The following is a 55,499-nucleotide window of genomic DNA, read 5'->3' on the forward strand; positions in this document are numbered from 1 at the left end:
GGCGTCGGCCACGTCCTCGCGATCGGTGAAGCGCGCGCGACCTCCGGACAGCAGTGCGACCGAGATCCCGGCGAGCACGGCGAAGAGGATCGAGGAGCGACCGTGCACGATCGCGCCCCACGTGCCGGCGTCGGTGAGGACGAGGTCGTCGGGGGCGCCGAGGTGCGCGCCGAACATGCCGAGCACGGCGAGCCCACGGGCCACGTCGAGCCCGAGGACACGGGACGGATCCGCGATCGCTCTCACGCCCCCACCCTAGAGCCGTGAGGTGTCACAATCTGTCGCCGAACCACTGGGTCGGGCAACAGATTGCGACACCTCACGGGAGGCGAAGGGGCGGAAGCAGGTCAGGCGTTGGCGGCGGAGACGAGGGCGTCGAGGCCGTCGGCGTCGAGCGGGCTGCCCGGGAAGGACGCGATGCGCTCGAGCGGCATGGAACCCAACATCTTCATCGTCTCCGGATCCGCGAGCATCGAGGACATCACGCTGCCGGACGCGGAGTCGATGGCCGCCTGCAGGAGCTCGCCGCCGCGCGGGTGATCGAACCACTCCTGCACCGTCGAGTCGGTGCCGAGCGGAACGTCGAGGTCGTCTCCCGCCAGCGTGAGCGTCGCGCTGCGCCGGATGTCGCGGCTCGAGGCGCCCACCTCGACGAGGTACTCGCCGCCCTCGACGGTCCACTTGCCAACCTGCGGGTGGAAGTACGCGAGGTCGTCGTGCGTGACGTCGACGGTCACGGTGACGGTCTCGCCCGCCGCGATCTCGACGACCGTGAACGCCGAAAGGGAGCGCGGCGCACGGGCGACGCGCGATCCGGGCACACCCGTGTAGACCTGCACGACCTCGCGGCCGTCGCGCGACCCCGCGTTCGTCACGTCCACGGTCGCGCGGATGCCGCCGTCGTGCTCCAAGATCGACACCGCTCCGTAGGAGAAGGTCGTGTACGACAGCCCGTGGCCGAAGGGGAACGACACCTCGGTGCCCTTCGCGTCGAAGCCGCGGTAGCCCACGAAGATGTCCTCGCCGTAGCGCACGTGGCCGAACTCGCCGGGGAAGGTGAGGTGCGACGGGCTGTCCTCGAGCCGGATCGGGACGGTCTCGGTGAGGCGGCCCGATGGATTCACGGAGCCGAAGAGCACGTCGGCGACGGCACCGCCGCCGGCCTGCCCGAGAAGCCAGCCCTCGATGATCGCGGGCACGCGGTCCTGCCACCCCGAGGTGCGCACGACCCCGCCGTTCGAGAGCACGACGACGACGTTCCGGTTGACCTCGAGCACCGCCTCGAGGAGCGCGGTCTGCTCCTCCGGGAGCTCGATGTGGGTGCGGTCGAAGCCCTCCGATTCCTCCTCGGCGGGAAGGCCGAGGAAGAGGACGACCACGTCGGCGCCGGTCGCCGTCGAGACGGCGTCGGCGCGCAGGGCGTCCGCGTCGCCTGCCGCAACGCCCGTCGCGTCGTCCGGCGCACCCGCGAGCGCGAAGCCGGGGGCGAAGGACACCCTCTCGCCAGCCACCGCACGGATCTCGTCGAGGGCGTTGTCGAGTCGTGTCGGGTTGATGAGCGAGCTGCCGGCGCCCTGGAAGCGCGGCGTCCGCGCGAACTCGCCGATCACCGCGACGCGTCCGGCACCGGTGGGGTCGAGGGGCAGCACGTCGCCCTCGTTGCGGAGGAGGACGATGCTGCGGCCGGCGGCCTCGCGGGCGAGGGCGTGGTGGGCGTCGACGTCGTAGGTCGCGTCGGAATCCGCTCCGGCGACGATCCGGTCGACGAGTTCGATCGCGCGGCGGGCCGCCGTCGTGACGTGGGCCTCGTCGAGCTCGCCCGCACGCACGGCGGCGACGAGCTGGGCGTCGGTGCGCCCGCCGTTCGACGGCATCTCGAGGTCGAGGCCCGCGGCGACCCCCGCGACCCGGTCGTTCACGGCACCCCAGTCGGAGACGACGAGCCCGTCGAAGCCCCACTCGTCGCGCAGCACGGTCGTGAGCAGCCACGGGTCCTCCGACGCGTAGACGCCGTTGATGCGGTTGTAGGAGCACATGACCGTCCACGGCTGCTGCTCGGTGACGACGCGCTGGAAGGCGCGCAGGTAGATCTCGCGCAGAGGGCGCTCGTCCACGTCCGCGCTCACGCGGAGGCGGTCGGTCTCCTGGTTGTTCGCGGCGAAGTGCTTGAGGGAGGCACCGACGCCCTGGCTCTGGATTCCGCCGACGAGGGCGGAGCCCATCACGCCGCTCACGAGCGGATCCTCGGAGAAGTACTCGAAGTTGCGGCCGCACAGGGGCGAGCGCTTGATGTTGATGCCGGGGCCGAGGAGGACACCGACGCTCTCCGCGCGGGCTTCCTCGCCGAGGGCGACGCCCACGCGGCGCACGAGCTCGCGGTCCCAGCTGGATCCGAGCGCGACGGCGGGAGGGAAGCACGTGGTGGGGACGCTGTCCGCGAGGCCGAGGTGGTCGCCGCCTTCGCGCTGCTTGCGCACGCCGTGCGGGCCGTCCGTGAGCATGACCGACGGGATGCCGACGCGGTCGACGCCCTTCGTGGTCCAGAAGTCGGCACCGCTCGTGAGCGAGGCCTTCTCCTCGAGGGTGAGGTCGGCGAGGCGTTCGATGTGGCTCAAGGTTTCCGTCCATTCCCGGCGGCGTCCCTGCCGTCCGTCCGAAAACCATACAATGCTCGGCATTGGCGAACAAGCCCCGTGTACGCGGTCGTCGCGGTGCCTTAGCATCGAGGAATGGCTGAGCGGGGGTCGTACGCGAAGGGCGTCGCACGTCGGGAGGAGATCCTCACGGCGGCGCTCGACGTCTTCTCCCGCGAGGGCTACCGCGGCACGTCGCTGCGCGAGGTCGCGAAGCAGGTGGGCGTCAGCCTCCCGGGGCTCATGCACTACTTCGAGTCCAAGGAGCACCTGCTCACGGCGATCCTCCAGAAGCGCGACGAGGTGGACGGCGAGACGTACCCGACGGAGGGCGATTTCCTCGACGGTCTCGTGGCGATCATGCGCCACAACCGCGATGTGCCCGGTCTCGTGCAGCTCTTCATCACCCTCGCGGCCGCCGCCGAGGACCCGTCCCATCCCGCGCACCCGTTCTTCGTCGACCGCTATGCGCTCGTCCTCCCCGCGCTCGCGGATTCGATCCGGGAGCGTCAGGCCGCCGGAACCGCGCGCGCCGATCTCGATCCCGAGCACATCTCCCGCGTCATCGTCGCTCTCGCCGACGGCATCCAGATCCAGTGGGCGCTCGACCGGTCGGTGGACATGGCCGGCGACATCGAACGCCTCTGGTCCCTCCTCGAGATCTGACCCGCGCCCGCCCCCTACCCGCGCCCGCCCCCTCGCCGAAGTGCGGACTTCCGCCCCACTTTCGCGCGCACAGACCGCGAAAGTCCGCACTTCCGCAGAGTAGTTCTGCGGAAGTGCGGACTTTCGCCGCGATGCGTGTCAGAAAGAGGGCGGAAGTCCGCACTTCGGCGGGAAGGTGGGGTTCTACGGAGCGTCGACCGGGGCGGGGGTGAGGTCCGCGAGGACAGCCGCGAGCTGCTCGACGACCCAGTCGAGGTCCTCCTCCGACACCACGATGGGCGGCGCGAAGCGGATCGTGGAGCCGTGGGTGTCCTTCACGAGCACACCACGCGCCATGAGCGCGACGCACACGGCGCGGCCCGTCGCGAGCTCGGGGTCGATGTCGACACCGGCCCAGAGACCGGCACCGCGGACGGCGACGACACCCTTCCCGACGAGGCCCTCGAGCCCGGCGTGCAGGCGAGCGCCGAGCACGCGGGCGCGCTCCTGCATCTCGCCCGTCGCGAGCAGGCGCACCACCGCAAGGCCGACGGCCGCCGCGAGCGGGTTGCCGCCGAAGGTCGAGCCATGCTCGCCCGGGCGCAGGACACCGACGATGTCGCGGTTGCCGACCACGGCCGACACCGGGACGATGCCGCCGCCGAGCGCCTTGCCGAGCAGGTAGAGGTCGGGTTCGACGCCCACCAGGTCGCACGCGAACGTGGCGCCCGTGCGGCCGAGGCCCGACTGGATCTCGTCGGCGATGAAGAGCACGTTGTGCGCGCTTGTGATGCGGCGGACCGACGGCAGGTAGTCCGCCGGCGGCACGACGATGCCGGCCTCGCCCTGGATCGGCTCGATGAGCACCGCGACGGTGTTCTCGTCGATCGCGGCCTCGAGCGCCGCGGCGTCGCCGTACGGCACGGTGCGGAAGCCCGGCGTGAACGGACCGAAGCCCGCGCGCGCCGACTCGTCGTCCGAGAAGCTGATGATCGTCGTCGTGCGGCCGTGGAAGTTGCCGGCCGCGACGATGATGTTGGCCTGGTCGGCGGCGACGCCCTTCACGCGGTAGCCCCATGCGCGGGCGAGCTTGATGCCGGACTCGACGGCCTCCGCTCCCGTGTTCATCGGCAGGACCATGTCCTTGCCGGCGAGCGCGGCGAGCTCCGTCGCGAATGTGCCGAGCTGGTCGTTGTGGAACGCGCGGCTCGTGAGGGTGACACGGCCGAGTTGCTCCATCGCGGCACCGACGAGCGCCGCGTTCGAGTGCCCGAAGTTCACCGCGGAGTAGGCGGCGAGGCAGTCGAGGTAGCGCTTGCCCTCCACGTCGGTGACCCACGCGCCCTCGGCCGTGGCCGCGACGACGGGGAGCGGGTGGTAGTTGTGTGCGACGTGCTCGTCCTCGAGGGCGAGCACCGCCTCCGTGGCCGTTCCCGTTGCGGAAGCCTGTCCGACGGCGGTCATCGGCGGAGCTCCAGCGTGCAGCACTTCACGCCGCCGCCGCCGAGCAGGAGCTCGGAGAGGTCGACGCCGATCGGGTTGTAGCCGCGCTCGCGCAGCTGCTTCTCGAAGCCGACGGCGCGCTTCGCGATGACGATGTTGTAGCCGTCGGAGATCGAGTTGAGGCCGAGGATGGAGGCGTCCTCCTCGCTCACGAGGATCGCGTCGGGGAAGCGCTCCTGGAGGATCGCGAGACTCGGTGCGTCGAACGCGCTCGGCAGGTACGCGATGTTCGCGTTCGCGTCGCCCGTGAGCGGATCGAGCACGGCGATCGCGGTGTCGAGGTGGTAGAACGACGGGTTCGTGAGCGTGAGCGACACGACCTCGCGTCCGTAGATGGAGGCGATCTCCGCGTGGCTGTTCGAGGCGCTGCGGAAGCCCGTGCCCGCGAGGATCACGTCTCCGACGAGCAGGAAGTCGCCCTCGCCCTCGTTGATCTCCTCGGGCTCGCGCACCTCGAAGTCGTTCTCGCGGAACCAGTCCATGAAGGCGGGGCCCTCGGGCTGACGCTGCGGGTACGTGAAGCTCGCCCCGTAGGCGACGTTGCCGATGACGAATCCGCCGTTGGCCGTGTAGACCATGTCGGGCAGGCCGTCGATCGGGTCGATGAGGTGCACCGTGTGGCCGAGCGAGACGTAGGTGTCGTAGAGCGTCTGCCACTGGGCGACGGCCCTCGCCGTGTCGGTCGGCTTGGCCGGCTCCATCCACGGGTTGATCTTGTAGACGACGGTGAAGAAGTCCGGCTTGCACATGAGGTAGGTGCGCGGAGTCGCGGTGCGCTCCGGCGTCGAGGCGGTGGTCGTGGTGGTGTCGGTCATCGTGTCTCCTGGGCGGCGAGCGCGCCGCCGATGCGTCGTGGCCATGCGGCCGTGCGTGGACGGGGGACGGCGGACCAGGTCGCTCTCTCGAGCCCCGCGGTGACGGGACGCCGCTTCCAGTGTGGCACAGACGATCGCGGGGACGTCGGGTGCTGCACGCACGAAATCACCGATTCGTGACCGCCGATTGCAATGAATCGCCGCAGACCCCCACTAGCCTGATCGGATGGACAACCTGGACCGCGGCATCATCGATCTCCTCCGACAGAACGCCCGCGCGAGCTACGGCGACATCGGCGGGGTCGTCGGCCTCTCCGCCTCGGCGGTGAAGCGTCGCGTGGACCGCCTCGTGGGCGACGGCGTGATCCGCGGCTTCACGATCCAGGTCGACCCCACCGTCGACGGCTACAACACCGAGGCGTACGTGGAGCTGTTCTGCCGCGGCACCGTCGCGCCCGACGAACTCCTCCGCATCCTCTCCGGCGTTCCCGAGGTGGTCGACGCCGGCACGGTCACGGGTAGCGCCGACGCGATCGTGCACATGCGCGCCCGCAGCATCCCCGCCCTCGAGGACGCCCTCGAGAAGGTGCGCATCGCACCGAACGTGGACCACACCCGCAGCGCGATCGTGCTGTCGCGGCTGATCCACCGAACGCACGACTGACGGATCGCGAGGCACGGCCTGCCGTCGGCTCCGTCTCTCTACCGCCGCGCAGCGTGGCAGCTGCCATGTCTTCCCGAGACGATCGGCGCCCTTCGGCAGGCTCGGGGAACAAGGGGCCGGACGTGCAGGTGCAACGCTCTCGCCGGGGGCCGGTCGCCGATCGGTGAGATCCGGTGCGTCGGTCCCTGAGCTCATCGAGGGGAGGCGGCCGCCCGAAGAGCCCGACGGTGCCCTGGAGTTTTGTATCGAGGGTTGTGTCACGCTGATTGTATTGATACGTTGTTTGTACCAACACAGAATGTCGGCGCCGGCATCACCATCCCCGGGCATCCGGGGCCTATCGAAGGAGAGGATCCCGTGACCACGCTCGCATGGATCTACGTACTCATCGGGGCCGCACTCATCGTGGCCGCCGCGCCCTACGGCTTCGCGCGCACCGAGACCGCGCGTCGCAAGGCCGTCGATCGACTCGCCAAGCGCATCGACCTCGCCGTACCCACCTCGCCCATCGAGGACGAACGGGTCGGACTCCGGCTCGCCGTCCGCGAACGCTTCATCGCCGTCGGCGGAGGGATCGGACTGATCGTCGCGATCCTCGCGGCGCTCTTCCTGCCCGCCTTCGGCCGGAACGACTTCACGGTGCTCGGCATCTTCCTCATCGCCCTCACGGGCATCGGCGTCGGCGCCGGTCTCAGCGCGCTGCGGACGACACGGGAACTGCCGAGCGACGTGCCGCGGATCGCGCGGCTCTCCTCGCCCACGATCCATGACTACCTCATCCCCATCGAGTACCGCGGGGCGATCGGCGCGGTCGTCCTCGGGGTCGTCGTCACCATCGCGACCCTCCCCCTCGGTTTCACCTGGGACCAGGCGATCTTGCCGATCGCGGTCGCCGCGGCCGCCGTGGTGGCGCTCGTCGCGGCACTGCTGCTCGCTCGGTCGATCCTCGACCGCGGCCAGCGCGCCGGGTCTGTCCTCGAGCTCGCCTGGGACGACGCCATCCGCGCCATCGCCCTGCGCGACCTCATGTCGGTTCCGCTCGCCCTCGGATTCGCGAGCGCGCTCGTGCCGCTCGTGACGCTCATCTCCGACGTCCGTCTCGTACAGCCGTATGACAGCCCGGGCAACATGCTCGCGCTCGGTGCCATGGGACTCGTCGGCCTCTTCGCCTTCGTCGGGATGATCCTCGCGATCGTCGCCCTCGCTTCGAACCCGCAGCGTCACTATCGGCGTCGACTGTGGGCGACACCCGCGGGGAACACGGCCCCCGCCGCGCCGACGACCGCCGCCTCCACCGAGGCTCCCGCGGAGGGGGACGTCCGATGATGCTCCTCGTCGACCCCACGTCGGGCGTCGCCCCGTTCGAGCAGCTGCGGGCGCAGATCCTCGAGGCCGTCCGCACCGGCGGGCTCGCGTCCGGGACGAAGCTGCCCACCGTGCGGAAGCTCGCCGACGACCTCGGCCTCGCCCCCGGCACCGTCGCCCGCGCCTACCGCGAACTCGAACGCGACGAGGTCATCGAGACCCGCGGACGGCACGGCACCTTCGTCGCGGCGACCGGGGACCCGACGCAGCGCCAGGCACAGGCCGCCGCCACGGCCTTCGCCGACCGGGCCCGACAGCTCGGCCTCACCCCGGACGACGCCCTCGGCTACGCCCGCGCCGCCCTCGGCCTCCCCTCCCCCTCCTGACCGCTCCCAGGTACTGCGTTTGAGCGTGATCGCGCCGGTGTACAGGCGCGATCACGCTCAAACGCCTCAGGTGGCGGGATAGCCGGGAAACGACACCGGCAGGGACGGGTGCAGGATGTGCGGCAGAGTGGGGGAATGGTGAGGGACGGGAAGGACGAAGCACGCTCGACGGACGTGACCGTTCGGCGGGTCCGCTCCGGCTCCACGTTCGTGCGGGTGAACACCATCGGGGCGAGCGGCACACGCCCCTTCCTCCTCGTCCCCGGCATCGGCGTCTCCTCCGACTACTTCGAGCGCCTCGCCCCCAACCTCAACCGCTTCGGCCCCGTGCACGCGGTAGACCTGCCCGGGTTCGCCGGAGTGCCCCACCCCGGCCGGGCGATGACCATCCGTCAATACGCCGACCTGCTCGGCCGCGTCATCGACGAGCTGGAGCTCGGGGACCCGATCATCGTCGGTCACTCGATGGGCACGCAAGTGGTCACCGACCTCGCCGCGCGCCGCCCCGGGCTGTCGACGCTCGTCCTCATCGGACCGGTCGTGAACCCCGCGGAGCGGCGCGTCCTCACGCAGGCCGTCCGCTTCCTGCAGGCCAGCTGGTTCGAACCGGGTCGCGTGAAGGCGCTCGCGATCGGCGCCTATCTCGTGTGCGGAGTGCGCTGGTTCTCCCGCATCCTCCCGAACATGATGCGCTTCCCGATCGAGCAGGCCCTCCCCCACGTGCGAGCCCACACCCTCGTGATCCGCGGCGAGCACGACGCCGTCGCGCCCCGCGACTGGGTGGAGCGGATCGGCGAGCTGCTGCCGTCCGCGCGCCTCTGGGAGATCCCGGGGGCGGCCCACTCGGTGATGCACGCGCACGCCCCCGAGGTGGCACGCCTCTGCGTCGAGCACGCGGAACAGCCCGTTCTCGGCGACGGAGACGTACGGCTGCGCCACTACCCGGACGAGGACATCGAGGAGGGCACGGCGCCGAAGCCCTCCTTCTCCGACACGGTCAGGGCGATGCGGGCACGATTGCGCGAGTCGATCGCCGTGGCGCAGGACGACGACGCGGCTCTCGCCGCGGCGAAGACGGAGCACGCCGAGGCCATGCAGTCCGCCCACGAGCGGGCGGTGCGCGAGCAGGACGACTCTGAATAGCGGCGATCCTGAACGGACGCGAGCGCGACTCGAGTGGCGCTGGCCCCTCTCCGCTGCGAGGATCGCACCATGCTCGCTAACCTCACGCTCTGGCACCTCGTCATCCTCGCCATCGTCGTCATCGTCGTCGCCCTCGTCGTCTTCGCCATCGTGCGGCTCGCCACCCGGGGCAGTCGTCGCCGCTGAATCCAGCGGTATGCCGAGACGCGAGGAGCGGCGATCCGCTGGCCCGCGGCATCACCCGAACTGGGGGCGGCTTGTCCCCCCTATGCCCGACAGAGATTCAGACGACTCCCGGGTAACGTTCAAGCAGATGGAATTTCCCATGTAGCGGACGCGCAGTGCGAGTTGCAACTCGCCACACGACCGCCCCCGCACTTTCCGGGGATGCGAAGGGGATCAGCGTTCGGGTCGCTGATCCCCTTTTCCATGCCCGCGAGCATGCACCCTCGGGCCCGGACCGCGCTGCCGGGAGGGGATCCGCGCGAGACGCTGCGCACGTCGCTCCCGGGACGGGGCGGATCGCCCGACGCGCCGGGCGTCCCTGACCGCGGTCGCCTCGATCCGCTCGAGCCAGGCCGCGCGCCTCTCGGCGGTCGACGTCCGCACCGGGCCGATGCGCGTGACCATGACCGGTCGGATGCCGCAGTACTCGAGGGTGCCGGTGCGGACGGCCTTCACGGTGGGGTCACCGCGGAACGCGAGGTAGAGACGCGGCGAGTCCGTCGTCACGATGAGGCGGCCGCTGCGGCCGGCGAGCATCCCCACGGGGAATCCGCGCCGCGAGAAGCGGAAGGCCAGACGAGGCAGGAGCACGCGGTCGAAGAAGCCGCTGAGTAGCGCCGGGGTCGCGCTCCACCAGATCGGCGTGACGACGACGATGTGGTCGGCGCGCAGCATCGCGTTCCACGCCTCTTCGAGGTCGGGTTCGAACGGCTGCGTCCGCGCGTACCCCGCATGCAGGTGCGGGTCGAAGTCGAGGTCGCGGAGGGCGAGCACATCGGCGTCGCCATAGGCGGATGCGTAGCGGCTGGCGATGGCCGAGCCGAGCGAATCCGGATCGGGGTGACCATCGATGATGAGGGCTGGCATGTCGTGCTCCTTCGGTCGTCGCGCATCTGGACACTGCCAACATGCGCGATGGTCACCGTACGGCTAGAATCTTGCTCGTGTCAAGATCGGAACGCGCGTACCACCACGGCGACCTCGCCGCGGCCCTCGAGGCGGCGGCGTTCGAGCTCGTCGACGAGGCCGGCCACTCGAGCCTCAGCCTTCGCGAGGTCGCGCGACGCGCGGACGTCAGCCACAACGCGCCCTACCACCACTACGGAGACCGGGCGTCCCTGCTCGCGCGACTCGGCGCGCTCAGCATGGGCGGCCTCCTCGATCGACTCGAGGCCGCGCAGCGGCGGACGGCGGACCGGCCGCCCACGGAGCGCGCGTCGGCGATCGCCGCCGCCTACATCGGATTCGCGGCCGATAACCACGCACGCTTCCGCCTCATGAACGATCCCGAGATCTGCGATCCTCGGCACCCCTCGGCGTCGATGGCTCCGCTCCTCGAACGCGTGCACGGGATGCTCGCGGAACTCGTCGACGACCTCGACCCCCAGGCGGAGCCCGCCGGGCGAGCGGCTCTCCGAACCGCCATCTGGGGCGCGGTGCACGGCCTCGCCGAGCTGGTCGTGACCGGTCAGATCGACCGCGCCGAGGTGGCCCCAGCTCTCGACGCCCTGCTCGGTGGCCACGCCCCCCGCCCCGCCGACCCCTCGACGCCTCCTCCGTCCACCGCCTGATCGCACCGGCCAGGGGAGAGCCGATACCGGCGGCACCCGGGATCTGGGAAGCTGGGCGTGACGATCCCCTCTCGATGCCAGGAGCCCCCGTGTCCGGATACCCGCCCGCGCAACAGCCGCACTCCCCGCAGGCCTACTACGGCCAGCCCGTCTACATGGCGGTCGCTCCCCCGCCCCGCGGGAAGAGCATCGCCTCGATGGTGCTCGGCCTCGTGTCGGTGTTCTTCGGCTTCACCCTCATCCTCCCGCTCATCGGCTTCATCATGGGGCTGACGGCGCTCAAATCGGAGCCCACGGGACGCGGGATGGCCGTCACGGGCATCATCCTCAACGGGCTCATGCTGCTCGGCTGGGTCGTGCTCGTCGGGTTCTTCCTGCTCGTGGTCGTGGGCATCGGCGCGTCGAGTGTCAACACCGGCGTCGCGGCCTGACGCGGACCCGTCCGTCAGACCACCCCTCCGCCCGACCTGACGCGACTATCGCCCGCCTCCGCCTCCGCCTCCCGAGCCCATGCCGGAGAAGCCGCCGCCCATGGAGCCTCCCGTGTAGCTGCCGCCGCCCGAACCCGCCCACGCGGCCGCTGATGCGGACGCGCCGGAGCGGAGCGCGCCGTACATCGTGAGGAACTGCAGCGACGAGAACGACGACGAGCCGTCGTACCAGGTCGGTTGCACACCCGCCTCGCGGACGCGAACCTCGAGCACCTCGGCCCACTCCTTCTCGACGCCCCACAGGATCGCGTACGGAAGCAGCTCCTCGTACAGGTGAACGACCTGGAGCGGGTCGCCCGTGTCGATCCGCTCGGCACCCTGCGGGCTCTGCAGCACGCGGAGCCGGTCCTTCTCTGCGAGCGCGAGGTAGTCGCGGAGCCCCACGAGGTGGTCGCGCACGAGCGCGCCCCGGTCGGTCACGCGGTCGCGGTAACGCCACAACGACACCGCCAGTGTGAGGGCGAGGAGACCGGCGACGATGGCGACGCCACCGCCCCACCAGCCTGTACGGCCGAGCACTCCGAGGAGCACGCAGACGAGCGCGAGCACGACGACTCCGAGACCGGCGTAGATCGCGAACGAGGCGACGCGGTGGTCCGGCTTCTCTGTGAGCCCCGCCTCCCGGAGTGAATCCCGCGCCGCGTCCGAGCGCTTCCCGAGCCGGCCGGCGAGCGCCTGCGCCGCAGCGTCGATCTTCTTCCGGGCCCCGACCTCGGCGTCCTCCCCGAACAGCGCGACGAGCACGTCCTGGCGCGCGGCGTCGTCGCTCGGCCGCACGTATTGGAGGACGACGCCCTTCGACGATTCATCGTCGAGCAAGCGGACGTGGCCCGAGACGGCGAGGTCGACGAGGGCCGCGGGCACCGCCTGCCCCTTTCGCGCGATGAGGTGCGCCGCCTGCATCACCGACACGTCGGCGGGCGGATCGAACTGGGGAACGATGACGCCACGTCCGGGCGCGTCCCTCCCGCGCCGGCGGCCGACGATCGCTCCGATCGCCACGACCACGCTCAGGACGATGGCGGCGACCGAGGCGCCGCGGACCACGGGGGTCGCGTCGAACGCGAACTGCTCGATCACGTTCCGTTCGACCTCTCCCGGCACGAAGGTGCCCGGTTCGAAACCGATTGCGATCGTCAGGTTCTCCTCGGCCCCCAGGTCGACACCCGAGGCTCGGAACACGACGGATCCGTTCTCGGTGCTCGTCTCGATATCGCACTGCTCGGTCGACCACTCCCGGCCGATGTAGCAGGCAGCGTTGCCCGTGAGGGCGTCGGCGAGTTCGGGGTCCATCGTGAGGGTCGTCGACACCTCACCGAACGGTTGGTCCCAGCCGGTCCCGTTGATGTCCCGTTGGAACTCGTCCGATGCGGTCTCCTCGATCGCGCGGATCGTGTCGCGTTGGCTGTAGGAGATGACGTACGTCTGAGCGCCGAACACGAAGGAGTCGTCGCCCGTCGCGACCTCGAGGAAACCGTCGTCGGTCGACAGCTCGTAGGGCACGGGGTCGCCGTCCTCGTCCGTCACGCTCGTCACCTCGGTCTCGAGCGGCACCCCGTCGTAGTCGTCGGGGATCGCGCGGATGATGCCGCGGTTCTGCTCCTCGTCCTCCGGGAAGCGCGCGACGATCGTCTCCGTCACGAGCAGCTGGGCGTGCTGGTCCGCCCCACGCACGAGCGTCATATCGGCGTGAAAGGAGTCGAAGGTGAAGTCGTCGGTGTCGGCATGGGCCGGGGCGGCGACACCGACGGAGAGGAGGGCGACGGCGGCCACGGCGAGCGCGACCGCGGCCCGGCGCCAGCGACCGCCCGGCGGCCGGGACCTCGCCTCTCGGGAGCTCACCTGAGGGGTTCGGGCGTACGCAGTCCGGTCGGCCATCCCGCGAGCCTAGCCACACGCCGCACACCGTTCATCCCCCGCTCGGCGGATCCCGTCCGCCCGTTTCCCTCCTCCCTCTCCGCGCCTGTCCGTCCGTCCGTCTGCCGCTTCCCCTCTCCCTGAGGTTCTGCGTGCGCAACTTCCGTCCGCGGGTGAAATTTCACCCGCGGACGGAAACTGCGTGCGCAGTTGCGACACGGGAGGGATCGGCACCGGGGCCGGCAGAGAAGCGGGCCCGAATTGCAACGTGGCCGAAGGGACGAGAGGCCAGCGGCGGCGCGCAGCAGTGTCAAGGCCGCGACGAGCTCCCCCGCCTCGACCTAGCGTCGTCGAGAAGACCTACACCGATCGAGGAGGACGAATGACCACCGAGAACGACCCCCGCACCGCGCACCACGAAGACGGCTTCGAGGAGCAGGAGCAGACCCAGCCCGGCCTCACGACGGAGATGATGCCGGCCCCCGACCACGGAGAGGACTCCTACGTGGGTTCGGGGCGGCTCGACGGGCTCGTCGCCCTCATCACGGGCGGCGACTCGGGCATCGGTCGCGCCGCGGCGATCGCCTACGCCCGCGAGGGAGCGGACGTGGCGATCGTCTGCCTCCCCGAGGAGCAGGCCGACGGCGATGCCACCGGCGCGCTCATCGAGGCGTCCGGCCGGAGGGCGCTCGTCATCGCCGCCGACATCCGCGACGAGCAGACGAACGCCGACATCGTGGAGCGCGTCGTCTCCGAGCTGGGTTCGCTCGACATCCTCGTCCTGAACGCGGCCTTCCAGGACGTCACCGAGGGCATTCACGCACTCGAGACCGCGAAGTTCCGACGCACCTTCGAGACGAACATCTTCGCCCAGCTGTGGATGACGCGCGCCGCGGTTCCGCACCTGAAGCCGGGATCGTCGATCATCGTGACGTCGTCCGTGCAAGCCGTGAGCCCGTCTCCCGCGCTCATCGACTACGCCATGACGAAGGCCGCACAGGTCGCCTTCGTGAAGGGCCTCGCGCAGGAGCTCGGCGAGAAGGGGATCCGGGTGAACGCAGTCGCACCCGGACCGGTGTGGACGCCTCTCATCCCGGGCACCTCCTGGCCGGAGACGCTTCCGGAGTTCGGTCAGGACACCCCCCTCGGCCGGGCCGGCCAGCCGGCGGAGCTCGCGTCGTCGTACGTCTTCCTCGCGGACCCCGCGTCGTCGTTCGTCTCCGGCGCCGTCGTCTCCGTCACGGGCGGCACCACCTTCTAGCCGTTCTCGCCGAGCGCTACAGGATTCGCCGAGCGCTACAGCTTTCTCTGTAGCGCTCGGCACAACGGTGTAGCGCTCGGCGGAATGGGCCGGGGCGACTCCGGGAGGCCGGGGAAGGCAGACGCTCGGGTCAGGCGGTGGGAGGCACCGCGGTGGACCCCGTCACCGGGGTGGTCTCGGCCGGCGGCACGGGGTTGCGGATGCCGAACCAGGAGACGAGACCGCCGAGGATCAGGAGCACGGCGGTCACGAGCAGGGCGCGGTGGAGCCCGGCGAGGTCGAGTTGTGCGCCCACGATGAACCCGACGCACGCGATGGCGATGAGTCCGGCCACCCGCGAGACGGCGTTGTTCACCGCGGACGCGATCCCCGCCTGGGCGGCCGGCGGAGCCCCGAGGATCGCGCTCGTGAGAGGGGCGACCGTGATCGCGAGGCCGAGCCCGAACACCACGAGTCCCGGCAGCACCTGCCACCAGTACTGCACGGGGTCGGAGATCGTCAGCAGCAGGAGATACCCCGCGCCGCCCACCAGCGGGCCGACCGTCATGAACAGTCGCGGTCCGAGACGGCCGGCGAGCGCACCGACGCGACTCGACAGCGCGAGCATCACGAGGGTCGGCGGCAGCGTGGCGAAGCCCGCGAGGGTGGCCGAGAAGCCCGCGACCTGCTGCAGGTAGATCGCGATCACGAAGAAACCGAGCGACAGCGCGCCGTAGATGAACGCGGTCGCGATGTTGCCCATCGAGAAGTTGCGGTAGCGGAAGACGCTCAGCGGCAGCATCGGGTGGGGGATCCTCCGCTCCCACCAGAGGAACGCGATGAAGCTCGCGACGCCGACCACGAGACTCACCCATACCGCCGGGTGCGCGAAGCCCAACCGCGGCTGCTCGATGAGGGCGAACACCGGTCCGCCGAGTCCGACCGCACCGAGGACCGCGCCGATCACGTCCACGCGCGAGCGCTTCTCCGGCAGCACGGCGGCCGGAATGCGCCGGAGCAGCACGAGCGTCACGACGATCGGGAGCATGTTGATGCCGAAGATGAATCGCCACGACGACGCGTCCACGAGGATGCCGCCGAGGAGCGGGCCGATGATCGTCGCCGTGCCCGTCCACGCCGTCCAGATGCCGATCGCCCGGCCCTGCGCCGCCCCCGCGTAGGTGGAGATGATGAGGGCGAGGGACGACGGCACGAGCAGCGCACCCGCGGCACCCTGCAGGGTACGGGCCGCGACGAGCAGTTCCCCCGTGGGTGCGATCGCGCACGCGAGGCTCGTGATCCCGAACCAGATGAGGCCGATCGTGAGGATGCGCGTGCGTCCGAGCGCGTCGGAGAGCGAGCCGGCGAGGAGGATGAGCGCGCCGAGCGTGAGCAGGTAGCTGTCGACGACCCATTGCTGCAGCGCGATCCCGCCGCCGAGTTCGTCCACGATCGCGGGAAGGGCGACGTTCACGATGGAGCCGTCGAGGAAGGCCACGAACGAGGCGAGGATCGCGACGACGAGCACGTTCCGCTGCGCCCTCGGATCCGTGGGGAGGACGCGCGCTTCGCTCATGCCTCCCAGTATGCTCCGGCGGAGCGCCCTTCGGTCCCGTTCCCAGATGGGCTGGTTCAGCGCGCGGAGTCGGTGCGCCAGAGCTCGGTGCTCGTCGCGTCCGCGACGGTGAGCACGTCGCCGCCCTTCACCACCACGAGCGAGCCCGTCGGCAGGGCGAGCGCTCCGAACACACGAGGGAGCTCGAGGAGGAGATGCCAGACCCGACGGACCACGAGTTCGTCCGCCGTCGGCTGGTCACGCACGTCGTTCGGCCCGAGATACCAGCCCGAATCGCCGAGCTGCGTGGGCTCGAGCCGTTCGAGGTAGAGGTCGCTCGCGCCGACGGTGTCGCGATGCGCGAGCACGGTCTGGTCGAACCGTACCTCGCCAGGGGCGAGGCCCGTCCGCTGGGCGAAGCCGACGAGTTCCGTCAGACCGAGGAGCGCGAGCGACACGTCGGGAGTGCGCTCGGTGAGGGCGTCACCGCGGAGATCCGGCGAGTCGAGCGTGATCCATCCGCCCGGCCCGTCGACCACGTCGAAGACGATCCACCCGAACTGCACGGTCGCACCCGGCACGATCGACTCCGCCGGGAGCGACCCCACGTAGGTGAGCAGCGACTGCGCCGCCGGTCCGAGCACATCGTGCGCCTGGACCGCCAGGTGTCGTCCGCCGTGGTCTGCTTCATGCCATACGACTGCCATTCGTCCACGCTACCCTCGACGCTCACCCTCCCGCTCGCCAGTCACTCCCGCGCCCCGCGCGAGCTCCACCGACTGAGGCGTTCGAGCGTCTTCGCGCCGGTATAACGGTGCCAAGACGCTCGAACGCCTCATCTAGGGGGAGGGGCTCTGTGGGGGGCGGGCGGGGTGCCGGGGGCGGGCGGGGTGCCGGGTCAGATGACCTCGGCGCTCCAGGGGTCGGGGTTGCCGAAGCGGTGGGCCGTGATCGAGATGGCCTGCTCGTGGAGGAACGGGAGCAGTTCGATCCGGCCGGACTGGGTGACCTCGCCCGAGTAGATCGCGAGATCCGGGTCGCCGTCCACGGCCCACGCGAGGGCGGCGTGCACGGACGTGCGCGACGCCTTCTGGCCGATGATGCGGGCGCGGGGCATGCGCTCGGTGCGCTCGCCCTCGCCCACCCGCGAACCGGCGGCGACGCGACCGATCCATTCCTCGTCGGTCTCCACCGTCACGAACACGTCGAGGCCGTCGAGCGCGCGCAGGAGCGGCGTCGGCAGGCCGCGGGCGACGCTGAGCGTGAAGGCCGAACGTGAGCGCACCGCGGCGACGAGGACGCGGACGAGCTCGCCGAGGGTCGCGTCGGGCGTCGCACGCACCGCGACGGGGACCGGGCGGTACCGCAGGATGTTCCGCTCGAGTCCGAGACCGGAGACGTCCTTCACCTCGCCGTACTCGGTGCCCCACGCGACCGCGTCGGACAAAGCCGAGCGGCGCAGGACGTCGAAGTCCTCGTAGGCGAGCGACGGCTGCGCCGCCTCGATGATGCCCGTGATGCGCGGGTCGAGGCCGCGGAGGTGCAGCGTCGAGCTCGACGAACCCACGGCCGAACGCCACGAGCCAAGACCGAGGAGGTAGTTCGGTCCGCCCGCCTTCGTGCCGGCGCCCACGGAGGAGCGCTTCCAGCCGCCGAACGGCTGGCGCTGCACGATCGCGCCCGTCGTGCCGCGGTTCACGTAGAGGTTGCCCGCCTGGATGCCGCCGAGCCATTCCTCGAGGTCCATCGGGTCGAGCGTGTGGAGGCCGGAGGTGAGGCCGTAGTCCACGGCGTTCGCGAGTCGGATCGCCTCCTCGAGCGTGCGGGCGTGCATGATGCCGAGCACGGGGCCGAAGAACTCGGTGAGGTGGAAGTACGACCCGGGCGAGACGCCGTCGCGGATACCGGGCGACCACAGAGTCCCGGTGTCGTCGAGCTGCTTCGGCTCGACGAGCCACTCCTCGCCGACACCGAGCTCGGTGAGGCCGTGGAGGAGCTTCCCGGCCGCGGGCTCGACGATCGGGCCCATCTGGCTCGTCGGGTCCTCGGGGTACCCGATGCGGAGCGACATCGCGGCGTCGACGAGCTGGCGGCGGAACCGGTCGGACCGAGCGACGGAGCCCACGAGGATGACGAGGCTCGCGGCCGAGCACTTCTGACCGGCGTGACCGAACGCGCTCTTGATCACGTCGGAGGCTGCGAGGTCGAGGTCGGCGCTCGGCGTCACGATCACGGCGTTCTTCCCGCTCGTCTCGGCGAGCAGCGGCAGGTCCGGCTTCCACGAACGGAACAGCTTCGCGGTCTCCCATGCGCCCGTGAGGATCACGCGGTCGACGGCGTCGGACGAGATGAGGCGCTGTCCGAGGTCCCCTTCCTCGATGTCGACCAGGACGAGCAGGTCGCGCGGAATTCCCGCCTCCCACAGCGCCTCGCACATCACGGCGGAGGCGCGGCGGGCCTGCGGGGCCGGCTTGATGATGACGGCCGCGCCGGCGGCGAGGGCGGCGAGCACGCCGCCCGCCGGGATCGCGACGGGGAAGTTCCACGGCGGGGTCACGACGATGAGCTTCGGCGGCACGAAGACGGCGCCCTGCACGCGGTCGAGCTGGCGGGCCTGAGCCGCGTAGTAGTGCGCGAAGTCGATCGCCTCGCTGATCTCCGGATCGGACTCGGCGATCGTCTTGCCCGTCTCGGACGCGGAGACCTCGATGAGGCGGTCGCGGTGCGCGGCGAGCGAGAGCCCGGCACGGTCGAGCACCTCGGCGCGGTCGGCGGCGGGGGTGCGGCCCCATTCCGTGCCGCGCGCCACGGCGGCCTCGATGAGCGCATCGAGCGTGTCCGCATCGGTGACGCGCGCGTCGAGGATCGTGTCGAGCCCCACGGTGGAGCCGGGGACGCGCTCGAGGATCGCGCGGCCCCACGCACGGTTGGCCGGCAGCGACGGGTCGGTGTCCGGGGTGTTGTGGAATCCGGGGGCGCCGAGCCCTGTGCGCTCGATCTTCTCGAAGCTCGCCGTGAACACGCGCGTGGTCTCGAACGGGTTGTCGCTGCGGCGTCCACGGCCGAGGGTCTCGACCTGACGGGTCAGACCATCCTCCGGGTCGCCCGCCTCGGCCGCAGCGGCTTCGATGGCGGGCAGGTCGGCCGCCGCGGGGGCGGCGCCGGGGGCCAGGAGGGCCCGGAAGCCGGCGGTGGGACCGGCGTCGCTCCCGGGGAGCGCGGGCATCGGCGGAGCGGCGACCCACTCGGCCGAGCGGTCCTGCGTGCGGTTGGGCCCCGGGATCTGCCCTCGCGTCTCGACCAGGCGGTCGACGGAGGCGAGGAAGCGGCGCTTCTCCCGCGACAGCAGCGATGCGTTGCGGTGCAGCTCGAACACGGCCGACATGAAGTTGTCGTCCGACGCGTTCTCCTCGAGGCGGCGGATGAGGTACGAGATCGCGAACTCGAATTCGCGCGGGCTCACGACGGGCGTGTAGAGCAGGAGCTCGCCGACGGTGCGCCGGACGGCTTCCGCCTGCCCCGTCGCCATGCCGATGAGCATCTCGAACTCCACGGCGGAGACGACACCGCGACGCTCGGCGAGCAGCCACGCGAAGGCGATGTCGAAGAGGTTGTGTCCCGCGACACCCACGCGCACTGCGTCCGTCCGGTCGGGGTTCAACGACCAGTCGAGGACACGCTTGTAGTTGGTGTCGGCCTCGAGCTTGCTCGGCACGGTGGCCTGCTGCCAGCCGTGGACGACGGCGTCCACCGCCTCCATCGCGAGGTTGGCACCCTTCACGAGCCGCACCTTGATGGGAGCGCCGCCCTGGCCGCGCCGCGTCTTCGCCCACGCGGTCAGCTCCTGCATCGCGCCGAGCGCGTCCGGCAGGTAGGCCTGGATGACGATGCCCGCCTCGAGGTGCCGCAGCTCGGGGTGCTCGAGCACCCGGGTGAAGACGGCGATCGTGAGGTCGAGATCGCGGTACTCCTCCATGTCGAGGTTGATGAACTTGCGCGCCCCGGCCTTCTCCGCGTCGGCGGCGAGACGGTAGAGCGGGAGGAGGCGCTCGACGACGCGGTCGACGGCCTCGTCGAACGACCACATGGACAGCTGCGCCGCGATCGCGGAGACCTTGATGGAGACGTAGTCCACGTCGTCGCGGGCGAGGAGGTCGAGCGTGCCCTCGTAGCGCTTGGCGGCCTCCTGCTCTCCGAGCACGGCCTCGCCGAGGAGGTTCAGGTTCAGTCGCGTGCCGTCCTGGCGGAGCTTCGCGATCGCCGGTCCGAGCCGCGCGGGCGTGGCGTCGACGACGAGGTGCCCCACCATTCCGCGCAGCACACGCCGGGCGATGGGGATCACGACGCCGGGCACGATCGGGGCGAAGAACCCGCCGCACGCGATCGCGGCCTTCAAGTACCACGGGAGGAAGCCGGGGGTGAGCTTCGCGACCTTCTGCAGGTTGTAGCCCGCGACGAAGAGCGACTCGGGGCGCATCACGCCGTCGACGAACCCCACGGTGAAGGCGAGTCCGTTCGGGTCCTTCAGCACGCCCGCGAGGCGCTGGGCGGAGGGATCGACGGGCGCATCGGCGCTCTCCGCGACCCACCGCTCGGCGAGGATCGCGGCCTCGGTCGCGAGCGCTGCGAGGTCCTCCCCACGGGCCTCGGGGGAATGGGCGTCCGTCTGCTGCGGGATCGACGTCGACATCGTGGCTGCTACCTCCAGGGGGCGAACGGCTCGTGCGGCCGCGTGAGTCCAGTGTGCGGGCCTCCACGTTTAAGCAAAAGCGCACCTTTCCGAACGGTTATCGTCAGTTTCGCCGAACTATAGGATGACCGCATGCTCGACATGCGGAGGTTGCGACTTCTCCACGAACTCCACCTGCGCGGAACCCTCACCGCCGTCGCCGAGGCGCTCAGCTACAGCCCCTCCTCGGTGTCGCAGCAACTGGCCATCCTCGAGCGGGAGACAGGCGTCGAACTCCTGCAGAAGAGCGGGCGTCGGGTGCTCCTCACGCCGCAGGGCGAGGTGCTCGCGACGCGGGCCGCACGGCTCCTCGACGAGATGGAGCTCGCGGAGAGCGAGCTGGCCGCGAGTCTCGCGGACGTCACGGGCACGGTGCGGGTCGCCGTGTTCCAGTCGGCCGCGCACGCGGTGATCCCCCCGGCTCTCGCGCGCGTGGCGCGGGACTTCCCCGAGCTGAGGGTGGAGATCGTCGAGCGTGAGCCCGACATCGGCCTGTTCGAGGTCTCGGCCCGCGACTTCGACCTCGTGATCGCCGAACAGTATCCCGGCCACACCCGCGTCTTCCGGCCCGAGCTCGACCGCGAGCACCTGCTGACCGACGTCATCCGGTTCGCCGCTCCGCCGGAGGGGCCCTGGAGCGGAGCCTCCCTCGCGGATGCCGCCGCGCTGCCGTGGGTGCTCGAGCCGAAGGGAACGGCGTCGCGGACATGGTCGCTGCAGACGTGCCGGGCCGCGGGATTCGAACCCGACGTGCGCTTCGAGACGGCCGACCTCGTCGCGCACATGCGCCTCATCCGTTCCGGGGCCGCCGTCGGATTCCTCCCCGACCTCGTGTGGGGAGGCGGCCCGGCCGACGTCACGCTCGTCGAGCTCGACGGGTCACCGCACCGCGAGGTGTTCTCGAGCGCACGCCGCTCGAGCGCCGGCCGACCCGGCGTCGTCGCGGTGCGCGGCGCCCTCCGCGACACGGTCGCCTCCTTCTCCCCCTGACCCGTCCCCTCCCCCGTCTGCACACACCGCCAGATAGAGCTCTTGTGCCGTTTCGCGGCGCTGTACTGCCGCGAAACGGCGTAAACGCTCCACCTGAGGAGGGGAGGAGGGTAAGAGGCCGGCGGGCCGTTCGGACGGGAGGCACGGAAAGCAAGCCCGGGCGAGGCGGGACGGCGGTCGTCAGTCTGGACGGATGGGTAAAGCATTCGCGATCATGCTCGGCATCCTCCTCGGAGGCCACGGGTTCATCGGACTCTTCGTCGAGGGCGAGCACCTCCTGGGCATCTTCAACGTCGACATCCTGGTGGACGTCCTCTATCTCGGGTTGGCCCTCGTGCTCCTCGTGGTCGGGTGTTTCTCGCAGAACAAGGCGGCGATCCGCGGAGTGCTCGTCCTCGCGGGTGGCGCGCTCGTCCTCCTGGGGCTCGCGGGGCTCGCGGACGACACGGTCGCCGGGCTCCTCCCGACGGGCCTGACCCTCATGGACTTCGTGATCCTGTTCGGAGCCGGGGCCGTCTCCCTGATCATGGCCGTGCTCCCGAGCACGACGGACCCGCTCGTGAACGGCGGTGAGCGGGTCCTCTGACGCCCGATTCCGGAAGTCTCGGGTGATCGACGAGAGAATCCTGCCATTCCGCGTCATGATCGGATCGGTTCGTTCTCTCTCGCAGTGGACACCGAGACACCGGAGGAACCATCGTGGACGTCGCACCGGGCTCACCCCTTCCCGACCCCTCCGAGGGGTCCGGCGAGGGGGCCGTCGGTCAGTACTCGGCCGACGTGCGACGCGAGCGCGCCCGGACGCGGCGGCGGCGCATCCTCCGCGGGGCCGTGATCGGGGGCGTCGTCGCGAGCGTCGCCGCCTACATCGGTCTGCTCGTCATGGTCGGGGAGGCGACCGCGACACCGCGACGCTCCGAGTCGGAGTCGCCTGTCGGTGTCGCCTCGACCACCGACAACACGGCGGGGATGATCGCCGTCGGGCTGGCCGTCGTGATCGTCCTGACGTCGACCCTCGTCGCTCTGCGTCTCGTGTTCTCACGCCACCCGATCCCCGAGGAAGCCGAAGACACGGGCGATCGCGGGGACGTCGGGAGCAGCGTCGGCGGTCTCATCCTCACCAGGCGCGTTGACGTACCCGACGGGCTCTCGCCGCCCCCTGGCACTCGGGCAGCCGACGACCGGGACGACGAGCCGACCGCCCACGGATCCGACGACCGCGACGTCTGAACCCTCACGGCCCTGATCCGGCGTCTCCCACGGCGAGGGAGCGGCAGCGCCCCGGCGGCAGCGCCTCAGCGGAAGCCCCTCAGCTCGCTCCGAGCGGCAGATCCTCAGCGGCCGAGCGGTGTCATGTCGGCGTAGCGCTCACCGGCGGGTGCCGGGAGTGACGAGAGCCGTTCGATCTGCTCGGCGCTCAGCGTGATCGCGGCCGAACCGACGTTCTCCTCGAGCCGCTCGACGCGCTTCGTGCCGGGGATCGGCACGACGTCGCCACCCTGTGCGAGGAGCCACGCGAGGGCCACCTGAGCCGACGTGGCACCGGCCTCCGTTGCGACGGCGTCGACCTCCTCCACGATCCGGATGTTCTCCTCGAGGTTGCCGGAGGCGAAGCGGGGGTTGTTGCGGCGGAAGTCGTTCGCGTCGAGGGCGTCGATGGACCGGATGTCCCCCGTGAGGAATCCGCGGCCGAGCGGCGAGTACGGCACGAACCCGATGCCGAGCTCGCGCAGCACGGGCAGCAGCTCCGCCTCGGGGTCGCGCGACCACAACGAGTACTCGGTCTGGAGTGCGGTGATGGGGTGCACGGCGTGTGCCCGACGGATCGTCTCGACGGAGGCCTCGGAAAGCCCGATGTGCAGGATCTTCCCCTCCTCCACGAGCTCGGCGAGCGCCCCGACCGTCTCCTCGATGGGCGTGTTCGGGTCGATCCGGTGCTGGTAGTAGAGGTCGACGTGGTCGGTGCCGAGCCGCTCGAGCGAACCCTCGATGGAGCGCCGGACGTTCTCCGGCGAACCGTCGACGACGCGGCCACCCTCGGGGGTCGCGCGGTTGCCGAACTTCGTCGCGATGACGACCTCGTCGCGACGACCGGCGAACGCCCGGCCGAGCAGCGACTCGTTGAGATACGGCCCGTAGATCTCGGCCGTGTCGAAGAGGGTCACGCCGAGGTCGATCGCGCGGTGGAGCGTGCGGATGGAGGCGCCGTCGTCCACGGCGGCGCCCGTGTAGTACGCGGACATGCCCATGCAGCCGAGCCCGAGCCGCGATACCTCCAGCGGCACCTGGCCGCGCTGCTCGGTGCCGAGCGTGGTGGTGGACAGGCGGGCGGAAGAGGAGGAGTCGCTCATGCGGGCAGCCTAGGCCCGTCCCCTGACATCCACTGCAGAGCGCGCTCCGTCCCACCCCGGAGGAGCGCACGTCGGCTGTCGGACGTAGGCTGAGCGCGTGGCAGACGACGACCGTTCCCCCGGATCCCGCGACTCCTCCGAGCGCCCCCGCCCCGTCGCGGTGGACGCGCCCGTGGGGGTGATCTACGACTACGACGTGGTCATCGTGGGCGGCGGGCACAACGCGCTCGTCGCCGCCGCGTATCTGGGACGAGCGGGCAAGAGCGTACTCATCCTCGAACGCCTCTCGCAGGTGGGCGGCGCCGCCGTGTCGGCCGAGGCCTTCGCCGGCGTCGACGCGAAGCTGTCGCGCTACTCCTACCTCGTGAGCCTGCTGCCCCCGCGCATCATCGAGGAGCTCGGTCTGCACCTCGCGCTCGCCCCCCGCACGATCGCGTCGTACACCCCCGACCCCGCGACGGGCGGCGAGACGGGACTGCTCATCGCGAACGACGACGCCGAACGCACGGCGGCGTCGTTCGCCCGCATCGGCGCCGCGGACGACGCCGAGCAGTTCGTCCGCTTCTCCGAGCACTGCCGCGTGCTCACCGAGGCCCTCTGGCCCACTCTGCTCGACCCGCTTCCGACGCGCAGCGAGGCCCGCGCCCGGGTTCTCGCCTCGGGTGACGAACGTGCGCAGGGCGTGTGGGACGCCATGATCGAGCAGCCGATCGGCGGGGTCATCGAGCAGAACCACGCGAGCGATCTCGTGCGCGGCGTGCTCCTCACGGACGCCCTCATCGGCACCTTCTCGGGGGCGTACGACGACGACCTCGAACAGAACCGCTGCTTCCTGTACCACCTCATCGGACAAGGCGACGGGCGCTGGGACGTGCCGATCGGCGGCATGGGCGCGGTCTCCGGGGAGCTCGCTCTCGCCGCGCGGCGAGAGGGAGCGGACATCCGCACCGACGCGGAGGTGGTCGCCGTCACTCCCGACGGCCGCGTGCGCTTCGTCGAGGGCGAACGCAGCGAGGAGCGCGCCGTCACCGGGCGGTGGATCCTCTCCGGAGTCGCCCGCGCGACACTCGACGATCTCGTCGAGGCAGCGGGCTTCGACCCCACCCCGACAGCCGTCGATGCGCCGACTCCGGTGAATCCCGGCGGCCACCCGCGCGAGGGCGCCCAGGTGAAGGTCAACCTCCTGCTCTCCCGCCTGCCCCGGCTCAGGGACTCCGCGGTCTCGCCGGAGGAGGCCTTCGCCGGCACCTTCCACATCAACGAGACGTGGTCGCAGCTCGAGGAGGCCCGGCAGCAGGCGCTCTCCGGCCGGATCCCGTCCCCGCTGCCGTGCGAGATCTACTGCCACACGCTCACGGATCCGAGCATCCTCTCGGAGGATCTCCGCGCGTCCGGGGCCCACACCCTCACCGTGTTCGGACTCCACGTGCCGGATCACCTGCTCGACGGAATGGATGACGGCGAGGCCCGCGCCACCTTGACACGCGCGGTGCTCGAGTCGCTCGACAGCGTGCTCGCGGAGCCGATCGAGGACGTCATCCTGCGGGACCCCTCCGGAGCCCTGTGCATCGAGACGAAGACGACGCGCGATCTCGATCACGTCCTCGGGTTGCCGAAGGGCAACATCTTCCACGGCGGACTCGATTGGCCGTTCCTCGAGGACGACGCTCCCCGGGAGACCCCGGCGCAGCGCTGGGGTGTCGACACCGGCCACGAGCGCATCCTCGTCTGCGGATCCGGCGCGCGGCGCGGCGGCGCGGTGAGCGGTTTCGGCGGACACAACGCCGCGATGGCCGTCATCGAGGCGGATGGGTCGCCGGCCCGATCCATTCAGTGAGCATTACTCACATCGTTTGAGCAAGGCCCTCTTTTCGACGGTCGCGGCGGCTACGTTGGCAGGATGCCCTCCCCGTCCGCCCACCGGTTCCTGGGCAGACGGACGTTCGTCCTCGGCGCTGTCGCAGCGGTCGGCGGGGCGACCGCTGCGACCCTCGCGGGCTGCACGCCGCAGCCCGCGGCGACCGACCTGACGCCATCGGCGACGACCGCTCCGCTCACGTGGGACGAGTTCACCGCCGCCGTCGACGGCCAGGTACTCCGCTACGCCGACCCTGGCTACGACGAGGCCCGATCGGTGCAGAACCCGCGGTTCGACTCGGCACGGCCGGAGGGCATCCTGCTCGCCGCGTCGGTCGCCGACGTCGTGGCCGGCCTGTCGTTCGCCCGCGCCGCCGGCGTGCCGATCGCCCTCCGATCCGGCGGCCACAGCTATCCGGGGTGGTCGGCGGGCGGCGCCGACGGCACCGACGTCCCCCCGTCCCTCGTGATCAGCACGGGAACCCTCGACGCGATCTCCGTCGACGGCGAGACGCTCACTGTCGGCCCGGGCGCGCGCCTCGCCGCCGTGTACGCGGCGCTCGGTGAGGCCGGACGCGCGATCGGATCGGGTTCGTGCGGCACCGTCGGCATCGGCGGGATCACGCTCGGAGGAGGCGTCGGCGTCCTGTCGCGATCGTTCGGGCTCACCGCCGACCAGCTCACGGCGATCGAGATCGTCACGGCGGACGGGCGCGTGGTCCAGGCCGACGCGGATATCGAACCGGACCTCTTCTGGGCCTCCCGCGGTGGGGGCGGTGGCTTGCTCGGCGTCGTCACGTCCCTCACCTTCGCCACGCAACCCGCTCCCGACGTCTCCTCCTTCTCGCTCGCCTTTCCCTGGGACGACGCCGTCACGGTCATCCGGCGGTGGCAGGAGTGGGCGCCGGTCGCCGACGACCGCTTGTGGTCGACCCTCAAGCTGCTCGCGGGCCAGCGCCACCCGAGCGGTCCCGCCGTCACGGTTTCGGGCACGTGGACGGGCCCGGCCGACGAACTCGAGGCACTCCTCGACGACTTCACGGACCCGCTGCGTTTCCGCTTCGGCGTCGAGCGCACGGCGAGCGACCCGGTCCGGCGCTCCTATGCCGATGCGATGCTGCACTATGCGGGCTGCGCGTCCGCCGAGGAGTGCACGACGGCGCCTGGCGGGGCCCTGCGTCGAGAGTCCGAGAGCGCGACGTCGAGCATCGGCTCCCGCGCCCTGTCGAGAGACGAGGCGACCCTGCTCGTCGACGGCGTCGCGCAGGCGGCAGGGCTCCCCGGGCTCGTCGAGGGCGGGGCCTCCCTCGACGCCCTGGGTGGCGCGGTCGCTCGGATCGCCGGCGACGCGACGCCCGTCTCCTTCCGCGGCGCTCTGTACACGGTGCAGTACACCGCGGTCTTCACCGACGGCGCCGATCCGATCCCGTTCGACCGCTTCGTGCGCGGCCTCCGCTCCACCATGACGCCGGCGTGGGGCACCGGCGCCTACGTCAACTACGCCGACGCGGCCGTGGAGGATCCGGCGCGCGACTACTTCGGCGCCAACGCCGAGCGACTCGCCAAGGTGAAGAGATACGCCGACCCGAACGGCGTCTTCGATCAACCGCACTTCGTCTGAGCGATCGCGACATCCACCGACTCAGTGGCGGCGGTGGTCCTGGATCGTGATGCGCGGGCCCCGGCGCGGCTTGCGGATGCCGCTGCGTTCGATGAGGCGGAGCACCCGCTGACGCTGACCGGCCCACGGGGCGAGGAGCTCGAGCATGCCGTCGTCGTCCACGGCCTCGCCCGTGAGCGCCGTTCCCACCGTGGCGGCCAGGTGGTAGTCGCCGACGCTCACCGCGTCCGCATCGCCGTGGGCGCGGAGCGTGACCTCGGCCGCTGTCCAGACGCCGATGCCGGGGAGGCTCTGGAGTCGTCGCGACGCTTCGACGGCATGGGCGTCGCCCGAGCGGTCGATCGCCTCGGCCACACGGCTCGCACGCACGACCGTCTGGGAGCGACGCGGGTCGACGCCCGCGGCGTGCCACTCCCAGCTGGGGATGAAGCGCCAGGCCTCGGGGCCCGGCACGACGAACATGCCCTCGGGCGCGGGACCCGGCGCCGCTTCGCCGTGGCGCCGCACGAGACGCCGCCATGCGCCCCAGGCCTCGACGACGGTCACCTTCTGTTCGATGATCGACGGCACGAGCATCTCGAACACGAGTCCGCCGGACGCGAGGCGGAGGCCGGGGTTGCGGCGCAGAACCTCCGAGAGGAGCGGACTCGCGGAGACGTCGAGGTCCGACCAGTCGTCATGGGCGCCGAGGAGGTGAGGCACGCGGGCGATCGCCCACTCACGGCCGGCACCCCAGGCGCGCGCGTCGACCTCCCCGCCCTCACCGTCGCCCCGCCGCTGCCGCATCCACAGCGTCGCACCCCCGAGCGGTGTGCGCATGGTGAGCCACACCCCGGACGAATCGCGCCGGAAGCACGGCCCGTCGCCGCCTCGGGAGAAGACCGACACGGTCGCGGAGAGGTCGAGGTGTCCGGACGGGCGGTAGACCGTGGACACGTGCGGATCGGGTGCGGACCGGAGCGCGGACCCGCCGCCTCGAGCGATCGGCTCCGGGGCCCCGTCGGCGATTGCCGCGACCGTGTCGGGATGCAGCACCCGCGAACCGACGGCACGCAGTGAAACCCCATCACGCGAAACGTCAGCTCCCGCGGTCGACGGCTCGATCGGCTCGATCGGCGCGGTGATGTCGGCGAGCTGCGGAAGCTCGGCGAGGCTGACGGGATCTGACATTGCGGCAACCCTAACCCGACCCCACCGACATCGGGTCCGACGACCGCCCGACACCCGCGCGGTGCCGCCGTTCACCCGCCGTCCACCCGGCGGGTGCAGGATCGCCGCATGAGCACATCAGAGCCGTTCCTCCCCGCCGGCGAGGCGCCCCGCGATCCCGACTCCCACGAGCACGACACCCTCGACGACGACACCCTCGAGGAGTCCGGCGTCGACGATCCCGACGCGGCGGCGGTCTCGGCCGAGGAGAACAGCACCTTCCAGACGCCCCAGCCGGGCGAGAGCCTCAGCCCCGAGGCCCTCGAGAAGGAGCTCGACGACGACGCATAGGCGCTCGCAGCCCGTCACGCACCGTCCGGTTCAGTCCCACTCGGACGGCGCGGGCTGACGGGTCGAGGGCAGGCGGACGTCGCCGGCCCAGCGTTCGATCCACTCCTCCTGGTGGAGGGTGCGCGGGGGCACTCCCACGGCCTCGAGCACGTCGGCCATCGGTACCGGCCCCGCCTTACCGAGGATGCGGGCGCGGATGATGGCGCGCGCGTAGACCTCGCCGCGCACGACGATGCGCTGGTCCATGAGCACCGCGCGCTCGTCGTACCCGACGATGCGCGACTCGATCGTGAAGCGTTGCCACAGCTTCAGCGATCTGCGGAACGTGATCGTCTCCGACGCGACGACGGGGTACCACCCGTGCGCCTGGAAGATGGCGTAGATGCCGCTGCGGATCGTGAGCTCGAAGCGACCGAGGTCCAGCATCGAGAAGTACACACCGTTGTTCATGTGACCGTTGAGGTCGAGATCCGTCGGCAACGTCGTGAGCCGGAGCCGTCCCACGTCGTAGTGGCCGATCGTGCGACCGCGGCGGAACCGGGCCTGCGCCCGGGCGATCACGAGCAGCGTGCGGAAGATGAGGTGCATGGGGTCGACGCTACCCGCGAAGATGATCTCGTGAGCCCCACGATGACCATCGGCGATTTCTCCCGGGCGACGCGGCTGAGCGCGAAGGCCCTGCGTTTCTACCACCGCGAGGGAGTGCTCCTCCCGGTGGCCGTCGACCCCGGCAACGGCTACCGCCTGTACGCGCCGTCCCAGATCGACGATGCCCACGTGATCCGCCGCTTGCGCGCGCTCGACGTGCCCGTCGACACGATCAGGGAGATCCTCGGCGCGTCCACCGTCGCGCGCCGCACCGAGCTCATCACCGCGCATCTGGACCTCCTCGAGGCGCGACTCGCGGAGACGCTCGCCTCCGTCTCGGCGACCCGCGCGCTGCTCGCCGAGCCTCCCGCCTCCATGCCCATCGAGCACCGCAGCCTGCCCCCGACCCTCGCTCTCGTCATCCGCGAGAGCATCGGCCTCGCGGATCTCGGCGGCTGGTACAGCGGGGCGCGCGCCGAGCTGGAGGCGGTCTCCCTCGATCCCGCCGTCCGCGCCACCGGTCCCCGCGGCGGGCTGTGGTCGACGGAGCTGTTCGTCGACGAGCACGGTGAGGCCGCCCTGTTCCAGCCGGTCGCCGCCGCCGCCGACGAGCACGGGCGCCCGCCGGGCCGACTCCGTCTCGAGACCCTCCCGCCGGTCGACCTCGCGGTCGCCGTGCACCGCGGCCCAGACGACCTCATCGGACACACGTACGGAGCACTCGGTGCCCATGTCGCAGAGCATGAGCTCGGCGTGCCGGGGCCGATCCGCGAGACCTACGTGACGGAACCCACGAGTGGTTCGGGAGACGTCGTCACCGAGATCGGGTGGCCGATCTTCCGCGTGGCCCGCTGACCGGCCGCGGTGTCGACCTCCCTCGGACTTGACCTTCCCCCGAGGGGAAGGGGGACGGTGGTCTCATGACGACGACACACCTCTCCCCCACCATCGCGCTCTTCTTCGACCTCATGGAGGGCCCGGACAAGACCCGAACGATCGACCTCTTCGCACCGGGCGCGGTCGTCACCGACGACGGTCGCACGTACGCGGACCGCGAGGCGATCCTCGGCTGGCTGGGCCGCACCGCCGGCGAGTTCTCCTACACCTCGACGCTGCTCGCCGCGGAGGAATCCGACGGCGTCGCCATGGTCGACCGCCTGCTCGAGGGGGACTTCCCCGGCGGCCGCGTGCAGTTGCGCTACACGTTCGACCTCACGCCCGAGGGCCTCGTCGGCGAGCTGCGGATCGCCGCCTAGCCCGTCGGTGCTGCGCGACGGGCGTCGCGACCCCTAGAAAAGGCCGCGGGGCGAGGTCTCGAGCAGGGCGGCGCCGCGTTGGATCGTGAGGCCGCGCACCTCCTGGGCGTCGAGCTCGGGGAGCCGCTCCGCGAGCCCGAGGAAGCGCTCGATCTCCGCCTCCTCGAGCACGCCGTTCGCGAGGGTGCGGAACTTCTGCACGTACTGCTCACGACCGAACGGCCGGGCGCCGAGGGGGTGCGCATCGGCGACGGCGATCTCCTCGACGATCGTGGACCCGTCCGTGAGCGTCGCGACGAGGCGGCCGCCGAACGCCTTCTCGGCCGGATCGGTGGAGTGGTACCGGCGCGTCCACTCCTCGTCCTCGGCCGTCGTGATCTTCCGCCACAGCTCGACCGTGTCGGGACGGCCGGCGCGCTCGGGAGTGTAGGAGTCGACGTGGTGCCAGCCGCCGTCCTGCAGCGCGACCGCGACGATGTACGGGATGGAGTGGTCGAGCGTCTCGCGGGAGGCCGTGGGGTCGTACTTCTGCGGATCGCCGGAACCGGAGCCGATCACGTAGTGCGTGTGGTGCGAGGAGTGCAGCACGATCGACTCGACGGCCGCCGGATCGGCCAGCTGCGGGTGGGCGGCGTGGAGTCGCCGCGCGAGATCGATCCACGCTTGCGCCTGGTACTCGGCCGAATGCTCCTTCGTGTACGTGTCGAGGATGCCCCGCTTCGCCTCGCCCGCCTCGGGGAGCGGCACGTCGTAGGTGGCGTCCGGCCCGCCCAGGAGCCACGCGATCACGCCGTCCTCGCCCTCCCAGATCGGCTCGGGGGAGGTCTGGCCGCGCATCGCGCGGTCCACGGCCTCGACGGCCATCTTTCCCGCGAACGCGGGGGCGTGCGCCTTCCACGTGGAGATCTGACCCTTCCGCGACTGACGCGTGGCCGTGGTCGTGTGGAGGGCCTGGCCGACGGCCTGGAAGATCGTCTCGACGGGCAGTCCCAGGAGGGTGCCGATGCCGGCGGCGGCCGACGGGCCCAGGTGGGCCACGTGGTCGATCTTGTGGGCGTGCAGACTGATGGCCTTCACGAGGTCCACCTGGATCTCGTAGCCCGTCGCGATGCCGCGCACGATCTCGTGGCCGGTGGCGCCGACGTGCTGGGCCACCGCGACGATCGGCGGGATGTTGTCGCCCGGGTGCGAGTACTCCGCCGCGAGGAACGTGTCGTGGAAGTCGAGTTCGCGCACGGCCACGCCGTTCGCCCACGCCGCCCACTCGGGCGAGACGCGGCGGGCCTGGTCGGGGCCGAAGACGGTCGCACCGTCACCCCCCGTGGTCACGGGGTGCGCGAGGGCCTGGGACCGGGCGGACACGACGGGGCCGCGGTTGAGAGAGGCGGCCGCGACGGCTGCGTTGTCGATCACGCGGTTGACGACCATGTCGACGACCTCGGGAGCCACCTCGACCGGATCGGCCGCGACCTCGGCGACGGCCCAGGCGAGCTGGCCCTCCCGCTGGAGGTTCTCTGAACTCCGGTGGGTGCGGAGGAAATGGGTCTTCACGGGGGGGTCCTTTCGACGCCTGGTCAGTCTATTCGTCGCATCGGGCCGCTCTGGACTGGTCCGATGCGAGCGAAGCGCCCGTCGGAGCGCAGCGCCGATCAGAGCATCGTGTCCGTGGCCGGGGGCTGCTTGACGCCGAAGATGGTGCCGCCGGGATCCGAGACGTACGTCACGAGACCCTCGCCGTGCAGCTCGTGTACCTCGCCCTCGAGACGTCCACCCGCCTTCTCGACGTCGCGGATCGTCTCGTGGATGTCCTCGACCTCGATCCACACGATCACGGGCTGCTTCTGATGCTCGACGGTCATGAGCGCGCCATCGATCCCCCCGCCGGCACCCGTGTCGGCGGAGAGGTAGTCCTCGACGAACTCAGACGGCGTGAGGTGCCACCCGAAGGCGTGCGCGAAGAAGTCGGAGCTGCCGTGGAGGTCGTCGGTCGTGAGCTCGACGTGAATGATGCGTCCCATGGCCGCAGCCTAGGCGACGGAGAGCGGGCGGGAGAGGGGTGGCGCCGCTGTCCACCGACCGCGTGCCCGTCGCGACGAGACGCACGGGTTCCGTTATCCTGTTCCGATGACGTCTTCGCGACGTCCGAACGAAGAACCGCACACGAGGGGTCCGTCATCTCCCGCATCCAACGCTCCGCGTCGTACCTCTGGGAGCGCGTCCTCCGTTACGCCGTCAAGTTCGGCGTCGTCGGCGGCGTCGGTTTCGTGATCGACGTCGGTCTCTTCAATCTCCTCCGCGTGGGCGTGTTCGGCGACGACCACTTCTTCCAGGGCGCCATCGGCGCGAAGCTCGTGAGCACGTCCGTCGCGATCGTCTTCAATTGGATCGGCAACCGCTACTGGACCTTCCGCGAGCACCGTCGGTCGGACGTGCTCCGCGAGTTCGCCGAGTACGTCGCCGTCGCCATCGGGGGCCTGCTGATCGGCCTACTCTGCCTCTGGGTGAGCCACCACGTGCTCGGCTTCACGAGCCTGCTCGCCGACAACATCTCCGCCAACGTCGTGGGCCTCGTGCTCGGCACGGCGTTCCGTTTCCTCCTCTACCGGTTCTGGGTGTGGGGGCACCACCGCACGACCCGACGTGAACTCGAGGAGACGGACGTCGAAGTGCGCGTCATCGCGGCGACCCTCGCGGCCGCCCCCCTCGAGGACGTCACCGAGGAGATCGACAAGGAAGAGGCAGGCCAATGACGGACTCGACCCGCACCCTCGTGATGATCCCGACCTATCAGGAGCGCGAGAACATCGGGCTGATCCTCGACCGACTGCACGCCGCGTTCCCCCAGGCGCACGCACTCGTCGTGGACGACGGCAGCCCCGACGGCACGGCCGACCTCGCCGAGCAGCGCGCGAGCGTGGACCCGCGGGTGCACGTCCTCCGTCGCACGCAGAAGCAGGGCCTCGGTGCGGCATACATCGCGGCGATGCGGTGGGGTCTCGAGCGGGGGTACGACGTGCTCGTCGAGATGGACGCGGACGGATCGCACCCTCCGGAGACGCTGCCCGCCATGGTCGCGGCGCTCGACGGCCCGGGCCGACCGGGCCTCGTGATCGGTTCGCGCTGGGTCGACGGCGGGAGCGTCGTCGACTGGCCGAAGAGCCGTGAGGCCCTGAGCCGCGCGGGCAACGGCTACGCCCGTCTCGCGCTCGGCATCTCCGTCCATGATGCGACGGCCGGCTTCCGGGCCTACCGCGCCGAGCTGCTGCGGCGCATCCCGCTCGACGACATCGTGTCGCACGGATACTGCTTCCAGGTCGACATGACCCTGCGCGTGCTCGACGCCGGCGCGACGATCGAGGAGGTCCCGATCCAGTTCCGCGAACGCGAGTACGGCGAGTCGAAGATGAGCCGCAGCATCGTCATCGAGGCGATGCTCAAGGTGACGCAGTGGGGCTTCGAGCGCCGGATCCTGAGACGCTCCCGATGACCGCGCCCGCCACCGCGACCGCCACCGACGTCGGCACCGCCCGCGACGACGTCGACGTCATGCTCCCTCCCGCGCGACGGCTCGACGCCGTCCTCATGGGATTCATCGGCGCCGTCATCGCCGGATTCGGCTTCTGGATCCCCAATTTCTGGACGGACGAAGAGGCGACGATCAACGCGATCGATCGCCCGATCGACGGCCTGTTCCGGATGGTCACGACCCAGGTCGATGCCGTGCACGCGGTGTACTACGTCCTCATGGAGCCCTGGTCGATCGTCCTCGCGATCGATCCGGCCCTCATCCGCCTGTCGAGCGTCGTCCTCATCGGCTTCGCCGTCGCGGGCACCGTGGTGCTCGGGCAGAGGCTCGCCGGCCGGTGGGCCGGTGTCTTCGCGGGTCTCGTGCTCGCCCTCCTGCCCGCCGTCACCGACATGGCGATCGAGGCGCGGTCGTACCCCTGGAGCGTCGCCGTCGCCGTCTGGCTCACGATCGTGCTGGTACACGCCCTCCACGACGGGCGGAAGCGTTGGTGGATCGGGTACGCGCTCGTCGCGAGCCTGCTCATCGCGCTCTTCCTCAACTCCATCGTGGTCCTCGCGGCCCACGGCATCACCGTGCTCCTCTACCGGCGCGGACTGCGCACCGTCGTGAGCTTCATCGCCGCCGGCGCGGTGGGTGCGCTCCTCGCGTCGCCCGTCGTGCTCTTGAGCGTGTCGCAACGGTCCCAAGTGGGATGGATTCAGGACCCCGGGTGGCACACCATCCGACAGGTCGTCGTCGAGCAGTGGTTCCGCGACGCCGTCGGGTTCGCGGTCGTCGCGTGGCTCGTCGTGACCGTCGTCATCGTCGTCGGGCTCACGCGCGTCACTCGACTGCGTCCCCTACTCGTGGTCACGGTGCCGTGGCTCATCGTGCCCTCGACCCTGCTCGTCGGCGCCTCGTTCGCCTTCCCCCTCTACACGCCGCGTTACCTCGCCACGGGAACGCCGGCCCTCGCACTGCTCATCGGAACGGGAATCTCGCTCATCCCGTGGCGGGCGGTGCGCGTCGCGGCCGTCGTGGGTCTCGCCGCGCTCACCGCCGGCACGTACGTCGGGCAGCGACAGCCGCTGCGCTATTCCACCGAATGGCGAGAGGCCGCGACGATCCTCGAGGAGCGCTACCAGCCCGGCGACGCCCTGCTCTTCAACGACGAGGCCTACGGCCCCTCGCAGTGGACGCGCGGCACCCTGACGATCTACGGCGACCGTCTGAGCGAGTACGACGACATCGCCCTCCTCGAATCGCACCTCACGAACGGCCGACTCCGCGACGACCTCGTCGATCCGGCGACCCTCGACGCGCGCCTCGCCGAGGCGGACGGTGTGTGGATCGTCTGGCCCGAGAGCCTCGGGTGGGACGACAGCCCCATCGAGACGGCCCTCGTGAACGCCGGACTCCAGCAGACCGACACGGTCACGCTCGAGCACACCGTCCTGCGCTACTTCGACCGCTAGCCGAAGCCGCCCGGCACGGCCTCACTCCCAGCGGTCGAAGTCCTCGATCTCGCCCCAGGAACGCTGCGACTTCCGCAGCAGACCGAGGTCGACCTCCGCGACGAGACGCATGCGATCGGAGCGGTCCTCCTCGTAGCGCGGGTCGTGTGTGGCCGATTGCTGCTGGTTCGCGAGGCGCGCCTCGAGCGTCGCCGCCACCTCGCGCCACGCGCCCTCACGCGCGCTCTCCACGACCGACGCGATGAAGTCGTCGTCGTTGCCGGCGTCGTCGAGGGCGTCGGCGAGCTGGTCGTAGCCGTCGCGGCGCAGCTCGAGCGTCGCGCGGTCGCGCGTGCGGTAGTCGTGCTGGTGCAGGGAGCGCCCGGGCCGCGACGCCACGCGTCGCAGCTCCTCCGACATGCGTTCGGCGTAGGTACGCTGCTCCGCGGCGAAGCGTTCGAGCTCGTCCCGGATGATGCCCGTGTACGCGTCAGCGACGTACACCCCGTCCTGGCGGAGGATGTCCACGAGCACCTGGTTCTTCACGCTCATGGCGATGGCGTGACGGGCGATCGCGAGGCCCTCCTCGACGAGCTTCTCCGTCGGCACCGGATCGCGGGCCTCGAGCGGAACGTACGGTCGGATCTTGCGCCGCTTGATCCGGCGGAACATGCGCGTCATCGTGGGCCCATCCGGATGCCGCCGTCGAGTCGGATCGTCTCGCCGTTGAGGTAGGCGTTCTCGGCGAGGTGAAGCACGAGGGCCGCGTACTCCGCCGGCCGGCCGAGGCGGGCGGGGAACGGTACCTGCGCTTCGAGGGAGTGGCGCGCCTCGTCGCGCAGGCCCGCCATCATGGGTGTTTCCATGATGCCCGGCGCGATCGTGACGACCCGCACGCCGATGCGCGCGAACTCGCGCGACAGCGGGAGCGTCATGGCCGCGACGCCGCCCTTCGAGGCGGAGTAGGCGGCCTGGCCGATCTGCCCGTCGAACGCGGCGACGGAGGCGGTCTGGACGATGAGGCCCCGCTCGCCGTCGTCGTCCTCGTCGACGAGGGAGAGCGCCTCCGCCCCGAGCCGCGCGAGGTTGATGGTGCCGAGGAGGTTCACACGGATCACGCGGTCGAACGCGTCGAGGGGCAGGACGCCGTCGCGGCCCAGCACCCGGCCGGGCGTGGCGACACCGGCGCACGACACGACGAGCCCGAGCGGCGCGTCGGCGGACACAGCGGCGAGCGCCGCACGCACGTCGCTCTCGCTCGTCACGTCTCCTGCGACGAACGCGGCACGCGGTCCCAGCTCCGCCGCGGCCTCGGTCCCCCGCGACGTCGGCAGGTCGAGCAGGACCACCGAGGCACCACGATCGACGAGCGCTCGAGCGGTCGCGAGCCCTAGTCCGGACGCGCCGCCGGAGATGAGCGCAGAGCGTCCCGTCACATCCATGATCCACCCTCCCCTTCGAGATTAGCGGCCACCCGAGTCCACGGGAACCGGTGGACCGCACGGGTGTGCGGAGTAGCGTTGGCCACACCCCGCACGGACAGGAGACGCGACGTGAAGACACCGAGCGATCGTGCGCGCGCCGCGGCCCGCGCCAACCGTGGCGGGTGGGTCTACGAGCTCGACCCGACCGTGCGCGAACCGGACGGCGAGGTGCCGCCCCATCTCATCGTGGGGGCGTGGCAGTCCGACGCCCGGGGCGAGATCGTGGGCGACTTCCGGCCGAATCCCGACTACCGCCCGGCCGGGGAGATTCCCGACGACGCGAGCGAGATCCTCGACCAGTCGGCGGGGCCCGCGCCCCTCGACGTCGCCGGCGAGCGGGTGCTGACGCCGGCGGAGGGGGCGATCCGCCGCGGCATGATGGGCCTCGCCCCCGTCGCCGAGGTGCTCGCGGCGCTGTGGTCGAGCAACGCGATCATCCTCTCCGGAACCGTCACGTCCGGGTCGATGGCGGAACTGCAGCCGCTGTACATCCCGAAGGGCGAGGTGCGGATGCTCGCGATGTTCACGGACGGCAGCCGCATCCCCGCCGAGGCCGGGGAGACGGCGCCGTACGCGCTCTCCATTCCCGTCTCGGCCCTCTTCCCCACCCTCGGTCCGCTCATCGGCGTGGTCGTGAACCCGGGCTCCCGGCTCGGCCTCGAGATCACCCCGGAGGGCGTCGCCGACGCGATCGCCGCCCACAAACCCTCCTGAGGTGTCTCCCGACCCCACCCCCCCTCCCGCGAAGGGTGGGGGACGCGGGGACGGGGACGGATGGTCAGCGCGGGGCGGGGGTGGCGCGCACGTGGAGGCGCTCGCCCTGGGGACCGAAGAGGTTGAGGACCTCCGCCGTCTCCGCGCCGGGGTTGCCGATCCAGTGCGGCGTGCGGGTGTCGAACTCGGCGACCTCGCCCGGACCGAGCTCGAGGTCGTGCTCGCCGAGCACGAGCCGGATCCGGCCGGAGAGCACGTACAGCCACTCGTAGCCCTCGTGCGTCTTCGGCTCGGGCTCCCCCGGAGTCGGAGGCACGAGCTGCTTGTACGACTGCACACCGCCCGGGCGGCGCGTGAGGGGGATGAACGTGCGCCCGTGCCGGCGGATCGGCTTCATGTGGATGCGCGGGTCCCCCGTCGCCGGGGCTGCGACGAGCTCGTCGAGGGGCACGTGATGGGCGCGTGCGAGGGGCAGGAGCAACTCGAGGGTCGGCTTGCGCTGCCCGGATTCGAGGCGTGACAACGTACTCACCGAGATGCCCGTGACGCTCGAGAGCTCGGCGAGCGTCACGTCGCGGCGAGTGCGCAGGGCGCGCAGGCGCGGCCCGACACCGTCGAGCACGGCCTCCGTCGTCACGGGCGGGTCCACGACCTGCTGGTGCAGCGGCTTCCGTCCGGGGGATCGTCGTCGGCTCGGGGCGCTCGTGTCGCGGTCGTCGTCCATGGGACCAGTCTGCGCGCTCGTTGCCGTATCGGCAACGTTTGTTGTCGTTTCGGCACGTCCGTCGCATGCTCGAGGAGCATCATCGTCGCGGCCGGGTCGACCGGCCCGACCGGACAGAAGGAGTGGACACATGAACGAGGCATACGACGTGGTCGTCATCGGCGGAAGCGCGGCCGGACTGAGCGGCTCTCTCGCGCTCGGACGGTCCCGGCGCTCGGTGCTCGTCATCGATTCGGACGAACCCCGGAACGCTCCGGCCTCCCATGTGCACAACTATCTCGGACGCGAATCGACGCCGCCGCGCGAGCTCGTCGCGATCGGACGCACGGAGGTCGCCGCCTACGGGGTCGAGACGCTGACGGGGCGGGTCACCGATGTCGTCCGCGACGGCGACCACTTCACCGTCACGGTCGCGTCGGGCGGCTCGCCCGCGACCGTCTCCGCCCGACGCATACTGCTCGCGACCGGGTCGCGGGACGAGCTGCCCGACGTCCCCGGCGTCGCCGAGCAGTGGGGCCGCGGCGTCGTGCACTGTCCGTACTGTCACGGCTGGGAGGTGCGCGATCGCGCGATCGGCGTGCTCGCGACGAGCGCCCTGTCCGCGCACCAGGTGGGCATGTTCCGGCAGCTGAGCGAACGTGTCACCCTCTTCCTCAACGACTCGTTCGAGCCGAGCGACGAGCAGTGGGAGCAGTTCGCGGCGCGCGGCGTGCAGGTGGTGCGCGGACGGGTGGTCGAGCTCGTGTCCGAGGGCGGAGACGTGTCCGCCGTGCGGCTGGAGAGCGGAACCGTCGTGCCGATCGAGGCGCTCGCGGTCGCGACGCGGGTGTGGGCGCGGGCCGACGTGCTCGCGGGGCTGGGCGTCGAGACGCAGCCGGTCGAGATGGCCGGGACGGTGTTCGGCTCGATCGTGCCCGTCGACGAGATGGGGCGTACGGCCATCGCCGGCGTCTTCGCGGCGGGCAACGTGACGGACATGCGCTCCCAGGTGATCTCGGCCGCGGCCGCCGGTCTCCAGGCCGGCGCCTCCATCAACGCCGATCTCATCGAGGAGGACACCCGCGCGGCCGTCGCCGCCCGCGTCTGACCCGCGCGTCTCCCGCAACACGCTTCGACAGGCTCAGCGACGGGATCGGGCGCCATCCGCACACCGCACCGCTCACTGTCCGTGAGCCTGTCGAAGGGTGGCGACCGCCCCAGGAACCGGAGCGACCCCGAAACGTACACTGGAACCCGTGTCCGTTCCCAAGATCCTGCTCTTCTACGCGTTCACACCCCTCGCCGACCCGGACGCCATCCGCCTGTGGCAGCGCGAGCTCTGCGAGGCGAACAACCTGCGGGGACGCATCCTGCTGTCCTCCGACGGCATCAACGGCACGGTCGGCGGCGACATCGACGGTGTGAAGCGGTACCTGCGCCGCACACGCGAGTACCCCGCCTTCCGCGACCTCGACGTGAAGTGGTCCGAGGGCACCGCCCTCGACGCGGACGGCACCATCACCGACTTCCCGCGACTGAGCGTGAAGGTGCGAGACGAGATCGTGTCGTTCGGGGCGCCGGACGAGCTCCGTGTCACGGAGGCCGGCGTGGTCGGCGGCGGTACCCACCTCAGCCCGGAGGAACTCAACACCCTCGCCGCGGAGCGCGACGACCTCGTGCTCTTCGATGGACGCAACGCGTTCGAGGCGCAGATCGGACGCTTCGACGGCGCCGTCGTGCCCGACGTGGCGACGACGCGCGACTTCGTCGAGGTCCTCGACTCCGGCGCCTACGACCACCTCAAGGACAAGCCCGTCGTGACCTACTGCACAGGCGGTGTGCGCTGCGAGGTGCTCTCGAGCCTCATGGTCGCGCGGGGGTTCTCCGAGGTGTACCAGCTCGACGGCGGCATCGTCCGCTACGGCGAGCGCTTCGGCGACGACGGCCTGTGGAACGGCTCCCTCTACGTCTTCGACAAGCGTGGATCGGTGGACTTCAGCGACCACACCGCCGTCATCGGCACGTGCGTCGCGTGCGGCGCCGCGACGAAGGACATGCGCAATTGCGCCGACCTCTCCTGCCGCGCCCAGCTCGTGGTCTGCGCGGCCCACGACGACGTGTGGTGCGACGTGCACGCGGGGACGCTCGCCGCGGACTGATCGCGGAAGATCCCCCGTCGGGTGGACGCGGCGCGCGCGGTCGACCCGGAAGACTGGCGGGAGTCGACCACGAGGAGGACCATGACCGACGTCCGTACCATCGAGGTCGAGGCGGTGACGAAACGCTTCGGCGCCGTCGCCGCCGTGAACTCCCTGTCCTTCCAGGTCGCGCCGGGACGCGTCACCGGCTTCCTCGGCCCGAACGGCGCCGGGAAGACGACGACCCTGCGCATGCTGCTCGGTCTCGTGCGACCGACCGAGGGGCGCGCCACGTTCGGCGGCGTCGCCTACGCCGACCTCGACTCGCCGCTGCGCACCGTGGGCGCCGCCCTCGAGGCCGCGAGCTTCCACCCCGGCCGCTCGGCACGCAACCACCTCGCGATCCTCGCGACGGCCTCCCGCATCCCGCGGGCCCGTATCGACGCGACCCTCGACCTCGTGGGACTCTCCGAGTTCGCCGATCGGCGCGTCGGCGGCTATTCCCTCGGCATGAGGCAGCGCCTCGGCCTCGCCTCCGCGCTCCTCGGGGACCCCGGCGTGCTCGTGCTCGACGAACCCATCAACGGCCTCGACCCCGAGGGCATCAAATGGATCCGCTCCCTCCTCCGCGCTCTCGCGGGTGAGGGACGCACGGTGCTCGTCTCGTCTCATCTCCTGAGCGAGGTGCAGCAGAGCGTCGACGACGTCATCATCATCGCCCGCGGCGAGCTCGTGCACGAGGGGACCCTCTCGAGCCTCTCCGCGGGCGACAGCCTCAGCGTGCTCGTCGACGCTCCCGATCGCGCCGCCCTCGCCGCTGCGCTCTCCGCCGCAGGGTTCACCGTCACCGCGGCCCGAGCGGGGCTCGTCGTCGTCGGGGTCGAGGCGGAGGAGGTCGGCCGCGCCGCCTTCGCCGCCGGCGTCCCGCTCAGCACCCTGCACCGGCAGTCCTCCGGACTCGAAGAGACGTTCCTGCACCTCGTCGGAGGAGACCGATGAACACGTTCCTGCCCGCCGTCCGCTCGGAGGTCGCGAAGATCACGAGCACCCGCATGTGGTGGATCCTCGCCCTCGTCCTCTTCGTCTACGTGCTCGCGATGGCCGGAGGACTCGCCGCGCTCCTCGGCGCCGGATCCGACGGTTCTCTTCCCGGGGTCACGACGACCGGTAGCGTTCCGACGGCTGGGATCGCGCCGCTCATCTACTCCTTCGCGAGCTCGATCGGCTACGTCTTCCCCGTCCTGCTGGGAGCCCTCGCCGTGACGGGAGAGGTGCGTCACCAGACGCTCACCCCCACGTTCCTCGCCACGCCCCGACGAGGGGTCGTGCTCCTTGCGAAGCTCCTCGTGCTGCTCGCCTTCGGCGCCCTCTTCGGCGTCATCGGCCTCGTCGCCTCGGTCGGCGGGGGCGGGGGCGTCCTCGCCGCGTTCGGTATCGAGACGGAGCTCGGATCGAGTGACACGTGGGCGATGTTCGCTCGCCTCATCCTCGCGATGGCGCTGTGGGCCGCGGTCGGAATCGGCCTCGGGTCGATCGTCACGAACCAGGTCGCGGTGATCGTCATCGTCATCGCCTTCACGCAGTTCGTCGAGCCGGTACTGCGTTCCGTCGGGGCGCTGGCCGACTGGATCGGCGACATCGTGCAGTTCCTCCCCGGAGCGGCGAGCGACACCCTGGTGGGGACGAGCATCTTCGGTCTCGTCTCGACGGGGGCGGACGGCCTCGAGTGGTGGGCCGGCGCGCTCATCCTCGGCGGGATCGCGGCGGTCCTCACCGCGCTCGGCGCCCTCACCACGTGGCGACGCGACGTCACGTGACGCGGACCACCGTCGCGAGCACCGGAGGGGAGTGCTCGCGACGGTCACGCCTGCCCATCGTCATCGACCTGCCGTCGACGGCTGCGGCCTCGGCTGCGTAGGCTGACGGCATGCAGAGCTTTCCGGCGTGGGTCGTCCGCCGCTCCGAGTCGGAGCACGGCCACGGGCCGGCCTCCGCCGCGTTCGAGACCCTCGACGCCGACGCCCTCGACGACCTCTCGGGTGATCTCGACACCGTCGTCCGCGTGGAGTACTCGAGCGTCAACTACAAGGACGCGCTCGCACTGACGGGACGTCCCGGCGTCGTCCGACGCTGGCCCCTCGTCCCCGGTGTCGATGCGACGGGCGTCGTGCTCGAGACCAGCGGGAGCACGTGGTGCCCGGGGGACGTCGTAACGCTCAACGGGGCGGGGCTCGGCGAGAACCTCCACGGCGGTCTCGCCGGTCGCGCGCACGTCGACGGCTCTCGGCTCGTCCGCATTCCGTCCACGATGTCCGCCCGCCAGGCCGCGGCGCTCGGCACGGCCGGTTTCACCGCGATGCTCGCGGTGCTCGCGATCGAGCGGCACGGGGTCGCACCCGAGGACGGGCCCGTGCTCGTCACGGGGGCGGCCGGTGGCCTGGGCTCGATCGCCGTCGCCCTGCTCTCCCGCGCCGGGTTCGAGGTGACGGCCTCGACGGGGCGGGTCTCCACCCAGTCCGCTTTCCTCACCGACCTCGGGGCCACCGCCGTGATCGACCGCGGTGAGTTGTCCGGACCCGGGACGCCGATGCAGGCCCAGCGGTGGGCGGCCGTCGTCGACGCGGTCGGGGAACCCACACTCGTCAATGCTGTGGCCCAGCTCCGGCAGGGCGGTATCGCCGCGGCGTGCGGGCTCGCCCAGAGCGCCGAGTACGTCGGAACGGTGTTGCCCTACATCCTCCGCGGCGTCACCCTCGCGGGCATCAATTCCGTCGAGGCGACACCCGACGAGCGGGTCGCCGCGTGGCTCCGACTGGAGCGAGACGCCGACCTCGCGCTCCTCGACGGCCTCACCGCTGTCGCTCCCCTCGCCGCGGCCCGCGAGGTCGCCGAGCGGGTCCTCGCGGGCGATGTGCGCGGCCGGACGGTCATCGAGACCGGTCGCTGACCCTCCCCCGCTCAGACGTGCGGGTCCGCAGGGCTCAGGAGGCGGCGGGCTTGCCGTCCGCCGCGGGATCGGGCTGCGGAGCGGTTCCGTCGATCACGAGCTCGCCCGACGGATCCTGCTCCGGCGCGTCCGGAGTCGCCGGAGACGTGGACGCAGGGGTATCCGTTGCCGGCCTCTTCGCAGGGGCGCGCTTGCGCGGGGGCTTCGCGGGAGCCGCGGGATCGGACGTCTTCTCACGCGCGGCCTTCTCACGGGCGGTCTTCGCGGGAGCCGCCTTCTCCGTCGCGTCGGGCTTCGCCGAGGTCTTCCTCGTCGCAGCCTTGCCCGTCGTCGACGCGGTCGACGAGCTCGCCGTCGACGTAGCGGCCGTCTTCGCTGTCGACCGGGGCTTCGCGGGCGCCCTGGTGGTCTTCTTCGTGGGCACGCTCTCGGCTGCCGCGGCGACATCGGCCGCCGCCTTCTTCTTCGCCACTCCGGCCCGCCCGCCGCTGCGCGACGCGGCCTCGGTCTTGGCCTCCGCCTTCACCTTGGCCGCCTCGATCTTCGCGGCCTCGGCCTTCGCGCGGACCGCGATCGGACGGGGGCTGACGGTGCGCACGCGCGTGGCCCGCACCTTCTTCGCACGGATCTCGTCCTCGGCGATCCGCAGCGCGGCGACGAGCTCCGCTCCGTGGTTCGTCGAGACGATGACGCGGGAGAACTCGTCGTCCTCCACGTCGAGCACGACCGCGGGACGCGAGCCCTTCTTGATGACGAGGAAGTCCGCGCCGCCGTGAGACTTCCACTGGCCGACCGCGAGCGTCAACGGGATCGCCGATCCCTTCCCGCGCACGCCACGCACCCAGATCCATGGGTCGTCCGTGAGAGTCGCCGAGCGGATACGGGAACGAGGGATCTCGACGTTGTCGCGACGCAGCGAGAGTGCCTTCTCCGCCGCCGTCAGTCGGATCTCGAGTCGATCGGAGTGGAGGTGGATGCTCGCCATGTCCCTAGTCTGCCGTGGAGCGGTCTCGGCATCCCCTGTGAAAGCTCACAAAGACATAACGACGGCGCTGTATGCGTCGTCCGGAATACCCGCGAGCGGCCTCGCCGACGCTACGCAGGCGTCGCCTCCGCCGCCGCACGGGCCGCAGCCGGGAGCGCCGACAGGATCCGGTCCACCGCGGCGTCGTCGTGGGCCGCGGTGACGAACCACGCCTCGTAGACGCTCGGCGGCAGGGACACACCCTGGTCGAGCATGCTGTGGAACAGCGCCGGGTAGCGCCAGCCCTCCTGCGCCTGGACGGCCGCGTAGTCGTGGGCCGGTTCGGCGGAGAACACGAAGCTGAACAGGTTTCCCGCCCGTTGCACGACGTGGGCGACACCGGCGGCGGAGAGTGCGTCGGAGGCGGCCGTGGAGATCTTGTCGGCGACCGCGTCGAGTCGCGCGTACACCTCGTCGGTCGCGAGGCGCAGCGTCGTGAGCCCCGCGGCGACGGCGACGGGGTTCCCCGAGAGGGTGCCAGCCTGGTAGACGGGGCCGGTGGGAGCGAGGAGGTCCATGATCTCGGCGCGCCCGCCCAATGCCGCGAGCGGCATACCACCTCCCACGACCTTGCCGAAGGCGAAGAGGTCGGGCTGGTAGACGTCGCCGGCTCGACTCGACAGACCCCAGTACCCGGCCGGGTCCACGCGGAAACCGGTGAGCACCTCGTCGAAGATGACGAGCGCACCGTGCCGGTGGGCGAGCTCGATGAGGAAGGCGTTGAAGCCGGGCGCCGGGGGCACGACGCCCATGTTCGCCGGGGAGGCCTCCGTGATGACGGCGGCGATCTGGTCACCGTGCAACGCGAAGACGGCCTCGAGGGCCGCCTCGTCGTTGTACGGCACCACGAGCGTCTGGCTCGCGACGGCCTCGGTGACACCCGCGGAACCCGGGAGCGAGAGCGTGGCGAGTCCGGATCCGGCCGCGGCGAGCAGCCCGTCCGAGTGGCCGTGGTAGTGGCCGGCGAACTTCACGAGGAGGTCGCGCCCGGTCGCCCCGCGCGCGAGTCGGATCGCCGTCATCGTGGCCTCGGTGCCCGTGGACACGAGGCGCACCTTCTGGAGCGGCGAGTCCCCCGCCGCATGCAACCGGCCGACGATCTCCTCCGCGAGCTCCGTCTCCGACGGCGTCGAGGCGCCGAAGGACAGTCCTCGAGCGGCGGCGGCCTGCACGGCCGCGACCACCTCGGGGTGCGCGTGGCCGAGGATCGCCGGACCCCACGAGGCAACGAGGTCGACGTACTCGCGGCCCTCGGCGTCGACGACGTGCGGGCCGCGCGCCTCGACGAGGAATCGGGGTGTGCCTCCGACAGAGCCGAACGCGCGCACCGGCGAGTTCACCCCGCCGGGGATCACGGTGCGGGCCCGGTCGAACAGGTCCTGGTTCACGTGAGTCACTTCAGCCATCCGGCCACCTCCACTGCCCAGTACGTCAGGATCGCGTCCGCTCCGGCGCGCTTGATACCCACGAGCGACTCCTCGACGGCCCGGCGGCGGTCGATCCAACCGTGAGCGGCGGCGGCCTCGATCATCGAGTACTCGCCGGACACCTGGTACGCCCACACGGGGACCTCGCTCGCGGCGGCGACGTCGGCGAGCACGTCGAGGTAACTCATGGCCGGCTTCACCATGACGATGTCGGCGCCCTCCTCGATGTCGGTGAGCGCTTCGCGGAGCCCCTCGCGGCGGTTACCGGGGTCGAGCTGGTAGCTGCGACGGTCGCCGGACAGCTGCGAGTCCACCGCCTCACGGAAGGGGCCGTAGAAGGCGGAGGCGTACTTGGCCGAGTAGGCCATGATCACCGTGTCGTGGAAGCCCTCGCCGTCGAGCGCCTCACGGACCGCGGCGACCTGGCCGTCCATCATGCCGCTGAGCCCGAGGAGCTGAGAGCCCGCGCGCGCCTGTGCGAGCGCCATCTCCCGGTAGATCGCGAGGGTCGCGTCGTTGTCGACCGAGCCGTCGGAAGCGAGCACGCCGCAGTGGCCGTGGTCGGTGAACTCGTCGAGGCACAGGTCGGTCTGCACGACGAGGGCGTCGCCTACCTCATCCGCGACAGCCGCCGTCGCGACATTGAGGATGCCGTCCGCGCGGCACGACGCCGAACCGGTCGCATCGCGCTCCGCGGGCACGCCGAAGAGCATGACGCCGCCGATCCCGGCCTCCGCCGCCGCTGCCGCCGCGCGACGGAGCGAGTCGAGCGAGTGCTGCTGGATCCCGGGCATCGAACCGAGCGGGAGCGGGTGTTCGATCCCCTCGCGCACGAACATGGGCAGGACGAGTTCGGAGGCGTGCAGTCGCGTCTCCGAGACGAGGCGTCGGAGAGCTGGGGTGGTGCGCAAGCGGCGCAGTCGGGTGTCCGGGAAAGTCACACCACAAGCCTACGGCGGCAGGCTGGGCGCGCGGTCCGTGCGGGCCCGTCGACCACCTCACATCCGCACTCGTCGATACCGCCTGCGGTTTTGCGTACGCATCGTCGAATCGCGGGTGACATTACACCCGCGGAAAGCAGTCGCGTACGCGAAGACACCGGGGGAACGGCTATCGGCGGAGCGGTGGGCTCGCCGGGGTCGGTCAGGCGACGGTGGGGGCCTCGCGGTCGGAGACGGCGTCCACGACGCTGTCGATGAGATCCGTCACGGTCTGGTGGCGCGAGACCACGGCGACGTCGAGGCCCGCGGCGCGCGCATCCTTCGCGGTGCGGGGACCGATCGCCGCGACGACGGTGGACGAGGGCAGAGTGCCGAACTGGCTCGCGACCTGGTCCGCGACGCTGCCGGAGGTGACGAGGATGACGCTGATGCGGCCGGACCGCACATCGCTCACGACCTTCTCGTCGACCGGTTCGCCGATCGTCCGATAGGCGACCACAGAGGACACGTCGTGGCCGGCCTCCGCGAGGCCGACGGACAGGAGCGGTTTCGCGATCTCGGAGCGCAGCGCGAGGAAGCGCTTCGGCTCCGGCTCGAGTGCCGTGAGCTCCTCGAGCATGCCGCGGGCCGAATTGTCCTTCGCCGGCACGAGGTCCACCGAGTATCCGACGGCCTGCAGGGCCGCCGCGGTGGTCTCGCCGACGGCGGCGACCTTCGTCGTGGACGGGATGCGGACGCGCTCGGAGTAGAGCACATCGACCGTCGTCGCACTGGTCACCGTGAGCCAGTCGAACTCGCCGGCGGTGAGCGCCGCGAGAGCAGCCCGGAGCGCGTCCGGGTCCTCGGTCGGCGCGAAGTTGATCATCGGCGCGACGACGGGCGTCGCACCCCGCGACCGCAGATCGGCGGCGACACCGTCTCCCCAGGGACCGCCGCGAGGAACGAGCACCCGCCAGCCCTTGAGGGGCTTCGCTGCGTGCGCGGATGCCGTCATACGGTAGTCCTCATTACGGTCGATCGGCGAGGCCGGGTGCGCCGGCGGAGAGCAGGGACGCAGCCAGGTCGAATCCGGTTCGACCGGCCACGGCGATACGCGCGTCGAGACCGGCTCCGTCGAGTTCGGTCGGGTCGCTCACATCGATGGGCTTCGAGAACATCGCCACCGCGTCGTCGGACACGGCGGACGATCCGTCACCAGCGTACACGCTGGCCGTCAAGCGGAGCGTGTCCTCCCCCACCTGTGCAGACGCGCCGACGGGAGCGGAACAGCCCGCCTCGAGACCGGCGAGCACGGAGCGTTCCGCGTGCGCCGCGACGAACGCGTCCGCGTCGTTGATGGCGCGGACGGCGCGCGCGACGTCGTCCTCCCCCGCGGGATCGAGCGTCTCGAGGGCCTCGATCGCGAGAGCGCCCTGGGCCGCGGCCGTCGGCCACGTGTCGAGCTCGAAGATCTCGGTGATCGCCTCGGTCCGTCCCAGCCGCGTGAGGCCGGCGACCGCGAGCACCACCGCGTCGAGCTCGCCGCTCGACACGAAGCCGAGGCGGGTGTCGACGTTGCCGCGGATGTCCACGACCACGAGGTCCGGTCGGTGCGCGAGGAGCTGCGCAGCCCGGCGCGGCGACCCCGTGCCGACGCGGGCGTCGAGCGGGAGCTCGTCGAGCGTGAGCCCGTCACGGGCGCACAGCGCATCGCGCGCGTCCTCCCGCTCCGGCACGGCGGCCACGATCAGCCCGGGGTATGCGGCCGTGGGGAGGTCCTTCATCGAGTGCACGACGATGTCGCACGCGCCGCCGAGTAGCGCTTCCCGCAGGGCCGAGGCGAAGACACCCGTTCCCCCGAGGCTCGAGAGCGAGGCCTGCGAGACGTCGCCGTGCGTCGTGACGGGGACGAGCTCCGTCGCGATTCCCGTGCGCTCCGTGATGAGCTCGGCGACGTCACCGCACTGCGCGAGAGCGAGCGCGCTCCCCCGCGTTCCGATCCGCAGGGTCACGGCGCGACGCCGGATACCGCCGGCCGGAATCCGAGTCGGGCGTTCTCGCAGCATCCCGGGCGGCACACGTCGAACCACGGGCCGAGGTCCGTCTCCGACGGGCGCTCCTCCGCGGGGGTGCCCTCGATGCGCTCGACGATCAGGTCGACGAGTCCCGAGACGTACGCGTCGTGCGTGCCCGGCGTCGAGACGCGGACCATGGCGAGCCCGAGGCGCTTGGCGGTGTCGGCGGCCTCGTTGTCGAGGTCCCAGAGCACCTCCATGTGGTCGCTCACGAAACCGATCGGCACGATGACGACGGCCCGGCGACCGGCGGCGGGCAGTTCCTCCATCGCGTCGTTGATGTCGGGGTCGAGCCACGGCTGGGTGGGCGGGCCGGAGCGCGATTGGAAGACGAGCTGCCAGGGCGGCGTGCCCTCCTCGCCGCGCTCGACGCGCACGGACTCCATGATCACGCCGGCGACGGCACGGTGCTGGGCGCCGTACGCCCCACCGTCGCCGAAGTCGCGGTCTCGGGGGCCGGAGCGGTCCGCATCGCCCGTGGGGATCGAGTGCGTCGTGAAGAGCACCTCCACCTCGGTCGCAAGATCGAGCCCGTCGTGCTCGTCCTCGAGCTGCGTGAGCGCGTCCTTCACTCCCTCGATGAACGGGGTGATGAAGCCGGGGTGGTCGAAGAACTGACGCACCTTGTCGATACGGACGGTGCCCTCGAGCTCGGTGGAGTCGAGCACGCGCGCGAAGTCCTCGCGGTACTGCCGACAGCCGGAGTAGGACGAGTACGCGCTCGTCGCGATCGCGAGGAGCTGGGAGAAACCGCGCTCGTTCGCCTCGGTCACCGCTTCCTCCAGGTAAGGCGTCCAGTTGCGGTTGCCCCACAGCACGGGCAGGTCGATGCCCCGTCGGTCGAGCTCCGCCTGGAGGGCGCTCCGGAGCGCGCGGTTCTGGTCGTTGATCGGGCTCACACCGCCGTAGTGCCGGTAGTGGTGCGCCACCTCCTCGAGCCGCTCGTCCGGGATGCCGCGACCGCGGGTGACGTTGCGGAGGAACGGGATGACGTCGTCCTGACCCTCTGGGCCGCCGAAACCGGCGAGGAGGATCGCGTCGTAGCGCGTTGGCTCGCTCACGTGGGGAGCTCCCGACGCGGCGGCGGGCGAGGCGGACCGGACGGCGGGCGTCGCCGCGTCTCCCGCGGCGAGGTCGTCGGCGGACGCGTCGAAGCCGCCGTCCGTGGAACCGAGGTTGAGAGCGGCCATCAGGACAGCACCTCCGCGACGTGGGCCGGAGCGATCCGGCGCCCCGTGAAGAAGGGCACCTCCTCGCGCACGTGGCGACGCGCATCCGTCGCGCGCAGGTCGCGCATGAGATCGACGAGGTCGACGAGTTCGTCCGACTCGAGGGGCAGCAGCCACTCGTAATCGCCGAGCGCGAAGGACGCGACGGTGTTCGCGAGCACGCCGCGGAAGACGGAGCCCTTGCGGCCGTGTTCCGCGAGCATCGCGCGACGCTCCTCCTCGGGCAGCAGGTACCACTCGAAGCTGCGCACGAACGGGTAGAGGCAGAGCCACTCGAGCGGCTCCTTGCCCCGGAGGAAGCCGGGGACGTGCTGGCGGTTGAACTCGGCGTCGCGGTGCACGCCCATCGCGTTCCACGTGGGGAGCAGCTCGGTGAGCATGCTCGTGCGCCGCAGCGACCGCAGCGCGGCCTGGAGCCCCTCGGCGGTGTCGCCATGGATCCAGATCATGAGGTCGGCGTCGGCGCGCATGCCGGAGACGTCGTAGAAACCGCGCACGGTCACGCCGTCGGCCTCGAGGGCGGCGACGACGGATTCGAGCTCGGCGACGGCCGGGGCGGACACGTCCGCGGCCCGGTCGGGATTGCGTCGGAGGATCGCCCAGAGGGTGTAGCCGGACGGGCCGGGCTCGGCGGCATCGGTGGGATCGTGAGAGGGGCGGACTGCCTCGTCGGAGGCCGGGTGAGTCATGCCTCCATCCTCCCTCTTAATGCTGAAAGAACTCAAAGTGGCACCGGCGCCCGTCATCAGCCGGCAGCCGCTGTCGGCCAGCGCGCCGCCGAGATCCTGCTCGCACAGCTCCGCCGCGCCTCCGTCCGACCCGCCTCCGTCTGACCCGCCTCCGTCTGACCCGCCTCCGCGACGGATCTCACGACGTGTGGCATTTGAGCGTGAACGCTGCGTTGTAGCGCCGCAAAGACGCTCAAAAGCACCATCTGGTGGGTGGTGCGGAGCAGGAGGGCGGGCACGACGGAGCCCGTCCTCGCTGGGCGGGGACGGGCTCCGGGTCGTGCGGGGCAGTGCGGGGCGCGACGGCGCCCGCGGGTCAGCCCTGGGTGGGGGGAGTCGCGTCGTGGGATGCGGTGGCGTCCTTGCCCTGGGCGAGCAGGTCGCTGAGGCTCTCGCCCGTCGACTCGCCATGCGGACGACGGCCGCCTGCGAAGAGCTTCTGCAGGTCGATGCCCGTGGCGTCCTTCAGCATCGACGTCACCTGGGTGACGTTGCTGACGACGTCGTTCGAGAGCTTCGAGGCGCCGTCCGTGGAGATGACCGTGAGGTTGTCGATCGACGCGTACGGAGCAGCGAGCTCCTTCGCGATCTGCGGCAGGATCTCGATGGCGCGCTGCTGGAGGAGCGCCTCGGACTCGTCGCGGAGGGCGGCGACGCGGAGCTCCGTGGAACGGGCCTCGGCCTCACCCTTGGCGAAGATCGCGGCGGCCTCGGCCTCACCCTCGGCGCGCGTGGCCTCGGCCTCGGCGATACGACGGTCACGATCGGCCTTCGCCCCGGCGACGACCTTCGCGGCGTCCGCCTCGGCGATCTGACGGATGCGGTACGACTCGGCGTCGGCGACCTTGCGGACGTCGGCGTTGAGCTGCTGCTCGCGGAGGGCCGCCTCGCGCACGGCGGTGATCTCACGCTGCTGGAGGATGCCCTGCTGCGCCGTCGCCTCGGCGAGAGGCTTCGCGGCCTCGGCGCGGGCGATGGCCTCGTCGGTCTCCGTCTTGATGGACGCGTTCTTGAGCGAGAGCTCGCGGTTCGCGTCGGCGATGGCCTCGGCGGCCTCGATACGGGCCTGCTCGGACGCACGGGCCGACTGCGACTCGGCGATCTCGGCGGCCTGGCGGACGCGGGCCTGCTCGGGACGACCGAGGTCGGTGATGTAGCCCTTGTCGTCCGCGATCTCCTTGATCTGGAACGTGTCGACGTCGAGACCCTGGTTCAGGAGCGACGTGCGAGCGGCCTCGAGCACCTGCTCGGCGAGACCGGCGCGGTCGCGGATGATCTCCTCCACCGTGAGGTTACCGATCGACGAACGTAGCGAACCGGAGAGCACCTCCTGCGTGAAGGGCTCGATCTGCTGGTCCTGACCGAGGAAGCGCTGAGCGGCCGAGCGGATGGCGCTGTCGCTGTCGCCGACCTTGACGACCGCGACGGCCTCGACGCGGATGGTGACGCCGTTGCGCGTCTGCGCGACACCCTGGATGCTGATCGCGCGTGATCGGAGCGACAGCGAGAAGTGGCGCTGCAGGAACGGCACGACGAAGACGCCACCGCCCTGGACCACCTTCTGGCCGGACAGGTCGGTGATCGTGCGTCCATCGGCCCCGAGGGTCTTCTTGGCCCGGCGGCCCGTGACGATGATCGCCTCGTCCGGCTTGGCGATCTTGTATCGGCTCTTCGTGAAGACCGCGAGGATGATGAGGATGACCACGATGATCACGAGAATGACCGGAATCGTGGCGAGGGCGAGCGGGTCCATGACACTCCAGAGTGTGTGGTGGGCGGTCCTGCCACCCTATCGGGAGGCCTCGTTGCGGTATACGGCTAGAGGTACCCCCGTGCGGGCGACCGTTCTCCACAGGGACCGGCGCGTGGAGACGATCCGGTGCTCCGCCGATGTCGGCGACGGTGTCGCGCGGGCACCATCTCTCCGCTCCGGTCAGGGAGTAGCGGGGACGAGACCCGGAGCGTCGACCCCCATCATGAACAGCTGACCATTCCAGAGCACCTGCGCCACCAGCAATCCGATACCGGACGTGAATGCGGTCGCGAGGACCGCACAGACGATTCCCGTCCACATCACGGCTCGGCCGCGCACCGCGATGACCGACAGGACCACGAGCCCCGCAAGGTGCGCCATGATGAGCGGCACACCGCCGAACACCGCCCCGGTTCCGGCCATCGACGTCCCCGCAGCGAGGGCCTTGGGCTGCTCCGACATCTCCTCCTCGTACGCGACTCCGAACACCTGCCACGCGGCGATCATCGCGACGACGCCGAGGGCGCTGAATGTCCAGAACCATCGTGCAGCGCCGGGGTCGCTCCAGCCGGCCGACGGGCGTCGCGCGGGAGGGTCGCGCCTCGCAGCGAGAGCGAAGAGGATCGCGACCACGACGATGAAGAGCGCCGCGATTCCGAGCGGCACGATCCACGCGGGGGAGAATATCGTTCCGGTGTCGTCGCAGACGACGACGTCCACCGCGCAGGATGCCTGCACGATGGACGTCGTCACGGTCTCGGTTCGGATCGCCTAGCGCTTGATGACGGCGCGGGCCACGGCCCACACACCGGCGCCCACGGCGAGTGCGACGGCGGCCGCCCCGCCCACGAGGGCCTGCGGGTTCTCCTCACGGAGCTCCGCGATCTTCGCCTTGGCGCGGTCGGTGGCCTTGCCCACCTGCTTCGGGACGTTGAGCTTGTCCTCGATCGCGTTGAGGGTCTCGACGAGCTCGGCGCGTGCCTGCTCGGCGTTGGGGTTGTCAGTGCCGGTCATACTCGCCCGTCCCTTTCACTGCTCGGATGTCTTTCTGGAACTCCTCCGCCGGGCTCGGGCCGTCGGAGATCTTACGGAGGTAGCGCAGCGCGATGAGCACGAGGACGGCGGCGACGAGGAGGAACACGACGAAGACGATGAGCGCCGCGAGCCACGACGGCAGCACGAGCGACAGCGCCAGGATGCCGACGGCCACGAGCGTGCCGAGGGCGAAGAACAGGAACATGAGCGCCACGACGACGAGTCCCGCCCCGATACCGGCGTTCTTGCCGATGTGGGTCGCCTTGACCTTGAGGCCGTCGAACTCGGCCGTCAGCAGCCCCTTGAGGAGGCCGGGCAGGGACTTCACCAGCTCGATGAGCGACAGCGATTCCTTGGGGTTGCGGGTCGTGCCGCGCGGAGGCGTCTCCGTCGTGTAGCGCGTCATCGGCCGGCCGCTCAGCGCTTCTTCGAGGAGCGACCGTCGGCGATGTCCCCGAGGTCGCCCTTCACGTCGTCGACCTCGTCGATCGTCGCGTCGAGCTTCTGACCCGCCGAGCGGTTGCTCTTCGCGATCTTCGCGATGGTCTTCGCGCCGGAGAAGAGCGTGCTCGGCACGGCGCTGACGCGAGCCTTCGCGAAGCCCTGCGCGTTGCGCACCTGCTTCTGGACCGGCTCGGTCTCGTACAGCTTCAACCAGGCGGTCTTGATCTGCTCGTAGCGCTCGCGACCGGCTCGCGACCCGAGGACGTACCCCGCGGCCAGCCCTGTCACGAGGAGGATCTTGCCCTTCATAGCGTCTCCGTCCATCGGCATGCTTCGATCGGTTCCCGCCCGAGCGCCGCAAGGGCGGCCGAACGGGCCAGATCTCCAGCGTATCCGCATCGACCGCCGGACGCGCACCCCCTGCATTCCCCTCGTGGAATGCGGTAGGGCCGATCAGGCGTAGGACGCGACCGCGCGTGCGAGCTCCGCCCGGTCCTGCTCCGACGGGGTGTCGAGGGCCATACGCGCGACACCGGCGTCGATCCCTCGCAGGGCGAGTCCCGCCTTCATGAGGGCCGGGTCGCCCTTCACGGTGTCGACGACGTCGTCGACGGCGAGCTGGGCCTGCGCAATCGCCTCGGGATCACCGGATTCGAGGGCCGCGACGAGGGCGACGAAGGGCTCGGGGAACACGGACGAGATCCCCGAGACGACGCCCTGTCCCCCGACGTCGGCGACCTTCGCGAGGTCCCGGTCCGCTCCCGTGAAGATCTCGAAGTCGTCGGGCACCGCCGCGCGGTACGCCGCGACGCTCTCCACGGGCTCGCCGCTGAGCTTGACGCCGACGATGTTCGGCAGCTGCGCCAGTCGCCCGAGCAGTTCGGGCCCGACGTGCACCCCTGTGCGATCGCGGAAGAGGTACGCGAAGACCGCGAGCCCATCGCTCGCCCGCGACACCGCGGCGAAGAAGTCCTCGACCGCCGCGTCGCTC

At 71.0% G+C, this 55,499-nt stretch carries 55 protein-coding genes (2 of these 55 cut by a window edge); 25 read left to right on the top strand and 30 right to left on the bottom strand.

Translation table 11 applies throughout. The annotated features are described in order from the left end of the window. Window positions 1-246, bottom strand: the beginning of a protein-coding gene (locus tag ELQ94_RS10650; RefSeq protein WP_127049884.1) for a heparan-alpha-glucosaminide N-acetyltransferase domain-containing protein. Its footprint begins 909 nt before the window's first position; 246 of the gene's 1,155 nt are visible here — the first part of the coding sequence; it begins with the start codon at window positions 244-246; its stop codon lies beyond the left edge, outside the window. A gap of 101 nt (window positions 247-347) precedes the next feature. Next, window positions 348-2,678: a glycoside hydrolase family 3 C-terminal domain-containing protein gene (locus ELQ94_RS10655; protein WP_127049885.1), complete on the bottom strand. Its 2,331-nt coding sequence runs from the start codon at window positions 2,676-2,678 to the stop codon at window positions 348-350. Window positions 2,679-2,729: 51 nt separating this feature from the next. Between ELQ94_RS10655 and ELQ94_RS10660 the strand changes: the two genes are divergently transcribed. Beyond that, a complete protein-coding gene (locus ELQ94_RS10660) occupies window positions 2,730-3,299 on the top strand; it encodes a TetR/AcrR family transcriptional regulator (protein ID WP_127049887.1) in 570 nt (189 codons plus the stop codon). Between the two features lie 183 nt (window positions 3,300-3,482). Here the strand turns inward: ELQ94_RS10660 and rocD are convergent, their stop codons facing one another. Both rocD and ddaH read right to left on the bottom strand, forming a co-directional pair. Beyond that, window positions 3,483-4,742, bottom strand: a complete 1,260-nt coding sequence (gene rocD / locus ELQ94_RS10665; protein WP_127049889.1) for an ornithine--oxo-acid transaminase — start codon at window positions 4,740-4,742, stop codon at window positions 3,483-3,485. Beyond that, window positions 4,739-5,596, bottom strand: a complete 858-nt coding sequence (gene ddaH / locus ELQ94_RS10670) for a dimethylargininase (RefSeq protein ID WP_127049891.1) — start codon at window positions 5,594-5,596, stop codon at window positions 4,739-4,741. The genes rocD and ddaH overlap by 4 nt, the downstream gene beginning before the upstream one ends. 226 nt (window positions 5,597-5,822) lie before the next feature. Between ddaH and ELQ94_RS10675 the strand changes: the two genes are divergently transcribed. The 4 genes from ELQ94_RS10675 (at window position 5,823) to ELQ94_RS10690 (ending at window position 9,094) form a co-directional block, all read left to right on the top strand. Further along, the gene (locus tag ELQ94_RS10675) at window positions 5,823-6,260 is read left to right on the top strand and encodes an Lrp/AsnC family transcriptional regulator (protein WP_127049893.1); all 438 of its coding nucleotides are present in this window, start codon (window positions 5,823-5,825) and stop codon (window positions 6,258-6,260) included. A 357-nt stretch (window positions 6,261-6,617) separates the two neighbouring features. After that, entirely contained in the window at window positions 6,618-7,586 is a 969-nt protein-coding gene (locus tag ELQ94_RS10680) for a hypothetical protein (protein WP_127049895.1), read from the top strand. After that, complete coding sequence (locus ELQ94_RS10685) at window positions 7,583-7,951, top strand: GntR family transcriptional regulator (RefSeq protein ID WP_341807728.1); 369 nt, start codon at window positions 7,583-7,585, stop codon at window positions 7,949-7,951. The genes ELQ94_RS10680 and ELQ94_RS10685 overlap by 4 nt, the downstream gene beginning before the upstream one ends. Before the next feature lie 135 nt (window positions 7,952-8,086). After that, window positions 8,087-9,094, top strand: a complete 1,008-nt coding sequence (locus tag ELQ94_RS10690) for an alpha/beta fold hydrolase (RefSeq protein WP_127049897.1) — start codon at window positions 8,087-8,089, stop codon at window positions 9,092-9,094. A 399-nt stretch (window positions 9,095-9,493) separates the two neighbouring features. Here ELQ94_RS10690 and ELQ94_RS10695 read toward each other — a convergent pair whose 3' ends face one another. Next, window positions 9,494-10,186 carry an NAD(P)H-dependent oxidoreductase gene (locus ELQ94_RS10695; RefSeq protein ID WP_127049899.1) on the bottom strand — a complete coding sequence of 231 codons (693 nt, stop codon included), beginning with the start codon at window positions 10,184-10,186 and terminating at the stop codon, window positions 9,494-9,496. Between the two features lie 77 nt (window positions 10,187-10,263). Here ELQ94_RS10695 and ELQ94_RS10700 point away from each other — a divergent pair, with 77 nt between their 5' ends. Both ELQ94_RS10700 and ELQ94_RS10705 read left to right on the top strand, forming a co-directional pair. After that, complete coding sequence (locus ELQ94_RS10700; RefSeq protein WP_166404737.1) at window positions 10,264-10,890, top strand: TetR/AcrR family transcriptional regulator; 627 nt, start codon at window positions 10,264-10,266, stop codon at window positions 10,888-10,890. An 89-nt stretch (window positions 10,891-10,979) separates the two neighbouring features. Next, a complete protein-coding gene (locus ELQ94_RS10705) occupies window positions 10,980-11,321 on the top strand; it encodes a DUF4190 domain-containing protein (RefSeq protein ID WP_243696957.1) in 342 nt (113 codons plus the stop codon). 45 nt (window positions 11,322-11,366) lie between these two features. On the opposite strand, the gene ELQ94_RS10710 is transcribed toward ELQ94_RS10705, so the two are convergent. Continuing rightward, window positions 11,367-13,259, bottom strand: coding sequence for a DUF2207 family protein (locus tag ELQ94_RS10710; protein ID WP_127049903.1), 1,893 nt, complete (start codon window positions 13,257-13,259; stop codon window positions 11,367-11,369). Between the two features lie 361 nt (window positions 13,260-13,620). Between ELQ94_RS10710 and ELQ94_RS10715 the strand changes: the two genes are divergently transcribed. Beyond that, window positions 13,621-14,499: an SDR family oxidoreductase gene (locus tag ELQ94_RS10715; RefSeq protein WP_127049905.1), complete on the top strand. Its 879-nt coding sequence runs from the start codon at window positions 13,621-13,623 to the stop codon at window positions 14,497-14,499. 130 nt (window positions 14,500-14,629) lie between these two features. On the opposite strand, the gene ELQ94_RS10720 is transcribed toward ELQ94_RS10715, so the two are convergent. From ELQ94_RS10720 to ELQ94_RS10730, 3 genes are all read right to left on the bottom strand, one after another. Continuing rightward, window positions 14,630-16,054 carry an MFS transporter gene (locus ELQ94_RS10720; RefSeq protein ID WP_127049907.1) on the bottom strand — a complete coding sequence of 475 codons (1,425 nt, stop codon included), beginning with the start codon at window positions 16,052-16,054 and terminating at the stop codon, window positions 14,630-14,632. Window positions 16,055-16,110: 56 nt separating this feature from the next. Next, window positions 16,111-16,740, bottom strand: coding sequence for an immunity protein Imm33 domain-containing protein (locus ELQ94_RS10725; protein ID WP_127049909.1), 630 nt, complete (start codon window positions 16,738-16,740; stop codon window positions 16,111-16,113). A gap of 191 nt (window positions 16,741-16,931) precedes the next feature. Continuing rightward, on the bottom strand, window positions 16,932-20,723 hold the full coding sequence (locus ELQ94_RS10730) for a proline dehydrogenase family protein (RefSeq protein ID WP_127049911.1): 3,792 nt from the start codon (window positions 20,721-20,723) through the stop codon (window positions 16,932-16,934). 132 nt (window positions 20,724-20,855) lie between these two features. Here ELQ94_RS10730 and ELQ94_RS10735 point away from each other — a divergent pair, with 132 nt between their 5' ends. From ELQ94_RS10735 to ELQ94_RS10745, 3 genes are all read left to right on the top strand, one after another. Continuing rightward, complete coding sequence (locus tag ELQ94_RS10735) at window positions 20,856-21,752, top strand: LysR family transcriptional regulator (protein WP_127049913.1); 897 nt, start codon at window positions 20,856-20,858, stop codon at window positions 21,750-21,752. 193 nt (window positions 21,753-21,945) lie between these two features. Then, window positions 21,946-22,338, top strand: coding sequence for a hypothetical protein (locus ELQ94_RS10740; RefSeq protein ID WP_127049915.1), 393 nt, complete (start codon window positions 21,946-21,948; stop codon window positions 22,336-22,338). Window positions 22,339-22,451: 113 nt separating this feature from the next. Further along, window positions 22,452-22,982 (top strand): hypothetical protein, encoded by a 531-nt coding sequence (locus ELQ94_RS10745; RefSeq protein WP_127049917.1) that lies wholly within the window; start codon window positions 22,452-22,454, stop codon window positions 22,980-22,982. 104 nt (window positions 22,983-23,086) lie between these two features. Here the strand turns inward: ELQ94_RS10745 and ELQ94_RS10750 are convergent, their stop codons facing one another. Further along, complete coding sequence (locus ELQ94_RS10750; RefSeq protein ID WP_127050298.1) at window positions 23,087-24,076, bottom strand: aldo/keto reductase; 990 nt, start codon at window positions 24,074-24,076, stop codon at window positions 23,087-23,089. A gap of 187 nt (window positions 24,077-24,263) precedes the next feature. On the opposite strand from ELQ94_RS10750, the gene ELQ94_RS10755 reads away from it, so the two are divergent. Together ELQ94_RS10755 and ELQ94_RS10760 are read left to right on the top strand one after the other, a co-directional pair. After that, window positions 24,264-25,940, top strand: a complete 1,677-nt coding sequence (locus tag ELQ94_RS10755; protein ID WP_424977200.1) for a phytoene desaturase family protein — start codon at window positions 24,264-24,266, stop codon at window positions 25,938-25,940. A gap of 63 nt (window positions 25,941-26,003) precedes the next feature. Then, a complete protein-coding gene (locus tag ELQ94_RS10760; RefSeq protein ID WP_127049919.1) occupies window positions 26,004-27,581 on the top strand; it encodes an FAD-binding oxidoreductase in 1,578 nt (525 codons plus the stop codon). 21 nt (window positions 27,582-27,602) lie between these two features. Here ELQ94_RS10760 and ELQ94_RS10765 read toward each other — a convergent pair whose 3' ends face one another. Then, window positions 27,603-28,751 carry a DNA-3-methyladenine glycosylase family protein gene (locus ELQ94_RS10765; RefSeq protein WP_243696958.1) on the bottom strand — a complete coding sequence of 383 codons (1,149 nt, stop codon included), beginning with the start codon at window positions 28,749-28,751 and terminating at the stop codon, window positions 27,603-27,605. 108 nt (window positions 28,752-28,859) lie between these two features. Between ELQ94_RS10765 and ELQ94_RS10770 the strand changes: the two genes are divergently transcribed. Continuing rightward, window positions 28,860-29,081, top strand: coding sequence for a hypothetical protein (locus ELQ94_RS10770; RefSeq protein WP_127049921.1), 222 nt, complete (start codon window positions 28,860-28,862; stop codon window positions 29,079-29,081). Between the two features lie 30 nt (window positions 29,082-29,111). Here ELQ94_RS10770 and ELQ94_RS10775 read toward each other — a convergent pair whose 3' ends face one another. Next, window positions 29,112-29,669 (bottom strand): acyl-CoA thioesterase, encoded by a 558-nt coding sequence (locus tag ELQ94_RS10775; protein ID WP_127049923.1) that lies wholly within the window; start codon window positions 29,667-29,669, stop codon window positions 29,112-29,114. Between the two features lie 30 nt (window positions 29,670-29,699). Here ELQ94_RS10775 and ELQ94_RS10780 point away from each other — a divergent pair, with 30 nt between their 5' ends. Beyond that, window positions 29,700-30,524 (top strand): MerR family transcriptional regulator, encoded by an 825-nt coding sequence (locus tag ELQ94_RS10780; protein WP_127049925.1) that lies wholly within the window; start codon window positions 29,700-29,702, stop codon window positions 30,522-30,524. A gap of 65 nt (window positions 30,525-30,589) precedes the next feature. After that, window positions 30,590-30,925 carry a nuclear transport factor 2 family protein gene (locus ELQ94_RS10785; RefSeq protein WP_127049927.1) on the top strand — a complete coding sequence of 112 codons (336 nt, stop codon included), beginning with the start codon at window positions 30,590-30,592 and terminating at the stop codon, window positions 30,923-30,925. A gap of 33 nt (window positions 30,926-30,958) precedes the next feature. Here ELQ94_RS10785 and ELQ94_RS10790 read toward each other — a convergent pair whose 3' ends face one another. Both ELQ94_RS10790 and ELQ94_RS17290 read right to left on the bottom strand, forming a co-directional pair. Continuing rightward, window positions 30,959-32,476, bottom strand: a complete 1,518-nt coding sequence (locus ELQ94_RS10790; protein WP_127049929.1) for an MmgE/PrpD family protein — start codon at window positions 32,474-32,476, stop codon at window positions 30,959-30,961. Window positions 32,477-32,574: 98 nt separating this feature from the next. Beyond that, on the bottom strand, window positions 32,575-32,943 hold the full coding sequence (locus tag ELQ94_RS17290; RefSeq protein WP_166404739.1) for a VOC family protein: 369 nt from the start codon (window positions 32,941-32,943) through the stop codon (window positions 32,575-32,577). On the opposite strand from ELQ94_RS17290, the gene ELQ94_RS17690 reads away from it, so the two are divergent. Genes ELQ94_RS17690 through ELQ94_RS10810 form a run of 3 tightly spaced genes read left to right on the top strand, consistent with a single transcriptional unit; the run spans window position 32,926 to window position 35,908 of the window. Continuing rightward, window positions 32,926-33,675: a GtrA family protein gene (locus tag ELQ94_RS17690; RefSeq protein ID WP_279432487.1), complete on the top strand. Its 750-nt coding sequence runs from the start codon at window positions 32,926-32,928 to the stop codon at window positions 33,673-33,675. The genes ELQ94_RS17290 and ELQ94_RS17690 overlap by 18 nt on opposite strands. Continuing rightward, window positions 33,672-34,412, top strand: a complete 741-nt coding sequence (locus ELQ94_RS10805) for a polyprenol monophosphomannose synthase (protein ID WP_127049935.1) — start codon at window positions 33,672-33,674, stop codon at window positions 34,410-34,412. Before ELQ94_RS17690 ends, ELQ94_RS10805 begins: the two co-directional genes overlap by 4 nt. Continuing rightward, window positions 34,409-35,908, top strand: a complete 1,500-nt coding sequence (locus ELQ94_RS10810; RefSeq protein ID WP_127049937.1) for a glycosyltransferase family 39 protein — start codon at window positions 34,409-34,411, stop codon at window positions 35,906-35,908. The genes ELQ94_RS10805 and ELQ94_RS10810 overlap by 4 nt, the downstream gene beginning before the upstream one ends. Window positions 35,909-35,929: 21 nt before the next feature. Here the strand turns inward: ELQ94_RS10810 and ELQ94_RS10815 are convergent, their stop codons facing one another. Both ELQ94_RS10815 and ELQ94_RS10820 read right to left on the bottom strand, forming a co-directional pair. Continuing rightward, complete coding sequence (locus tag ELQ94_RS10815; protein WP_127049939.1) at window positions 35,930-36,568, bottom strand: hypothetical protein; 639 nt, start codon at window positions 36,566-36,568, stop codon at window positions 35,930-35,932. Beyond that, window positions 36,565-37,329 (bottom strand): SDR family NAD(P)-dependent oxidoreductase, encoded by a 765-nt coding sequence (locus ELQ94_RS10820; RefSeq protein WP_127049942.1) that lies wholly within the window; start codon window positions 37,327-37,329, stop codon window positions 36,565-36,567. The genes ELQ94_RS10815 and ELQ94_RS10820 overlap by 4 nt, the downstream gene beginning before the upstream one ends. A gap of 111 nt (window positions 37,330-37,440) precedes the next feature. Between ELQ94_RS10820 and ELQ94_RS10825 the strand changes: the two genes are divergently transcribed. Next, a complete protein-coding gene (locus ELQ94_RS10825) occupies window positions 37,441-38,085 on the top strand; it encodes an SseB family protein (RefSeq protein ID WP_127049944.1) in 645 nt (214 codons plus the stop codon). 64 nt (window positions 38,086-38,149) lie between these two features. Here ELQ94_RS10825 and ELQ94_RS10830 read toward each other — a convergent pair whose 3' ends face one another. Further along, window positions 38,150-38,809, bottom strand: a complete 660-nt coding sequence (locus ELQ94_RS10830; protein WP_127049946.1) for a helix-turn-helix domain-containing protein — start codon at window positions 38,807-38,809, stop codon at window positions 38,150-38,152. A gap of 130 nt (window positions 38,810-38,939) precedes the next feature. On the opposite strand from ELQ94_RS10830, the gene ELQ94_RS10835 reads away from it, so the two are divergent. The 5 genes from ELQ94_RS10835 to ELQ94_RS10855 all read left to right on the top strand — a co-directional run bounded on the left by ELQ94_RS10835 (window position 38,940) and on the right by ELQ94_RS10855 (window position 43,873). Continuing rightward, entirely contained in the window at window positions 38,940-39,896 is a 957-nt protein-coding gene (locus ELQ94_RS10835) for an NAD(P)/FAD-dependent oxidoreductase (protein WP_127049948.1), read from the top strand. 148 nt (window positions 39,897-40,044) lie between these two features. Then, a complete protein-coding gene (trhO, locus tag ELQ94_RS10840) occupies window positions 40,045-40,947 on the top strand; it encodes an oxygen-dependent tRNA uridine(34) hydroxylase TrhO (protein ID WP_127049950.1) in 903 nt (300 codons plus the stop codon). Between the two features lie 81 nt (window positions 40,948-41,028). After that, window positions 41,029-41,925 (top strand): ABC transporter ATP-binding protein, encoded by an 897-nt coding sequence (locus ELQ94_RS10845; RefSeq protein ID WP_127049952.1) that lies wholly within the window; start codon window positions 41,029-41,031, stop codon window positions 41,923-41,925. Continuing rightward, window positions 41,922-42,743, top strand: coding sequence for an ABC transporter permease (locus tag ELQ94_RS10850; protein WP_127049954.1), 822 nt, complete (start codon window positions 41,922-41,924; stop codon window positions 42,741-42,743). The genes ELQ94_RS10845 and ELQ94_RS10850 overlap by 4 nt, the downstream gene beginning before the upstream one ends. Before the next feature lie 110 nt (window positions 42,744-42,853). After that, window positions 42,854-43,873 carry an MDR family oxidoreductase gene (locus tag ELQ94_RS10855; protein WP_127049955.1) on the top strand — a complete coding sequence of 340 codons (1,020 nt, stop codon included), beginning with the start codon at window positions 42,854-42,856 and terminating at the stop codon, window positions 43,871-43,873. Between the two features lie 34 nt (window positions 43,874-43,907). Here ELQ94_RS10855 and ELQ94_RS17450 read toward each other — a convergent pair whose 3' ends face one another. From ELQ94_RS17450 to ELQ94_RS10920, 13 genes are all read right to left on the bottom strand, one after another. Further along, a complete protein-coding gene (locus ELQ94_RS17450; RefSeq protein WP_208007610.1) occupies window positions 43,908-44,858 on the bottom strand; it encodes a hypothetical protein in 951 nt (316 codons plus the stop codon). A gap of 110 nt (window positions 44,859-44,968) precedes the next feature. Beyond that, window positions 44,969-46,303, bottom strand: a complete 1,335-nt coding sequence (gene hemL, locus ELQ94_RS10865; RefSeq protein ID WP_208007611.1) for a glutamate-1-semialdehyde 2,1-aminomutase — start codon at window positions 46,301-46,303, stop codon at window positions 44,969-44,971. Next, a complete protein-coding gene (gene hemB / locus ELQ94_RS10870) occupies window positions 46,291-47,265 on the bottom strand; it encodes a porphobilinogen synthase (RefSeq protein ID WP_127049957.1) in 975 nt (324 codons plus the stop codon). Before hemB ends, hemL begins: the two co-directional genes overlap by 13 nt. Window positions 47,266-47,467: 202 nt before the next feature. Continuing rightward, complete coding sequence (locus ELQ94_RS10875) at window positions 47,468-48,259, bottom strand: uroporphyrinogen-III synthase (protein WP_127049959.1); 792 nt, start codon at window positions 48,257-48,259, stop codon at window positions 47,468-47,470. A 13-nt stretch (window positions 48,260-48,272) separates the two neighbouring features. Further along, complete coding sequence (hemC, locus tag ELQ94_RS10880; RefSeq protein WP_127049961.1) at window positions 48,273-49,310, bottom strand: hydroxymethylbilane synthase; 1,038 nt, start codon at window positions 49,308-49,310, stop codon at window positions 48,273-48,275. Further along, window positions 49,253-50,509: a ferrochelatase gene (locus tag ELQ94_RS10885; protein WP_127049963.1), complete on the bottom strand. Its 1,257-nt coding sequence runs from the start codon at window positions 50,507-50,509 to the stop codon at window positions 49,253-49,255. Before ELQ94_RS10885 ends, hemC begins: the two co-directional genes overlap by 58 nt. Then, window positions 50,509-51,237 (bottom strand): hydrogen peroxide-dependent heme synthase, encoded by a 729-nt coding sequence (gene hemQ / locus ELQ94_RS10890; RefSeq protein WP_127049965.1) that lies wholly within the window; start codon window positions 51,235-51,237, stop codon window positions 50,509-50,511. The genes ELQ94_RS10885 and hemQ overlap by 1 nt, the downstream gene beginning before the upstream one ends. A gap of 355 nt (window positions 51,238-51,592) precedes the next feature. Beyond that, on the bottom strand, window positions 51,593-53,029 hold the full coding sequence (locus tag ELQ94_RS10895) for a flotillin family protein (RefSeq protein WP_208007612.1): 1,437 nt from the start codon (window positions 53,027-53,029) through the stop codon (window positions 51,593-51,595). 180 nt (window positions 53,030-53,209) lie between these two features. Next, window positions 53,210-53,782: a hypothetical protein gene (locus tag ELQ94_RS10900; protein ID WP_127049967.1), complete on the bottom strand. Its 573-nt coding sequence runs from the start codon at window positions 53,780-53,782 to the stop codon at window positions 53,210-53,212. An 18-nt stretch (window positions 53,783-53,800) separates the two neighbouring features. Beyond that, on the bottom strand, window positions 53,801-54,043 hold the full coding sequence (locus ELQ94_RS10905; RefSeq protein WP_127049969.1) for a DUF3618 domain-containing protein: 243 nt from the start codon (window positions 54,041-54,043) through the stop codon (window positions 53,801-53,803). After that, on the bottom strand, window positions 54,030-54,470 hold the full coding sequence (locus ELQ94_RS10910) for a phage holin family protein (RefSeq protein ID WP_127049971.1): 441 nt from the start codon (window positions 54,468-54,470) through the stop codon (window positions 54,030-54,032). The genes ELQ94_RS10905 and ELQ94_RS10910 overlap by 14 nt, the downstream gene beginning before the upstream one ends. 11 nt (window positions 54,471-54,481) lie before the next feature. After that, entirely contained in the window at window positions 54,482-54,832 is a 351-nt protein-coding gene (locus tag ELQ94_RS10915) for a hypothetical protein (protein ID WP_127049973.1), read from the bottom strand. 129 nt (window positions 54,833-54,961) lie between these two features. After that, window positions 54,962-55,499: the 3' portion of a dihydrodipicolinate synthase family protein gene (locus ELQ94_RS10920; protein ID WP_127049975.1), read on the bottom strand. 368 nt of this gene lie beyond the right edge of the window; only the last 538 of its 906 coding nucleotides appear in the window; the start codon falls outside the window, past its right edge; the stop codon is at window positions 54,962-54,964.

It is taken from the genome of Labedella endophytica (assembly GCF_003990045.1).
GTDB classification, from domain to species: Bacteria; Actinomycetota; Actinomycetes; order Actinomycetales; family Microbacteriaceae; genus Labedella; species Labedella endophytica.

What these genes read in the sequence shown, in the direction of transcription:
- ELQ94_RS10655 (WP_127049885.1), bottom strand. Translation starts at nt 2,678, where the DNA reads ATGCCGAGCATTGTATGGTTTTCGGACGGACGGCAGGGACGCCGCCGG.
- ELQ94_RS10660 (WP_127049887.1), top strand. Translation starts at nt 2,730, where the DNA reads ATGGCTGAGCGGGGGTCGTACGCGAAGGGCGTCGCACGTCGGGAGGAG.
- rocD (WP_127049889.1), bottom strand. Translation starts at nt 4,742, where the DNA reads ATGACCGCCGTCGGACAGGCTTCCGCAACGGGAACGGCCACGGAGGCG.
- ddaH (WP_127049891.1), bottom strand. Translation starts at nt 5,596, where the DNA reads ATGACCGACACCACCACGACCACCGCCTCGACGCCGGAGCGCACCGCG.
- ELQ94_RS10675 (WP_127049893.1), top strand. Translation starts at nt 5,823, where the DNA reads ATGGACAACCTGGACCGCGGCATCATCGATCTCCTCCGACAGAACGCC.
- ELQ94_RS10685 (WP_341807728.1), top strand. Translation starts at nt 7,583, where the DNA reads ATGATGCTCCTCGTCGACCCCACGTCGGGCGTCGCCCCGTTCGAGCAG.
- ELQ94_RS10690 (WP_127049897.1), top strand. Translation starts at nt 8,087, where the DNA reads ATGGTGAGGGACGGGAAGGACGAAGCACGCTCGACGGACGTGACCGTT.
- ELQ94_RS10695 (WP_127049899.1), bottom strand. Translation starts at nt 10,186, where the DNA reads ATGCCAGCCCTCATCATCGATGGTCACCCCGATCCGGATTCGCTCGGC.
- ELQ94_RS10710 (WP_127049903.1), bottom strand. Translation starts at nt 13,259, where the DNA reads ATGGCCGACCGGACTGCGTACGCCCGAACCCCTCAGGTGAGCTCCCGA.
- ELQ94_RS10715 (WP_127049905.1), top strand. Translation starts at nt 13,621, where the DNA reads ATGACCACCGAGAACGACCCCCGCACCGCGCACCACGAAGACGGCTTC.
- ELQ94_RS10720 (WP_127049907.1), bottom strand. Translation starts at nt 16,054, where the DNA reads ATGAGCGAAGCGCGCGTCCTCCCCACGGATCCGAGGGCGCAGCGGAAC.
- ELQ94_RS10725 (WP_127049909.1), bottom strand. Translation starts at nt 16,740, where the DNA reads ATGGCAGTCGTATGGCATGAAGCAGACCACGGCGGACGACACCTGGCG.
- ELQ94_RS10730 (WP_127049911.1), bottom strand. Translation starts at nt 20,723, where the DNA reads ATGTCGACGTCGATCCCGCAGCAGACGGACGCCCATTCCCCCGAGGCC.
- ELQ94_RS10735 (WP_127049913.1), top strand. Translation starts at nt 20,856, where the DNA reads ATGCTCGACATGCGGAGGTTGCGACTTCTCCACGAACTCCACCTGCGC.
- ELQ94_RS10740 (WP_127049915.1), top strand. Translation starts at nt 21,946, where the DNA reads ATGGGTAAAGCATTCGCGATCATGCTCGGCATCCTCCTCGGAGGCCAC.
- ELQ94_RS10760 (WP_127049919.1), top strand. Translation starts at nt 26,004, where the DNA reads ATGCCCTCCCCGTCCGCCCACCGGTTCCTGGGCAGACGGACGTTCGTC.
- ELQ94_RS10765 (WP_243696958.1), bottom strand. Translation starts at nt 28,751, where the DNA reads ATGTCAGATCCCGTCAGCCTCGCCGAGCTTCCGCAGCTCGCCGACATC.
- ELQ94_RS10770 (WP_127049921.1), top strand. Translation starts at nt 28,860, where the DNA reads ATGAGCACATCAGAGCCGTTCCTCCCCGCCGGCGAGGCGCCCCGCGAT.
- ELQ94_RS10775 (WP_127049923.1), bottom strand. Translation starts at nt 29,669, where the DNA reads ATGCACCTCATCTTCCGCACGCTGCTCGTGATCGCCCGGGCGCAGGCC.
- ELQ94_RS10785 (WP_127049927.1), top strand. Translation starts at nt 30,590, where the DNA reads ATGACGACGACACACCTCTCCCCCACCATCGCGCTCTTCTTCGACCTC.
- ELQ94_RS17290 (WP_166404739.1), bottom strand. Translation starts at nt 32,943, where the DNA reads ATGGGACGCATCATTCACGTCGAGCTCACGACCGACGACCTCCACGGC.
- ELQ94_RS10805 (WP_127049935.1), top strand. Translation starts at nt 33,672, where the DNA reads ATGACGGACTCGACCCGCACCCTCGTGATGATCCCGACCTATCAGGAG.
- ELQ94_RS10810 (WP_127049937.1), top strand. Translation starts at nt 34,409, where the DNA reads ATGACCGCGCCCGCCACCGCGACCGCCACCGACGTCGGCACCGCCCGC.
- ELQ94_RS10815 (WP_127049939.1), bottom strand. Translation starts at nt 36,568, where the DNA reads ATGACGCGCATGTTCCGCCGGATCAAGCGGCGCAAGATCCGACCGTAC.
- ELQ94_RS10820 (WP_127049942.1), bottom strand. Translation starts at nt 37,329, where the DNA reads ATGGATGTGACGGGACGCTCTGCGCTCATCTCCGGCGGCGCGTCCGGA.
- ELQ94_RS10830 (WP_127049946.1), bottom strand. Translation starts at nt 38,809, where the DNA reads ATGGACGACGACCGCGACACGAGCGCCCCGAGCCGACGACGATCCCCC.
- ELQ94_RS10835 (WP_127049948.1), top strand. Translation starts at nt 38,940, where the DNA reads ATGAACGAGGCATACGACGTGGTCGTCATCGGCGGAAGCGCGGCCGGA.
- ELQ94_RS10845 (WP_127049952.1), top strand. Translation starts at nt 41,029, where the DNA reads ATGACCGACGTCCGTACCATCGAGGTCGAGGCGGTGACGAAACGCTTC.
- ELQ94_RS10850 (WP_127049954.1), top strand. Translation starts at nt 41,922, where the DNA reads ATGAACACGTTCCTGCCCGCCGTCCGCTCGGAGGTCGCGAAGATCACG.
- ELQ94_RS10855 (WP_127049955.1), top strand. Translation starts at nt 42,854, where the DNA reads ATGCAGAGCTTTCCGGCGTGGGTCGTCCGCCGCTCCGAGTCGGAGCAC.
- ELQ94_RS17450 (WP_208007610.1), bottom strand. Translation starts at nt 44,858, where the DNA reads ATGGCGAGCATCCACCTCCACTCCGATCGACTCGAGATCCGACTGACG.
- hemL (WP_208007611.1), bottom strand. Translation starts at nt 46,303, where the DNA reads ATGGCTGAAGTGACTCACGTGAACCAGGACCTGTTCGACCGGGCCCGC.
- ELQ94_RS10875 (WP_127049959.1), bottom strand. Translation starts at nt 48,259, where the DNA reads ATGACGGCATCCGCGCACGCAGCGAAGCCCCTCAAGGGCTGGCGGGTG.
- hemC (WP_127049961.1), bottom strand. Translation starts at nt 49,310, where the DNA reads ATGCTGCGAGAACGCCCGACTCGGATTCCGGCCGGCGGTATCCGGCGT.
- ELQ94_RS10885 (WP_127049963.1), bottom strand. Translation starts at nt 50,509, where the DNA reads ATGGCCGCTCTCAACCTCGGTTCCACGGACGGCGGCTTCGACGCGTCC.
- hemQ (WP_127049965.1), bottom strand. Translation starts at nt 51,237, where the DNA reads ATGACTCACCCGGCCTCCGACGAGGCAGTCCGCCCCTCTCACGATCCC.
- ELQ94_RS10895 (WP_208007612.1), bottom strand. Translation starts at nt 53,029, where the DNA reads ATGGACCCGCTCGCCCTCGCCACGATTCCGGTCATTCTCGTGATCATC.
- ELQ94_RS10905 (WP_127049969.1), bottom strand. Translation starts at nt 54,043, where the DNA reads ATGACCGGCACTGACAACCCCAACGCCGAGCAGGCACGCGCCGAGCTC.
- ELQ94_RS10910 (WP_127049971.1), bottom strand. Translation starts at nt 54,470, where the DNA reads ATGACGCGCTACACGACGGAGACGCCTCCGCGCGGCACGACCCGCAAC.
- ELQ94_RS10915 (WP_127049973.1), bottom strand. Translation starts at nt 54,832, where the DNA reads ATGGACGGAGACGCTATGAAGGGCAAGATCCTCCTCGTGACAGGGCTG.